We start from the raw sequence: 57671 nt of genomic DNA, 5'->3' as shown, positions 1-57671 counted from the left end.
ATTCCTACTTGCGATTATCGCTACTGGTGATCTCACTTCTTCAATAAGTGGTGTTTTTAACAGCTTTATTTACGCGATTACCGAGCTGTTATCTACCATACTAATTATTTCCATTATTGTTGCGATGAGTCGTGTATTAATGACTTCTGGTATTAATGAGGTCATGGTTGCACCTTTTACAAAATTCATTAAAACACCAACTCTTGCCTATTGGACAATTGGGATTTTAATGATGATTATTTCTTGGTTTTTCTGGCCCTCTCCTGCAGTTGCACTATTAGGTGCTGTGCTTTTACCGGTTGCCATTCGTGCAGGTTTACCAGCATTAGGTGTCGCGATGGCGATGAATTTATTTGGTCACGGAATTGCACTGTCTAGTGATTTTGTCATTCAAGGGGCTCCGAAGTTGACTGCTGATGCTGCGGGTATCCCAGTTGGAGACGTTATATCAGCCAGCATTCCACTTGTCATTACGATGGGGCTTGTTACAACAATTGTGGCTTTTTACTTATTAAAACGTGATATGAAACGTGGGACACTTCATTTTAAGACAGCACACGAAACAACAGATGGTATCGAGCAAGTGAAAGATGAACATTTATTAACATCCGGACAAAAACGATTTTTTGCCATACTTATTCCCATCACCTTTTTACTCGATGTTATCGCTATGTCCGTATTGAAACTACAAGGCGGTGATGCCACTGCCCTTATCGGTGGAACAGCTGTCTTTATTTTATTAGTGCTCTGTCTTGTGGCACACAAAAAACAAGGATTTGAGAAATCGACAAGTTATTTAATTCAAGGATTCCAATTTGGATTTAGAGTATTTGGACCTGTTATCCCAATAGCAGCCTTCTTTTATCTTGGTGACTCAGGATTTACCAAAATTATCGGTGACTATCTCCCTGCCGCTTCACATGGCATTGTGAATGATTTAGGCGTCGGCTTAGCCGCTGTTGTACCGTTAACGAAGGAAATTGCGGTCATTACCCTTGCCGTCGTAGGTGCCATTACAGGTTTAGATGGCTCTGGCTTCTCTGGCATTTCGTTAGCTGGTTCTGTAGGTAGTTTATTCGGCAATGCTATCGGGGGAGGCACAGCAACCCTAACCGCACTCGGACAAATTACTGGTATTTGGGTGGGTGGCGGTACACCGTCACCAATGGAAGACATCTGATAATGAGGCTTCTTATACAAGGCGTCAATTTAAGGCAAAACGCAAAGAGTTCGAATAAAATAAAAAAACGGCTTGAAATTATCAAGCCGAAAATAAAAAGAGAGAGGTTAAATTATTAGTTAATTTATTATGTTACTTTGTATATTTATTATACTAATTTATCTTTTAAAGCATCCGTTAAAGTTTGGGAAAAGTTTATACCTTGTTTCATACCTAAATCATTTAAATAGCAAGGAATAGTTAAAGTTTTTTTAACTGGTGTTAAATCTAAAGCTTTCTTATGTGCCTCTATATCAACATCTACAAGTGTTACAATATCTTTTTCTTTTGGTGTAAAAGAAACAGTATACGGTTTATTTATTGGTTCATCAGCGAAAGCTATGGCATTACCTATATAATCCCTTGCATATTCAATTGCTTCAGCGATAGTTTCCCCTTGTGTAATCCCTTCAATATCAGGAATTGTCACTAAGTGAAATCCGTCTGCTGATAGGGGGGAAATAATCACAGGATATACTACAACATTTTTCATTTTCTACCTTCTTTCGTATCTATATTTAATGGGCTTGAAAGCCACCCCTTTTACAGTTTGTTCTTTCTGATTAGCCCTTTTGCTAAATCTTCATTAACTTCTCCATGCCTTGGGATTTGTTCTTTCTTGCCTGTTGGTGATACCTAAATATCATGTTTACCACCATAGGTTAAAAATTTCCACCCTTTTGCCGTGAAGCGTTTCTCCAACTCTCTCTTTTTCATTTTTCACCCCTTTATATGCGTATATTATACGTGTCAAAAAGAAAGGAGCAAAGTGATTAATACGTATTATATACGTATAACTAAAATTTTATGCAGCAGCTGATTTATATATGAAATTGACAATTTCCCTTTATGTATCCTTTATTCGATGCACAATCTTTAGCAAACATTTGAAAACCAATATCCATAATAGGCTTTAATAAGATAAAATTGTATATTTTTATATATACTTTTACCAATTTTACCAATAAAATAGTCAATAAGGAGCGTGGATATATTCATGGATAATTTATTTTTAATTGTAGCAGTGTTAAGTTTTTTAGCTATTATAGTTTTTGCAATTATGGCTATTGTTCAATTTATTAAAAAGGATGTTTCAAAAGCTAAAAAGCAAATTAAGTTTACTGGAATATCAGTAGCGATAATGATTGTATCCTTTATTGGTTTTGGCATGACAGCAGATCCAGTAGAAATAACAAAAAAAGAAGATACACAAAAACAAGTAGAAACTGTAGCGAAAGTGGAAGAAACGCCAGAAGAAAAAGCTGCACGTGAGGCGAAGGAAGTAGAAGAAAAAGCGTTAGCAGAACAAAAAGCTAAAGAGAAAGCAGAAGCTCAAGCTAAAGCAGATGCAGAGGCCAAAGCTAAGGCAGAAGCGGAGGCTAAAGCTAAAGCAGAAGCTAAGGCAAAAGAGGAAAGTGTCCCACGAGAGCATAAGTCGGCGTTAAAAAAAGCAGAGCAATATGCTAAAACGATGCATATGTCAAAGGCGGGGATTTACGATCAATTAACATCGGAATATGGGGAGAATTTCCCTGCGGATGCTGCTCAATACGCTATAAATAATATTGTATTTGATTGGAAAGAAAATGCATTGAAAAAAGCAAAATCATACGCAGATATGATGAGTATGTCAAATTCGGCTATTTACGATCAATTAATATCTGAATACGGAGAAAAATTCACAAAAGAAGAAGCTCAATATGCTATTGATAATTTAGAATAAGTACAACCGCATGTAACTGTGTAAGACACAATACAAGTCACTCAGCTGAGTGGCTTTTTGTAATAAGGAGATGAATCATTGAGATATATTACTGGATTCATTGGACTTATTTTAGTCTTCTTCGGCAATTTATTAATGAGCATAACCGATAGTGACATAACCACAAATATAACATTAAAGACATTTGGGTTTATTTATTTTATAATCGTAATCTCAATATCTAGTTTGACATACTAATTTTTATAAGTTACTATTTCCTCATTAAATGTGAGAGGTTGAGGACGATGATCCGTCGTTTAAGAAAACTTAAAAACGTCGCTGTGCGATTAAGCTTCTAGGTAGATACATTAAAACTAATTACTTAGAAGCGAGGTAAGCATAATGAACAATCAACAATATAATCATTGGTCAGAAATTAAATATATTAAGGATTTAGTGACAAATCCGCTCATAGAAGTTGGAGACTATTCATACTACTCGGGTTATTATGGAAATCAAAATTTTGAGGACGGATGTGTCAGATACCTTTGGGGTGACCATAAATCTCGTGAACTATTTAATCCTATTAATGATTTTGGTTGGCATTTAGATAAACTGATTATCGGAAACTACGTTTGTATTGCCAGTGGTGTCATCATTTTAATGGGTGGTAATCATAATCACCATTCAGAATGGGTAACAGTGTATCCTTTTACGGAACAAATAAAACGTTCTTATGAGCCAAAAGGAGATACGGTTATTAAAAGTGATGCCTGGATTGGAATGAATGCAATGATAATGCCTGGGGTTACTATTGGTGAGGGTGCGATTATTGCTGCAGGATCTGTTGTATTAAAAGATGTTCCGCCTTATACGATTGTCGGAGGAAATCCAGCTAAAGAAATACGAAAACGTTTTTCTGATTTAGAAATAGATAAATTATTAGAAATGCGTTGGTTTGATTGGAAAAGAGAGAAAATTGAAAAGGCTATTCCTTTGTTATCAAACGGTTCCATCGATCAACTGTATGATTTTTATTTAAATGAAGTAAAAATATAATAATTACTGAAACTACATCTAATTTGGATGTAGTTTTTTTTATTAATATGTATTTTTACTATTTAGTATTGTAGAGCATCATTTTCCAGTGCTTTATATTCCATGCTTTCTCACATGTTAGCCGTATTATTTCACATACCTTATAACTTGTACCAAAAATCTTTAGACTGCGCTATTTCGCGCAATCATTTTTATAAACTGTAATGCCCCCCACTGTTAGGTCCTTTAGTGTTACCTTCCTTCCGTATTCACGAGACAGAATGCTTTCAATAATCGGAAATAATTTCCTTACTTTATCTTCTGTCATTTTGACTATCGTCATTCCCCACACTCCTTTTTTATCAGAATATGTCGAATAGGCTTGTCACTTTCGTTAAGACAAATTTCAAGTTGATTGGGCTTATACAATTCGCCTAACTATAGTTACTGCCAGTTGATATTGATACCAACTAAATCCAAATTACTATCTCCATTTCGTTTCACTTTCTGTTAAAATGATTTTAGAAAGGAAGTGATTGAAAATAACGACAGTGGAGAAGGAGAAATTGTCTGTCGGTTTGACACAATTTATTGATTTCACAGTTAGGCAAACAATGTTAGCAAAGATGAACAAAATTACTGAAATTAAAAATCAAGGGGATTATCATCCAGTAAAAGATCATTGGAAACAATTAAGAGAACGAATTAAATTATGCTATGAGAAAAATCAATCTCTAGAAAATTTAGAATCGTTACTGTCCGAAGTTCATGAAAGAAAAATTAATTCCTATACGCAAGCAATAAAAGCATTTAAAAAATTTACTCGTAACAAAGAAATCGAATGGTTTGATCCACCTAAATCAATGTGGACATCTACTAATGGTTTAGTTGTTCGTTCGTCTCCCGAATTAGGTTTAGTCATTAACGGCATACCTCACTTAATAAAATTGTTTTTTAAAGGGAACACTGAAAAAATTAATGAACGAAACATTCAACCAATCCTCACTTTAATGTTAGAAGCACAATGTAATGACCCTACCCCATCAAATATTGTATATGCTGTGTTAAACGTGAAAACAGCTAAATTACATGTAGCTACTCAAACAAACCCGAAAATTCTTCAAGCACTACAGCTAGAAGCACAAACATACGAAAATATTTGGAGAAATTAAGCCTCTAATCCATTTCATTTTTTAAAACTTATATAATTTGTGCACATTACTTACACTTCCCTCATTACTCCCACTACCAAATTTTAATAAATGCAAAAATCCAACCTTTTTTCGTGCTCATACAACTGTTAATGAATTGACTAAAGGGCTAGAGCCTGTATATACAACAGGCTCTTCCTGTCATCAAAATTCATATCCGCTACTTGAAATGATGAAATTTTTTAATCAAATCCGAACTTCCATCTACATATAAAAGTATTATTTTTAGAGTCAGTAAAATATATAAAAGAAAGGAAGTGTAGAAGGAGTGAAATACTGATGAAGTGCGTCATCTATGTTCGAGTCAGCACAGAAGAACAGGCTAAACATGGGTTTTCAATTGCTGCGCAAATTGAAAAATTGGAAGCTTATTGTGTGTCACAAGGTTGGGAAATTGTTGAGGCGCCCTACGTCGATGATGGGTATTCAGCTAAAGATTTAAATAGGCCACATTTTCAGGCTATGGTTGAGCGCATTCAGCAAGGTGGTATTGATGTCCTTCTTGTCTATAAGCTTGATCGCTTAACTCGCTCTGTCCCTGATCTTCATACAATTTTAGCTGAATTAGACCAATACGAATGTAAATTTAAATCCGCTACAGAAGTTTACGATACGACGAATGCAATGGGACGTTTATTTATTACACTTGTAGCTGCGATTGCGCAGTGGGAGCGTGAAAATACAGCAGAACGTGTGCGTTTTGGAATGGAGAAGAAAGTAAAATTAGGTCACTGGAAAGGTGGCACGCCCCCCCTCGGCTACCAAGTAGTAGATGGTGAATTAGCTATTCATGAAGAAGAGGCTCAAATTGTGAAGGATATCTTCAAACTAGCAAGATCGTTAGGTTTTTTCTCCCTTGCCCGCCAATTAACGAATAAAGGAATACCCACTCGAAAAGGTGGACAATGGCATGTCGATAGTGTGCGAGATATTGCCAATAATCCGACATACGCAGGTTACTTAATGTTTAGCTCTAATCCGAAAGACATTAAAAAGCCTCCTCGGGAACGGGTACTGTTTGAAGGCAATCATGAACGCATTATAGATCGCGATGAATTTTGGGACCTACAAGATTTGTTAGAAAAACGCAGAACTTTAGGAGGGAAACGAGAATCGAGCAATTACTATTTTTCCTCGCTATTAAAATGTGCGCGGTGTGGGCATGCGATGTCAGGGCACAAAGCCGGTAAGAAAAAAACGTATCGATGTTCTGGCAAGAAAGCTGGAAAAGCTTGTACCAGTCATATGATTTTAGAAAGCAATTTAGTGCAAACCATCTTAGCAAAATGGGATGACTTAGTAGGTGGACATTTTCAAAGTAATGAAGGAGATGCCACATTTCCTATGGCACAACTCACAGCGTTACAACAAGAATTATCCATTGTTCAAAAACTTTCTCACAAGAAGAAGACAATGTTTGAGCATGATGTTATCGGGCTTGATGAGTTAATTCATGAAAGCGAAAAGCTTCGTAACAAAGAAAAAGAGATTCAAGAAAAGCTAAAAAATTTGAAGCAGCAGGATCAGCGTCAACATGTTGAAATCCGTACTGTTATCCGCAATATTGATACACTATGGCTAAATGCCGATGATAACGAACGTAAACAATTAATGACCACCATCTTCGAACAAATAGTCGTTGATACTAAGGATGATTATACGAGCAGTAAACAAGCCAGAGAAATTATAATTGTTGCAGCTACATAATATGTCTTTTATTGGTGGCGGTACACTTATACCATGGGCGCTCATTCCCGCTGCTGCTATTTGTAACGTCAGTCCATTTGAGCTTGCACGGCGCAATTTATTGCCTGTAGCGATAGGTCTTATTATAACGACCCTAGTGGCGATGCTTTTAATTTAAAGATTGAAGAATATACATTTACACAAAGGCCATCTGTTGTTATCGATTGTCGATTGCAACAGATGGCTGAGTTGTTTTTCATTTTAAGTTCTGATGTTGAAACCCATTTTTAAAGCAATGAAATTATTTTTTCCTGTATACTACATAAAATCGCCAGGTACACTTCGCTAAAGTCAATTGGATCACTTACTAATACATAGTGCGATACCTCTCTACAATTTATAAATGAAGTACTCATCCAATTCTCTTAGCATCTAAATATACATTCCTTCTTTTGATAAGGCGTGTCTGCGATACTCCTTAAAAGACGCCAGTTTTATGCTAAATTCTTATTGTGGAAGGTAATCTTGATTGTTTATAGTTAATTTAGAAGCAAAGAATAGAATTTCTTTATTTATAGCAAAATAAGGTTCTAGAATTTTGTAAAATGCATCCCATTTTTCGTTAGCCAATTCATTATCAAGTTTTATGGCTTCTTCATATAGCTTTTTTAATTGCTCTTTATCAGCTTTACTTAGATCAAATTCAAAATCAGACATGTATTCTTCAAATGTCATCGGCTTGATGAATTGACCAATAAGTTCATGGAATTGATTCCATAGCATTTCAGACAACTCCATATTGTCATCACTTTCAGCTTTTTGAGCATCTTCATATAGAGTTTTTAACTTCGCCATAGTTTCAACAGGAATGTCTAATTCCATCCCTTCCATGTAATCTTCAAAAGTTAGTGGTGGATATAATTCATCAAGATATGGTTGAAGGATTGTATACAACTCATCATATTTTATATTAGCCTTTTCTTCATCACCACTTTTTTCAAGCTTTACCCACTCTTCATAAATAGCTTGAAGCTGTTTTTTATCATTTTCTTTGATAACTATATTTTTCTCACTAAACCCAAGACCTTCTAAATATTGTGCAAAAGTTTCAGGCTGCCAATTAGCTAAAAAATAAGGTTTTGTAATTTTATACATTTCTTCCTGATTTTTTTCAATTTCTTCATATTTCTTTTCAAACGCTTCTTCTGATGCTTGTTTTTCAGCCTCATGTATTGCTTCTTTTTCTAACTTCTTTATTTCACCAAACATTTTTTCTAATTTCTCTAAATCTTCCTTCGTTACCTCTTTAGGAAGATCTTTTTTATACACTTCAAACGTATAGAAGTCTGAATAATCGTCTACTACTCTACCTTCTATAGAAATTTCCTGCCCGACTACTAATTTCAATTTTTCAATTTGTTCTGTAGAAAATTTACTAAAACTTATAAAATATTTTTTACCGTCTATTCCTTTCAAGTTCATTCCATCGCCAAAGATTTCTTTAATAGTTCCAGATATTTTTTGTTCTAATTGAACATTAATATTACTATCCTTTGTTTCTACTGTTGTAGCTCCTACTTGAAGTGGCGTAAGGACAGCCATCCCTAGTGTAAATGCTGAAGCAATCATCCAAGTTTTTTTAAATGGTTTTTTCACACTTTATTTCCCCTTATTTTAACAGATTGGTGTTACAAATAATTATACGCTCTTCGTCCAGCAAATGTTTCAATGATTATCAAAAAAAGTTTTTTTAATTAGAAACTACAAAATTAACTATAATCAGGAAGATTACAGTTATAAAAGCCTCATTGTTCACCAATAATGTCAGTATAAGCAGCTAACTCTTTATCAATTTTTCAATGAACCTAGTATATAGAAGCTTTTTAATGACAGATGCAATATGTTTTGGGTAAACATGTCATAGAAACTCACTAACTAATGAATGGGTCTCAATATTAATTGCTTTTCCTTTCACTCGAGCTCTTATTTAAATTTTTTGCTGTGACATAAATATTCATGCTCTTATTTTCACACATTTGCCCACTCTAACATTATCGTTAAAAAATTTCGGCTACTTTTTACTGTACATCTGTTAAGAAATATATTATATTTTTTGATAATGTTCTCATGTTGATAACGTTTCAGTTAATCCATTGATAACATCTCTTTTCTTCAGATAGGGGGCTCGATTATGCTTAATAAAGCGGAGGTTTTAATGCATCCTGTAAGAATGAAAATTTTACAGGCACTGATGCATAATACAGAAGAAGGTTTAAGTACGTTAGAGATGATTTCTTTAATTAAAGATGTACCGCAAGCTACTTTATATCGCCATATTCAAATATTAATGGATGAAAACATTATTCAAATTGTAAAAGAACGCAAAGTACGTTCTGTTACGGAAAAATTTTATGCTTTAAATGAGGGAGCAGCAAAAATAGACGCGGAGGAGTGGTCCAAGCTAACGAAAAAGAAAAAACTCAACTATATTTCCTACTATCAGGTAGCATTACTGTCTCAATATCAAAATTATTTAAATTTATTTGAAGAAGATTGCATCGAGGATACAGCTACTTTTTCATTACTTGACTTATCTTTAACAAAAGAACAGTTTAACAACTTTCAAAATGATTTAAATGATTTATTAACGAAATACTATAATATGTCCGATTCAAGCAATAAGACTGAAACAAAAACAATTGCAGTAAATATTATTCCAAAATCTTAATTAACTACAACTATCTAGACAAAATAACTGGATTTAAACTGTAAAGAAATGGAGAAGATTAATGAAAAAAGGCAAGTCAGTTGAAAACATAAGAAAATTTATCATGATTATTATAGGCGCAATCGTCGCAGCATATGGACTTGAAGCGGTATTAATACCGAACAATGTTATTGATGGTGGCGTAACAGGTATTAGTATTATGGGTGCCCATTTATTCGGAATTCCGTTAGGGGTACTACTCTTTGTACTTAATATCCCATTTATTTATATTGGCTACAAACAAGTAGGAAAAACATTTGCATTAATGAGTAGTACTGGGATAGCTGCTTTATCGATTTCCACAGTCCTTTTACATGATGTTAAAACAATTTTAGGTCCAGAAGATCCTTTATTAATTGTCTTATCAGGTGGTATGTTACTCGGAATTGGAATAGGTATTGTCTTACGTAACGGTGGTGCATTAGATGGCTCAGAAGTGTTAGCCGTACTATTATCACGTAAAATTCCGTTTTCAGTCGGAGATATTATATTATTTATCAATGCCTTTATTTTCTTAGGGGCAAGCTTTATTTTCGGATTAGAAAGTGCATTATATTCAGCCTTAACGTATTATATTGCGAAAAATGTTATTGATATTATTCAAGTCGGTTTAGAAAAATCAAAAGACGTTCGTGTTGTCAGTGCAAAATCTGAGGAGATTGGTGATGCCATTCAAGCTCGTTTAGGTCGTGGTGTGACTTATACACAAGGGCGTGGCGGCTTTTCAAACGAACCAACTGAAATTTTAAACTGTGTCATTAACCGTATGGAAGAAAATAAGCTTGTGACAATTATTAAAGATATTGATAGCAGTGCTTTTGTCGTTATTTCTGATGTTTCAGAAGTTCGCGGTGGGAATTTCAAAAAACGAGATATTCACTAATACTAGAAGTAAGCAAGGTCATTACTTGCTTACTTCTTTTTATTTATTGCATTAAAGAGTTCGCAATTTTTTTTCATATTTTATACCTTTTATTAGGCATAATGCACCTACTAATACAACAGCTGATGCACCTATTAACGCATATTGATAACTGTCGGTATAGTTGGCCAATATTCCTGCTAGTGAAGGTCCAAGCAATTGCCCTAACGCATAGCCTGCTGTTAAAAGACCTAATATTTTATGACTATTTATAGGGACAATTTGCTTTGCTAAAGTAGTTGCTACTGTTGTAATCCCCATAAATGTAGCACCGAACACAAAAGCACTTGTATAAAGTGTAACAGTATTTGTTGTAAATGCTGGTAGGACAATGCCAAATGTCTGCAACAACATAGCTATGAATAATATTTTTACATAACCCCAACGTTGTGCGAGTTTTGACCAAATAAAGCAAGATGGAATAGCTGTAATCCCAACGACAAACCATACAAAGACTGCATCGCCCTGAAAGCTTGTTGATTCTTTTGCAATGGATACAATGAAAGTTCCAGTAATAATATAGCCGAGTCCTTCTAGACTATAGGCAAGTACTAGCCATTTTATCCACATTGTCGGTAGGGATGTTCGTATTACAGTAGCTTCGCTAGGTTCCTGTTGCACGTTAGGTATAATTGGCTTTATAAAAGCTACAATGAATATTAGCAAGATACTACTGAAAAAGGCTAAGGCAATCCAAGTACCATACCAGTTAAATAAAGCATGTATTGGTGATACAATTAAAGCACTTAATGCAATACCTATCCCAACACCACTATAAAAAATACCTGATAAGTGTGATTTCCTGCTATTTGCTAATTGATCAAGCACTAGGCTTGCAGCAACGACAAAAATAAAAGCACTCATTACACCAGAAATAAACCGAAGCACATACCAAACTAAAATCTCATCAGTGCACCCCATTAAACCAGTTGTTACAATACTTATAACTAATGCTAGTTGTAAGAAGGGAATCCGTTTATATTGTATTTGTAGACGCCCAACAATAATTGCACCTACAAAATAGCCTAAATAATTGCTCGTAGCTAAAAATCCTGCAGTTGCTCGACTAAATGCAAACGCTTCCTGCATGTACGGTAAAATGACCGTATACGAAAAACGACTAATGCCCATTGCAACGATGAATGCAAATACTCCTCCGATTAAATAATGTATTGTTTGCTTGTTCATATTTCCCCTCCCTCTCACATTCACTATAACTAATATTTCGGTATCACAAATAGAGCGGATTATTTATAATAGATATCAAATAAATTGATAGCTGGAGGAAATATCTTGAATTTTAATGATTTATTTATTTTTCGGACAGTCGTACAAGCGGGAAGTTTTTCTAAGGCAGCTGCAGAACTCAATTACTCACAATCTAATATTTCAATGAAAATACAAAATCTTGAAGAATTATATAATGTAACATTTTTTTATCGTGGGCATCGTGGGATTCGTTTGACACCTAAAGGAGAACAATTTTATGAAATCGTATTAAAAATGTTACATCTGTATGATAAATCTTTTGAAATGCTCCATGATACGGGAGAACAAAAAGGTTTTCTGCGTATTGGTTCAATGGAAACTACTGCTGCTCTCCATTTACCAACACTTTTAACTAAATTTCATAAGTCATTTGCACAGATAGAGTTAACAATTTTAACGAGTACATCGACGGAGAATATTAAACGATTAGAAAATTATGAGTTAGACGGTGCATTTGTTACAGGGCCTGTTTATAAAGAACATATTTTAGCAAAGGAATTTATTAATGAGGAGCTTGTAATCATTTCGTCAAATACGCATAAACGAATTGAGAAATTGCGCGATGTAGAAAATTGCACACTTATTACTTTCCGTCACGGCTGCTCTTATCGGGCTATTTTAGAACATTGGTTACATGAAGACGGTGTGCAACCACAGAAAAGAATGGAGTTTGGAACACTTGATGGAATTATAGGCTGTGTAGCTGCCGGACTTGGGGTAACTCTCCTGCCACGTGCAATCGCAGAAAAATATCTGGCTACGCAACCACTCGCCATCCATGTACTGGCAACAAAGCAAACACAAATCCCTACTTGGTTCATTTATCGTCAAGATGATTTTCAACCACCTGCGCTAACACATTTCATTGAATCGATTGGAGCGTACCAACAGCTTAGACAGCTGTAAAAATTGCCGATAATGACAGCCTTCAAAGACTGAGAAATAAGAGATGAAGATACTATTTTTAACAGCCTAACTATACCAAACATCATGCGATCGCTAGCTATACGAGATCAATGTCCAAGGCTACTTCACGACAATCTAAGCGGAAAAAGCTATACTAAATATAGTTATGAAACATTTTGAATTTATGTTATGAAGGAGAACTAAATGGACTTATTTATAGCTAGTGATCGCCAATTGCCAATCCGTTATTATGTAAATGAAGCTATTTGGATTCGCCGTGGTTGTTTTTCACCACCGCAATTAACATTGCCCTTTTTTGTGGAGGTCGAGATCAAAAACACTGTAAATTTACCAATCATCACGCAATATATCCTTGAATTCCAACGTCAATATAAGTACACAGAAATGCAAATTTTAATTAAGGACCAAACTATTTTTGCTGAAATGCATAATATGCTCACTGACCAGTTACTGAGCAATCACATAATTTCCATCTATCCACTTTTACCAAAGTAGTTGTTTGTAGAAAATGGCTTGGTTTTATCATATATTACTATTCAACACGAACTTATAACTAATGCATCATCTAAGATTAATTTTGTAAGTGCATGGTCATTAATTACAAATGGTACTTCAGATGGTTCAACCCAAATTCTAGTACACGATTCATGTTCTCGGAGAAAAGGTAAGCATTCAAGAACATCCATTCTAAAAAATGCCTGATAACCTATTACGGGATATTTACCTTTTGAATTAAACGATGGATTTTCTTTATGGCTCACTTCGATTGCACCTATGTATTGGACTGTTCCCTTTACATATCCCTCTTCATAGGACTCACGAAGTATAGCTTCTTCTATATTCTCCCCTGTTTCTAAGTGACCACCTGGATAATTAAAACCACGATGTTTTATATGTGATAATAATACCTTCCCATCTTTCATACACACGGCATGAACACTTGTCACAATTAATGTATTAGTTAATTTCATTTGAGGCATCCAAGTTAGTTTTACTTTGCCTCCATCCCAGTCAACAATTATAGTCTGCATATATCTCCCCCACTTTGTATATTTATCTTTTATTAAATATCCTTATATTTCCTTTCTATAACCTTTCACAAATCCCTCTTAAACAACAATCTTTTTTTCGTTAGCATCGTTAGCTACATTTAATTTTGAAAAAGCGATGTGGATTTCATCAAATTACAATCATTTTGAGAAACATTAAAAACATAAAATTATCCTTCTCTAAATATGCATACAATTGGGTTAAAAAGAATAGAAACCTAATAGAGAGATAATGCAAAATTTAGCAAATGAAAAATAAAGTGGGGTGTAGAAGAAATGCTTGAAATAAGTGATGCAAAAGAATTAGTACTCGGATTTGTGCAGCATGATCCATTGTTTGTCGTTCTACAACATACACCATTAGAAGAAACACTTTATGGTGATGCTTATTTAACACACATCCATGAAAAAGAATATTATAGTATTTCAGAAGTTGCAGGTTGGTTTGAAATAACGGATGCTATGCTTCGTTACTATATTAAACCTTTTGACCAGTATATTTTTGATAGCGCCTCTAATCATCAAATCACGAATATTCGGTTGGACCTTCCTGCCATTTTACGACTTCGTATGATACTACTTTTAAAGGACGAATACCGTGTAAAAGGCTTAAAACTTATTCTAGGAATTGATGATAGCGGTCAGCAAATTAAACATCAAATTACGGCTACCACTCTTACTTCATCAGATGATTTAGCTCATAAAGTCGATGTTTTAGGAAGTGTCCTACAGCAAATGATACAAACCGGTTTATTTCATATGGAACCTAATGAAAAGCTTGGGACATTGCACATTACGATTAACGAAGATTTTTTAGCTCAAAATGTTCTTTCTTCCGAATCAAGCCGCAAAATCGAAGACATCCAAAATGAAACAAATGAACTGAAACATATAAATAAAAATCTCCAAAAGCAAATGCTAGAGTTACAAGAAGGTAGTGTAAAGGATATCGTAAAAAAAATCCGTGAACGTCATATTGAAAATGAAATCGTTTCAACACTACGCACCGAAGCACTGCAACAATTTTCACTAGAGAATAAGTCAGGATTTTTCACAAAAATTTTTAGATCCTCACAAATTGAAATGGAAAAAGAGCAGTTTGTTGTTAGCTATATTTCACAACATTTAGAAGAACGCTTGGAAGCAGCACTCAATACGTATTACGATACCTGACACACAAACATTTCTGAATTGTTTGTGTGTCAGGCACCTCTGTCGGAAAACGACGTTAATTAAACTCATAATGGGCATGTTGCAGCCTGATAATGGTTCTATTCATGTATTTGAGTACAGTGTTCCCCATAACAGTTGTTAATGGAGCTAACTTCAAAAATGACGATTACAACCGACTATGTATATGGTGACAAAGATACGGCTATTTTTGATATTTTCAGCCCAATGCTTATCGGCTTCTTTGTTTTTTTTTGTTTTTTTAATTACGGGTATAGCCTTATTAAAGGAACGTACTTTAGGAACACTAGAGCGATTACTAGCAATACCAATTAAACGTTTAGAAATTGTTGCAGCTTATCTGATTGGTTACGGGTTGTTTGCCTTTATGGAGACTATTATTATTGTCATATGGCTCGTGTTCCTTATGAATATTTTAATTGCACTTGTATCGTTATCATTAGGCGCACTTTTATCTAGCTTCGCTGCCTCAGAGTTTCAAATGATACAATTTATACCCGATTGTTATTGTGCCACAAGTATTTTTTTCTGGTATTTTCCCACTTGACAATATGGCGCAATGGTTACAAAACATTGGTCACATCATGCCATTGTATTATGCAGCTGATGCATTAAATGCCGCTATGTATAAAGGATATTAATTTAATGAAATTCTAGTAAATTTAGTGATTCTAGCCTACTTTGCAATTGCCTTTATTATTTAGCTTAATAAAATATCGTTCATTATGACATTCTCTGCCTGCGATTATTGGCAGAGTTTTTTTGCTTAAGCATACAACAAAAATAGGAAATAAAACCATTTTGAAGGAGCATTTTTTGGTAGATTAATTTATAATAGATTCAATAGAATTATTACTAACAAAAAGGTGTGACCTTATGAGTGCAATAATGGAAATACAAAACATTTCTAAACAATATAAAGCCAAGAAAGTTTTAGACAATATTTCTTTCTCCATTTATTCCGAGGAAATTGTAGCGCTTGTAGGGAAAAATGGCTCAGGTAAGAGTACGCTATTAAAAATTATTGGAGGCATAGTGGATTGTGATTTTGGGGAAGTGAACAAGCATGTACCATCTTTAAAAATTGGGTACGTACCAGAAGTTACTCCTTCTCAGCTATTCTTTACGCCAGAAGAGTATCTTTTTCATATGGGTAAAATTAGCGGCATACCTAAAAAAAAATTACAACAAAAAATAGAAGACTTACTCAAAATGTTTAAAATGCAAGAAGCTCGTACAACAAGAATGATTAATTTTTCAAAAGGCATGAAGCAAAAAATCATGATCATGCAGGCGATGCTTGAAGAAACACATCTTCTCATCTTGGACGAACCCCTATCTGGACTTGATCCTCGTGCTCAAAATGATTTAGAAAACATCCTTTTGTCCTTAAAAGAAAATGGCTACAGTATCGTTTTAACATGTCACGAAACAAAATTATTAGAAAATCTTGTGGATCGGGTCTTATTAATTCAAGATGGCCAAGTGATGCAAATGGAGGCATTCTCGGAAACCGCTATTCCAAGCAATCAATTAGTTTTTGAGTTTCCCAGTCAAAGTTCACTGGAGGAATGCCTTCCTCTTATTCAAATCAAACAGATGCGCACATTAACTAATGGCTATCAAGAGATAATGGTAACGGTTAGCCAGGAGAATACCGATAAGATCTTATTGGCATTACTCCAGCGAAAGGCTGCCATTAAACAGCTTATCCCTATAAATCATAAGAAGGACCAATTTTATAACCATTTCTAGGAGGTTTACAGGTAAATGATGAGTTTATTGCACTATCAAATGATAAATTATCTAAGAACTTATAAATATATCCCCCCTTTTTTTATTTTCATTTTATGTACGGTAGTCAATTATGCATTTGTGCCAAATCCAATATTAGATAGTTACTCGTTTACTTCGACTCTTCTCTTCTTGTTAATGGGATGGTTTACAGTAACAATATTTCATGCAGAGGATGAAGGACAAAAAGTAATAACTATACTACATTCTAAAGGGGAAAAAGCGTATTTTCGAGCGCTTTATTTGATTTGTATGGCGATTGGATTTTGTCTCAGCTGGGTGTCAGTAATGTACCCTATTATGATAGATGCATTTGGTGAGAAGCCAAGAACTTTACATATAGTATTGGGCTTCTTAGCTCACTTTAGCCTATCGATTCTTGCTACTGGACTCTCTGCTCTTTTCACAAGGGACCTGGTGAAAAATAAACAAAATTCTTGGTGGGGTGTTCTTAGTATTCTAATCATTTCAATAGCAATTGTCTCCTTGAAACATGAAGTAAAAGGTTTTATATGGCTATTCCCCCCTGTACATCTTTCTTTAGAAATGATGAGTTCAGATGATAGCCTTCAAGCAATACCAGCCATCTTTTATTGGCAATTTATTTGGATTTTTATTTATAGCTTGCTACTAATACGTTTATTCTTCTTTATGTTGCATCGTAAAAAGAAAATATAATAAGTGCCAGACACCCAAACAATTCTGAAAATTGCGAGTGCCTGGCACCTAAATTATTAGTCTAGTAATCCTTTTAACTGCTCAATTTCAGTAACTGTTAGCTCTGTTAATTCTACGATTGTTTCAACATCGGTGTTTCTTCTTAATAATTTCAATGCTATTTCCGTCTGCTTCTTTTTTTCTCCGTGTTTGATACCTTGTTCAATGCCCTGCGCAATGCCTTGCTCTATTCCTTGTTCTATTCCTTTTTCTATCCCTTTTTCTATCCCTTTTTCTATTCCTTGTTCTATTCCTTGTTCTATTCCTCGTTCAAATCCTTTTAATAGCCCTTCTTTCTCAGCTATATATTTAGTATCTTCTAGCTTCGCCGCTTCATCAAGGATATATTTCAAACGAGATTGGTAGGCATAATAATCTTCAGGTGACCGACTTAAATCTTGCCAAACATTAAAAGCATTGAATAACTCCTCATCTTTCATGGCGAGCTCCTCCAATTCCAAATAGATTTCTTCATAGACTTTCTCTTTGCGTCCATCGACCATTCCTATTAGCATTAACCATTTAGCAAGTACATTTTTACAAGAATTTAATTGCTTTGCATACCATTGCTTTATAAATTTATTCATGTCGATAAAATGAATTTCGAGCACATCATCCATTTTAAACTTCTCAAAATTGTCGTAAAGTTGGAAAATAGAATGATAATTATCTGTTTGTTCAAATAAACTAAAATTACAAATATTGATAGTAATTGTTGGTCGTAGTTTATGGTAACCCATTCCTTTACGAAGCTGAGAAGTATAAATTCTTGACCAATAATACAGTGTTCTTTTCATCATATCGTATTGATTTGTTAGTTGAATTTCAACATTAATAAATAAGTCATTTTGTGTTTTAACTAGAATATCCAAGCGTGATTGCTTATCATCTACATGCTCGCTACCAAATTCTTGCCTCATAAAAGAAATCTCATTAATAGCGTTGTGGCCAGTGCGATTTAAAATAGCATTTAGGAAAGCCACAGTAATGTTTTTATTCTGCTCAGTGCCAAAAAATTGTTTAAATGCATAATCTACCTTTAAATCTACAAATCTCTCAAGTGGGATTTTACGTAAAGTCTTTACACTCATTCGCATCACTCCAATTGATTTACCTCAATTATAACATTTTGTCGATTTAGGAAAAAATGAAATAGGCTTAAATCATTTGTTACTGCTAAGCCATAAAAAAACAATCTCCTTTTTAAAAAGGAAATTGTTCATGAATCATGATTGATTTTCAAGCAAAAAATCTAAAAATGTTTCTTCTGACATTACATGAATGTTATTTCTTCTTAGTAGTGCCGTTGTCACACCTACCCCCACTATTTTGGAATCATTAAAATGACCATTATAAATCACTGCACTACCACAAGAAGGGCTGTTTTCTTTTAATATGACCGTGGTAGCGCCTATTTCAAGCGCTTTCTGCAATGTCCCATATGCTCCTTTAATATAAAGCTCAGTTACATCCCGACCAGATTTTTCTAACACAACAACTTTTCCATTAAGGACATCCTCACCGTCTCCACCAACAATTTCTGCTGGTTCTCTTGGTGTAGTAAATCCACCCATTAATTCTGGACAAACTGTAATCGCTTTGTTTTCTTTTACAAGCTGTTGGATGCTTTCATTTAAACTATCTGTACCGTTATAACGTACCTTTAACCCTGCTAAACAGCTACTTATTAACATAATAATCTGGTGCCTGGCACACAAACAATTCTGAATATTTAGAGTGCCTGGTACCCTAAACTCTTAAAACATTTGTTGAACTAATAATGGAATTTCACTTAATTCGTCGATATTATAATCTGCTTTTTCTGTTGGACTTGCATCATTTCTTTTCCAAACCGCTATCATTCCCACATTTTTGGCGGCCTCTATATCGTTCATTGCATGATCGCCAACAAACATACTTGATGCGGCATTTACTTTTAATTTAGTTAAAGCACGTGCAAATATTTCAGGGTTTGGCTTTTTCATGTCCTCCCATTCAGAAATCAAAATGACCTCAAATTTTTGCTCGATGCCAAGAGCTTGTATATTATCTAGTTGGAATTGCCCGTAACCATTCGTAATTATGCCAAGCTTGATATTTTGTTGTTGTAATTCATTAAGCATACGATGCAGATGCTGAAAAGGAATACAATAATGCTTGAAGTTGGAAACATAATCATCAAGTAACTCTTTTACTGGATAATCTGTTAAATTAAATTCATTTATCAATTGTTTATAAACTTTATCCTTCCAAACGTATCCATTATTGTCCAGTTCGATAAATCGACTGATATAGTCCTCTTTTGGAATACTTGAGAGTTTAGGAGCTAGACGTTCATATTGATGTGAAACAAAAGCAATCAGTGACTTCTCTCTGTCTAACAATGTACCATCTAAATCAAACAGCACACTATTTCGGTGCCTGGCACACAAACAATTCAGAATATTTTGGGTGCCTGACACCGTAATTAAGGTGTAGACTGTGCGTTTAAATTTGCTACCTTCTCTTGCTGTTTCATGACGATCCATTTACCGCATAACATTACTATCAATGCTAAAAATACAATAACTCCTGCAAAGATGAGTGCTGCTTTATAGCTGTTGTATATTACTACAAGCTGTCCAGCAATTATTGGCCCTATTATTTGTCCGAATGCATAAAATGTTGTTAATACTGACACGACTGGGCCACTCTGGGTTGGAAAAAGCTGTCTAGCATATGCGGTTGTTAATGTTACAATGCCAACGAATGTTAAGCCAAATAAAAATGAAGACAATAAGACACTCCACACTGTTTGTGAAAATACAGGTAACAAAATCCCTAGCACTTGCAATATGTAAGCCACAAACAAAATTTTAATTGCAGAGAACTTTTCTAATAAAACTGTCCAAACGGGAGCAGATGGAATTGCCGCTACTCCAACAATGACCCAGCTATAAGAAGAATACGCTTGGAGCGATGGGATGTTATGAATAATATCTACTAAAAATGTCCCTGTAATAATATAGCCAAGCCCCTCAAGCCCATATGCAGCAATTAGCCAAGGCATAAAACCTCGCGACATTTTTGTATCAGACGATTTAGAAACTTTCACGCTATCGTGAACTTGTAAATTTCTCCATAAGATAAATGTGATAATTAATAAAATTGCTGATAAAATTCCTAAGCCAATCCAAGTACCTTGCCAAGCAAAACGTACTTCAATGAAAGGTACGAACAAGCCAGATATGGCAATGCCAAGCCCTATACCGCTAAATAAATAACCTGACCACTTTGTCAGTGACTGTTTAGCTAAATAATCCATAATAATACTAGATGTTAAAACAAATATAAGCCCTCCTGTAATCCCTGCAACTAAGCGCAGGATAAGCCAAACACTATAAATTTCAATTAGCCCCATAAGGACAACAGAAATGACGTTTAACACAACACTCAACAGTAAAAAATTTTTCTTTTGTCGATAGATAAAACCAGCCCACAATGCACCAATAAAATAACCAATATAATTACTGGATGCTAAAAAGCCGGCAACATTAAATGAAAAACCGACATCCTCCCGCATAAATGGCAAAATAGGTGTAAAAGCAAAACGGCTAATGCCCATTGCTACTACGAGCAACAATACTCCTCCAAATAATACCCCTATATGTTGACGATTCATCGCATCCCCTCCCCTTTTATTGTTAATAAAAGGATACTTAATGAACATTAATAAAGCAAACATATAATTTATAAAATTTTTCCAGTATTCAATTTATAAAACAATATTTTATCTATGTTGCACCGATTTTTTTTACAAAAAAGACTCAAGTATTTACACTTGAGTCTTTTGGTAAATCTATTTAATTAATAATTGGCTCTTAAACTAATGATGATAAATAAAATGATCAAAAAAACGAGAAAACATAATCCCAATATAATAATAACTTTTTTACCATACATACTTAATCACATTCCCTCTAAAAATTAATTGAATGTTAAAAGTGATTGGTATTTTACAACTTTACTAGTTGATTTAATTACCATTTTCCAGGAAACTCCTACTTTATTTAATACAGCAACATTAATTTCCAAGCGTCTTCGATAGTCTCCACCACCTTTAATTGATAATAATTCTCACTTATATTTTATTTAAAAATCCCTAGGATGCCAACCCCTCAGTTCTCTCCCACATCACTATATATTTCCATTCCATAAAATTGTTGTAAGACTCTTTTCATTTTAAGTTAATTCCCCTTATATCTCTATTAAATCAAAAAGCTTTTATTCGTTTTTTTATAGACTTTACAGTTTAATTGTCCTATAATATTCCCTGCTGATACTAAAAAACGAACGTTGAGGTGTAAACCATGAGAGAATATACGCAAATTTTTAAAGGGACGGCTTTTTCAAGTAAGTCTCCAAAAGAAGTACAAATTTTAAAAGATTATCTATTTTGCATTAATGCTGACGGTATGATAGAGAAGGCTGTTGCTCCCGAACATCCGGATTATCAACCATTACTTAATACATACGAAGGGAAAGAAAACTTCCACCAACTAACTGACGGACAGTACTTCTTCCCAGGCTTTGTCGACTTACATGTACATGCACCGCAATGGGCACAGGCTGGAACTGCTTTAGACATCCCTCTAAATGACTGGCTGAACACATATACCTTTCCAATCGAATCTAAATTCTGTGATTTAGCATTTGCCAAAGAGGTCTATGAAGATTTAGTTAGTACCCTACTTGCCAATGGCACAACTACATCGTTATACTTTGCAACTGTCCATAAAGAGGCGAGCTTATTGTTAGCTGAAATATGTGCAACAAAAGGACAACGTGGTCTTGTCGGGAAAGTTGTCATGGATGACCCTGAACAAAATCCTGAATTTTATCGTGATGCAAACACAGATACAGCATTAGCAGACACAGAAGAATTTATTTTAGCTGTTAAAGAATTAGCAAAAACTACAAAACAAGGTGTATATCCCGTTGTAACGCCTCGCTTTATTCCAAGTTGTACAGATAGTGCATTAAAAGGTTTAGGTGAATTGGCTGCTAAATATGATACTCATATCCAATCTCACTGTAGTGAGAGCGATTGGGAGCATGGTTATGTACAGGACCGCTTCAACAAAAATGACGCCTATGCGTTACATGACTTCGGTCTATTAGGTGATAAGTCTGTTATGGCACATTGCAATTTTTTAAACGATGAAGATGCAGAATTATTTGCTGAAACAGGTACAGCGATCGGTCATTGTCCAATCTCAAATGCTTATTTTGCTAACAGTGTCATTCCAATTGCCCGTTTCCATTCAAAAGGGGTGGATATTGGTTTAGGATCAGATATTTCGGGTGGCTTCTCTCCGAGTCTTTTCGATAATGCAAAACAAGCTGTTATGTCATCTAGAATGTTGGAAGATGGTGTTGATACAGCGCTACCTGCAGACAAACGTGGCGTGCCACATTCACGCATTACAATTAATGAAGCATTTTATTTAGCAACAGCTGGCGGTGGAGAGAGTTTAAGCCTACCAGTTGGTCGCTTACAAGAAAACTTTACGTGGGATGTTCAAGTAATCGATACAAAAATAGCATCTGCCAAACTTCCAATCTATGATAACAATGAAGAATTGATCGATATCTTCCAAAAAATCATGTATCTTGTTCGTCCTGAAAATATTCGTGAAGTGTGGGTGCAAGGTACTAAAGTTCATGAAAGAAGCAAATAATTTAACGCGAACAATGCTCTCCCCTTCGCTGTAGCAACAGTTGGAGATTACGAACCAAGAAAGATTCAAATACTAATCATCATATAAAAACTTAAACTTTGAGGTGTACATCTTAGTGGAAACGCAAAAAAACAATCTAGCAAACGATAAAAGTAATACCACGCATTTAACCGTTTTACCCGATGAAAAAGTGCCATTTAGCCAATCAGTTCTTCTAGGTTTACAGCATGTTATGGCAATGGACGTCTATGTAGTTCCCTTCCTTATTGCGATGTTAATAGGTTTGCAATCAGGTCAATCAAGTGCATTGATACAATCGACTTTTATTGCAGCAGGGATTGCGACGATTGTTCAAACTCATTTCTGCATGAAGCTACCGATCGCACAAGGGCCATCTTATGTACCACTAGGCGCAATTGTCGGTATATATGCAGCTAGTGGCAGTGGCGAACTTGGTTGGAGCTCTGTATTAGGAGCAAGCTTAATTGGTGCCATTTTTGTCATTATTTTAGGCTATACAGGTATTTTCAATAAAATTGTTAAAATTTTTATTCCTCCAATTGTAGGAGGTACAATTATTTTCGTAGTTGGATTATCGCTAATGCCAGTTGGTTTAAGTAGTAATATTTTTGAAGGTGCTGGTGCTACGATAAACCAAAATATTTATTTAGCTCTTATTTCAGCTATCGTATTAATTGTTTGTGTAATGCTAGGCTCTGTGTTCCGTCAAAAAGGTCGTGCATTTCGTATCGCATCTGTCATTATCGCGTTACTTATAGGTTGTATCGCTGCAAATATAATGGGTGTATTAGATTTATCAGCAGTTGGAAAAGCAAAGTGGTTTAGCTTACCACAAATTCCTTTTGCAGATTTTGGCTTTACATTTAACTTTTCATCTATTTTGACAATGATCATTATTTACATTGTATTAATGGCTGAAACAACAGGTACATGGTTTGCGGTTAGTAATGTCATTGAAAAACCATTGACAGATAAGCAAATCAATCGTGGGGTAATCGGAGAAGGTATTGGCTGTTTCATCGCCTCATTATTAGGTTCGACACCAGTAACAGGCTATTCAACGAATGCAGGTGTTATTTCCATTACAGGTATTGCAAGCCGTCGTGTCTTTATTGCTGCAGGTGCTTGGTTTATTTTGTTCGGTTTTTCTGGTAAATTAGCTGCATTAATTTCTGCTATTCCATCGGCAGTTATCGGTGGTGTCTTCGTTATCGTTTGTGGCATCATTGCGATTAGTGGGTTACAAGTAATGAAAAATGAACGCATCGGCGAAAAAGAAATGTACGTCATCGCTGTACCAGTCATTTTAACATTAGCGCTAACATTACTACCGAAAGATTTCTTATATTCTTTACCAACAACGGTTCAATATTTATTCGGCTCTCCCGTAGCAACCGCTGCTCTAGCTGCCATTCTTTTAAATAAAATATTACCGAACGTTAAATAGATTAATATAGTATGAGACTGTAGATAAACTTACAATGTGAGTTTGCCTACAGTCTCTTTTGTTTCGTTCAATTAACGAAATAAATAATGCTATGATGGATTTACTGCAATAATATGAATGGAAAGAGAACGATATTGAAGTAAGACTAAAAGGTTCCCACGATATTAGCGAAATAGGATCGCCATTACTGCAACTATAATGAATGAAGACGGCACAATTGAAAATGTTGATTGAAGAGGAAAAAATAACGATGCCTTCTAAAGACGGATATTATATTATGAAATCCATGCTTTAAATTTGTATTTGATGGGAATGTAGAATATTTAGGATCATCCACAAAGCAACTGCCTATGGACTTCAATTGCTTTGAGTAAGATGTATACGAAAACTAAATAATTGCAATAAAAAAGACAAAATACCTTAAGAGTGCCACCCTCTTAAGGTATTTTGTCTTTTTTATGTTGACTCTTTCGTAGTTTGTTCAAAATCACATAAATCAATCCATTTTTGAATAGACAGGATGACTTCTTGAAACGCTAAGCCGTTCGGTGTTAACGCATATTCTACTTTTTTTATCGATGAATCAATATATTTTTTCTCAATTAGTCCTGCTTGAACAAGCTCATTTAATCGTTCTGTTAGCAAACGATCAGAAATGCCAGGGATAGTGGCATGTATTTCATGATACCTTTTTGGACCAGGCAATAACGTATAGATGATCATGCCCATCCAACGTTTTCCTATAAATTCAATTGCCTGATGGTAGCTACTACATATATGTGAACAATTAGATTTAGTCATATAATAACCTCCCATTTTTAAATTCCGTATTTCTATTGTAACACATAAAATTTTTTATTTGACGTATAAACTTACTAATGGTAAGATTCTAATTATCAACTTACCATTAGTAAGTTTTAAGGAGGACATTATGTCAATAACAAATAACAAAGCGAATCTATATACAATCATGGAGGATCGAAAATCAGTGCGTGTTTATGATCCTACTTTTAAAATACCTCAAGCAGAGCTTGAAGAAATCATTCAAGAAGCAACAAGTGCACCGTCATCTAGCAATCTACAAGCATGGAGATTTCTTGTTATTCAAGATGAAGCAGTGAAAACAGAGCTTCGTGCTATTGCCAATAACCAAGAACAAGTTGAAACATCATCAGCAGTTATTGCGGTGTTAGGAAATGCCGAAATGTATCAACAAGTTGAACAAATTTATACACAAAATGTCGCAGAAGGTCATATGGGTGATGCACAGAAGGATTTAATGATTGCGAATACCCTACGCACTTACCCATCTGCCCCATTAGAAGTACGAAAAAATATTGCTACATTTGATGCAGGTCTTATTTCAATGCAACTTATGCTTATCGCCAAAGAAAAAGGCTATGATACTGTGACAATGGGCGGTTTTGATAAAGATAAATTTGCTGAACGATTTGAATTACCAGAGCATATTTTCCCTGTAGTCCTTATTGCTATCGGTAAAGGTGCTGCACCTGCTTATGGCTCGTCTCGTTTACCGTTAAAAGATATTGCTCGTTTTATTTAAAACAAACGAAGAGGCTGAGACATAACTAGCTTATATTAAGAGAAAGAGAAATCGATGACATCCGATTTCTCTTTTTTTCTTTGGTATACTATATCCTTGTAAACGTCCAAGTATCTCCAAAAATTTTCTGGCAGTAATGCAAAACCCATTTCGTTTCAACCTTTGATTCTCCATAAACAGGAAAATAGAAACGCAAATTAGGCCATAAAAACTAAAAACTGGTTCCTTATTTTATTGAGGCTTATTTCCAGCCTCCCTATAATTGAGAACGAAGAAGTTCGAATTTATGCATTGCAGCGCTTTGTCTGACATCCACTTGCTCATTTAATTTCGCGAGATTATTATTAAATGTATGAAATTTGCTTGTAGAATTGGCATTAAACATACCGTCTGCTGAGTAGTTATATGGATTCGCTGGCTCATTTACACCGTAAAATGGATTATAAGGATTAGCCGTAAGTGAAGAAAGCGAGGCAGCTTTTGTATAAGTTTCTGATTTTTGCGGGTCGTGCTTTTTTACGATTGCCTCCACATCTGACTTTTGTTGTTCAGATAATTGGATTTTTGGATTGGATAATACGGATTGTGCATATTTAGCAACAGTTGCGCTATGGTTTGATGTAATATACATAGAAAACATTCCTTTCGTAAATAATGAATTTAAAATTTGTTACTAATTTCATTTAATTTACTATAAATATTATAGAAGTTAGCATTGTTACTTGACTTATTTTTTGGGTAATAAAAGTTACTTAGATAATTTGATGAATTAAATGTACTTAGATTAAACCCATTTGTTAAATTATCTAAAGGGTTAGAGGAAGTTCCTAAAAAACTATTATTGATACCTGACATTAATAAATCACTAAAGCCTGCACTATTCATACTAGCAGCACCAATTAATTTCCACATTTGACTGTTTTGCATAGTCAGAGCATCTGTTTTAGCCACTTCTTTAGTAAAATGTTGCGTTGTCTCATTTAAAACTTCTTGGAAAGTCTTTTTTTGTTGCGCAGACAAATTTAATTTTGGATTACTTACGATTTTCGCTAAATAACTTTGGATAGGCAAATAACTATTAGTATAGATGGACATACAATCACCTCGAATTAAAATCTTACTTTTTATTTCGACGCAACTAGTCTGAAATATTTAAATGTGTCATGAAAAACGTTTTACATGTCATGAATGAAAATACTCTCTATGCTTAGCATAGAGAGTAAAAGGATTATAATTGTGCATGAAAATGTAGCAAAACATGTAATTCAAACACTTGATGGTCTGTATTGATTTGAATGTCCCCATTATATTTTTTGGCGATATCTTGTATAATTTGAAGACCAAGCCCACCCCGATAGTTGTTTTCATTCACAAAAGAGGGTATTGGGTTTTTAATTGTTAAAATATACGTACATTTATGCTGTATCGAATGAATACAAATCGAAGCACTAGGGCGATTTTTTGTAGCAGTCAGTGCGTTGTCTAGTGCGTTATGAAGAATAATACACAAATCATATACATCGCAATGTTCATAGCTTGGATACGTGAACGTAGACTCAATCACAACAGATTGTGCCTGCGCTTTTTTTATTTTTTCTTGAATTAATAAGTCAACAACCGCATGACCAGTAACAGAAGGAGTCACTTTTGAATCCATCTGCTGTTGCATACTGTTTAAATAAATACTAGCTTCTGTTAATTGTTTCGTTTCAATAAGCCTCTCTACTGTTGCCGAATGGTTTTTTACATCATGTTTTAACAGTTGCATGTCTTTGTATAGGGCATCGATACTTTGAAGATGGGCTTGTAGTTGCTGGGATTGATTTACAAGTACTAGCTGCTTTTGCTGCTGTACACGTTGTAAGTCCAGTTTTTGCACTAAAATAAGCACACCAAACATTGCTACTATTGTGATGCAATTATGGACTCCCCAATATTTTAAAAACTGATTAATAACGTCTGGGTCGATTGGGTCGCCTATGACCTGATGATATTTGTTCATCATAAAATAGCTCGACATTCCAATAAGTGGCGGAAGAATAAGTAGTAAAATTTCCCGATTTGCAAACATACGTGGATGCATATGTATACATTTTTCGTAAAAATGAATGACACACCATAGACCAATGATGTATAAAGCAAGTAGCACAAGCATCATCCAAATTGTATAGCTAAAGTACCCTATTGTTACATCGAACAGGTGGGGAATAATCCATTTTTCTACTAAGAAAAGCGATAGGTCACTAATTGGGCGGTACAAAATAATGACAATCGTTGGTGCCATCCACCGTATTGAAAAATAAGTAATGACAATGAAGAACTTTAAATAGACAGAGTTATTTTTTAGTGGTAGTAATAATAAAAAAGCAGTTAATGATGCAAATAAATAGACGCCAAAATTTGAAATATCACCTATAAACCATTCTAGTACCATAACCGTGATAAAATAGCCGATTGAAATAATTAGTAAATACGAATGCTGAATAAAAATTCGACAAAAACGGTAGAAAAAATAGGCTGTACAAATTTGCATAGACCAATTAAATATATTATTTACCATTTCAAAGTAACTATAACTAATCATGTATGTATATATCCTTTTTGCTGTATGTAATCCATATAAGTTTGAATGAACTGTGTATATTTCTTTTGCGAAAGTGTTAATATAGTTCCATTATCTAGTATAATTTGTTGCTTAGTATAGCTTGTAATATAGTTGAGGTTGACTAAATAAGAACGATTGATTCGGAAAAAGCTGTTGCCGAGATTTTCTTCATACTGTTTGAGTCGCCCTATAAATGTGTATGAGCTATTTTCTATATGCACTGTTAGTTTACGACCGAATACTTCAATGTAGTAGATTTCGTGGTAAAAAACTTTTTTTAAGTCAAAGCCAAATTTAATAACAAGATATGGGGAATCTATAGATTGACTAGAACGGTTTTCAAGTGCTGTATGTAATACCTCGTATAATTTTTTCGTGTCAAATGGTTTCAATAAATAATGAAATGCTTGAACATCAAATGCTCGGAAAACATATTGTTCAAAGGCAGTTACAAAAATAATTGGGTTTAGCTGCTGGCGAGCTCTTAATTTTTCAGCTACGGTTATACCTTTGATATCAGGCATTTCGATATCTAAAAATAATACATCAAAAGAACCGACTTGATTTAATAATTCAAGCCCATTTTGGAATTGTTTAATTTGGGCGTTAGGGTAACGTAGTTTAATTTTAGATGCAATCGCGTTCGTTATTGCTTTTTCATCATCGCATATCCAAATATTCAAAGAAATCACCTCTCTTGTTCGAAAGTCTATCATTAAAATGTGGAAAGTCAAACGGTCCCAGGCTACATCCAAAGAAAGCACCCGCTGAGACGAACATTAACGTGAACCGCAAAAAAGTGTTAGATTGATCGTAGTCAATCTAACACTTTTCTTGGTTTGTCCAAGCACATTTTAATCATTAATTATGCTTAAAAACTCATGCCAATGATTTAATCGCGGCAATGCTACAAGCTGATTATACGATTGATTTTTTAATATTACTTTCGTCTTAATACCTTGTAGCGTTTCTAACACTGCCGGTTTATCATCAACGTAAACATCTAAATCAAGTTCTTTAATAATAGCTACTTTCTCCACATCCTGCATACCACAATAGAAATGACCCTCTTCTACAGGGAAACCTTGCGCTTTCATCCATTGTTGTGTTTGTTGACAATATTGCTTTGGACGTGACGTAATATAATAAATTTCATGTCCTTGCTGATGTAATGCTTGCAATGTTTCAAGGGCCGCTTCGAAAATTTGACAATCCGTAAAATAGATTTCATCCAAAGAGCTGTTCCACATTGCAGAGCCTTCTGCATCCGTTAAGCCAAAGGGCTCATGAATTTCTACCCTTTGCAAAGCTTGAAAGGTTTCGTCTGTTATATTTTTGCCTAGCTTTTTATTATAAAGCGAAAAGGCATGTGCACGTAAATCGATCAGCGTATCATCTATATCAAAGCCAAATTTCATCTATATTTTCTTCCTTTCAAGATGCCTGGTCTATAAAGTGAAAGGCAAAAGTTTGTTCTTTTTCAATTTGTTGCGCTAATACTTCTTCAATCGCCTGTTCTCGCAGTTGCTGAAAATCTCTCACATTAAACTGTTTAATCGAATCTTCATTTATTAAAGACGCAAGACAATCAGCATCCTTTAGCGCGCTATTTAAGCCGAATGCGCCAGTAGGTGTCATCGTATGAACGGCATCGCCTAAAAGGACAAGTCCTTGTGTCCCCCAACAGTCACAATGACTACTAAACACATCAAGTAAGACAAAATCTTGCCATGAACGAATATGGTGAGTAACGGTTTCCTCTAATTCAGGAAAAGCCTTTATAAGCTGGCTAATAAACGGAGTAATTGCCTGTTTTCTGAGCTCTGGAAAATCACCCTGTTTAATATTCCAACCAATTTGAATATAGCCCCCTGTCTGTGAGAAAAGCGACAATTGCATATCATTGATGAGCGCCATTTTAATAGCTGGCTCCCAATCTTGAGGTGCAGGAATTTTTGCCCATAGTAAATCAAAACCATGCTTGTGCTTTTGAATGGCAATATGTGCACGCTTGCGAATTGTAGAATATCGGCCATCAGCACCTATTATAAGCTGGCTCTTAATTTCAATCGTTTCTTCGTCCTTTGTCGCGATAACACCGACATATCGTCCTAAAGAATCTGTCTTTAGTGTTGTCACCTTTGTATTTAGGAAACACTTAAAATTTTGGAAGTGAGCTGTATGTTGAAGTATTCCTTTAAGCAAATGTGCTTGGGGAACGTGAATACCTAAATGTCCTACAGAAGCATCTGGAAAAATTGTTTTAAACGCTTCGCCCTTCGCATAATATTCTAGTTTTTCCATTCGTAATAAGCCAAGAGCTTCTATTGCTTCAAAAAGATGATGATTTTTAAGAACAGTCTCTCCCTCTTCATTTAAATGTTCACCGCGAAAAGCCTGCCCAAGTGCGGAGCTTTGCTCTAGCAGTATCACGGACAGACCCTTTTTCGCTAGCAAATACGCAAGAAGTGCACCACTTGGTCCAGCACCTACTATACATACATCCGCTTGAAAATTCACTTACCTTCACCTTTTTTCGGATAAGCAATAATGCGTAAATCTTGCCCTACCTTATCGAAAGAAGCAAATTCTACATCCCACGCTTCATCCATTGTTGCCGCATTATAGCCCGCAAATGGCGTTAAAGATAAACTTCCACCTAGAACTTTAGGTGCTACGTAAATAACGTATTTATCGATGGCTGCACTTTGTAAAAATGAAGCATTAATCGCACTACCACCCTCGACCAAAATATCAGTTACCCCATGCAAATAAAGTTTTTCTAACATATCATCAATATGAAGACCTTCATTACCATTTCGAACAGGTAGAACAGTGACACCTTTAGACTCTAAAGTGTCGATTTGCTCTTGCATAACATCCTCACTGCATACAATAATCGTTTTCGCTTCTTCTACATTTAGAACATTGGCATGTGCAGGTGTACGAAGAGAGCTATCCATAATGATGCGTATTGGATTTTTACCGTGGCGATCGTTTAGTCTCGTCGTTAAAGATGGATTATCAGCAATCACTGTTCCAACGCCGACTAATATTGCATCTACTTCGTGACGAATATGGTGGACATCCTCTCGAGCTTCTGCACCAGTTACCCATTTAGAATGCCCCGTATGCGCTGCGATTTTCCCATCTAATGTCATAGCGTATTTTGAGATAATAAAAGGTCGTTTTGTTATCATATTGTGTATGAAGCGTTCGTTTAAACGTCGTGATTTTTCTTCTAACACACCTACCTCAACCTCAATACCTGCATCACGCAATAATTGAATACCATTACCTGCTACTGCTGGATTAGGATCTTGCATCGCTACTACAACACGGCTCACTTCTGATTCCTTGACTAAATTAGCACAAGGGGGCGTTTTACCGTAATGTGAACATGGCTCAAGCGTTACATAAAGAGTAGCACCTTTTGCATGCTCGCCTGCCATACGAAAGGCATGCACTTCCGCATGTGGTTCCCCCGCTTTTCGATGTAAACCAGTGCCTACGATAACACCATCTTTTACAATAACAGCTCCTACAAGAGGATTGGGGTTCGTATTCCCTCTTGCACTCGCTGCCAAATCTAATGCTAACTGCATGTATTTTTCATCTGTCGTCATCTTTGTACCCTCCACTTACTTCACTTCCGGATATGACCAGATTTTTCTACCTTAGTATCTAAATAAAAGCGATTTGTCTCAGTCAAACCTCCCCATAATGGGATATGTCCATCTGCTGCTAAACCGTGCATCTGTAAAGCAGATAGCTTCTTCGGATTGTTTGTAATCAATGTAGCAGGCTTCGAACGAAGAGCCGTTAATACCGTAACCGCTTCTTCATACGAACGCGTATCATCTTGGAAGCCAAGTGCAAGGTTTGCTTCTACAGTATCTAAACCTTCTTCCTGTAATAAATAAGCAAGAGATTTAGAAAATAGACCGATGCCACGTCCTTCATGATCGGCTAAATAGAAAATCGCTCCGCACCCATGATCGACAATCATTTTCATAGATTCATGTAATTGATAACCACAGTCACAGCGTTGGCTACCAAATATATCGCCAGTATGGCAAATGCTATGCATGCGGATTAAAGCATTTTCTTCACTGGCGAAATCACCGTAAACTAGTACGGATGATTGCTGAGAAAATGCTAAATTTGCCGTTGCTAGCCCATCCATTATTTCTTCTTTTGACAAATTGCCATCAACCTTTAACCAGTTATACCATTGAAAAATCGCTGAAAATCCACCTTGCTTAATAGGTAACTTTACTGGACCTACTAGACAAATATTTTCTGTTTCAGAATGCTTTACAATTGTCATTTTGTCTTTCACTATATCCACTACTTTAGTAGTAATTGTCATATTTATCGCCAACTTTCTATTCTAAACATTTAGTTGAATTTGCTAATTAAACGTTTCTACTTGCCTAACTTACTTAACGTAACTTAGTTTATAATAATAACTGAAAACTGTCAAACAACAGCCCTTTTTTATTAAAATATCATATCTTAATAAAAAGCTGTTAAATGATGCTTAAATCATATACTAATAGCTTATGGAGGTGCTATTTTTTCTGTGCAGGCTAGTCTATAATAAGCGGAGGTAGGTTTGTTATAACGAAAGGAAGTTTAAGCATGAACTTAGAAAAAAATGTTCAAGTAAGGCAGCCAAAATACCAGCAAATTGCGGTGGACCTTGCCTCAAAAATTGTAGAAAAAAAATATCAAATTGGTGATAAAATTTACGCAAGATCTTCATTAGCTAGCCAATACAATGTATCGGCTGAAACAGCAAGAAGAGCGATAGCAGTTTTGCAAGATTTAGAAATTGTGGAAGCTTCCAAAGGTAGTGGTGTCATCATTAAATCGTATGAAATGGCGGCACGCTTTGTCCGACAATTCCAAGATGTCCAATCCGTTCATGAGCTACAAAATGAGCTTTTAATAAGTATTCAAAAGCAACAACATGAATTATTGCATTTACAGGAAAAAACGAAACAACTTATTAGTCGAACGGAACATTTCCGCTCGGTCAATCCCTTTATTCCATATCAAATTGAAATGACTGCTGAAAGCCCTTGTATTCATCAAACTTTGCAAGAATTAAATTTTTGGCAAAATACGTCTAGCACAATAGTCGGTATTCGCCGTGGAAATGAATTATTACTTTCACCTGGACCGTATGCTTCATTTGAAGAAGGAGATATTATTTATTTTATTGGCAATGACGAAAGTTTAGGCCGCGTACAGAGTTTTTTATATCCAAATTAAAAACCGCATAAGCGCTGATATAACAGCGTTTATGCGGTTTTTTTCTTATTTAGCGATTTGACAAAAGTAACAACCTTTTGTTAGTGTTAAGTTGTTACTTGTTTATTTTTGGTTATCATTATCCTCAAATAGTGTAATGAAAACGAAACAATTGTCATATGGATTTTCTTTATCTGCTTGATAGTTCGTTTTATAAAAGTAACATCTTCCCTACTATTTGAGATTGATATCTCACTGCTTATACAAGTGGGATTAGCGCACGAAAGGAGTGGTTCTATGGAAAAAATAAAAGTAGAACATGTTTCTAAAGTATTTGGTAAACATATTCCCCAAGCTTTAGAACTCGTCAAACAACAAAAAAGCAAGACAGATATTTTAAAAGAAACAGGTGCAACAGTTGGTGTATATGATGCCAGCTTTACTGTAAATGAAGGGGAAATTTTCGTTATCATGGGCTTATCAGGTAGTGGTAAATCAACGCTGATTAGACTGTTAAATCGACTTATCGAACCTACAAGCGGCAATATTTATATCGATGGAGAAAATATTTCTAAAATGGGGAAAGAAAGCTTACGAACCGCACGACGAAGCAAAATGAGTATGGTTTTTCAAAACTTCGGTTTATTCCCTCACCGTACACTTCTACAAAATACCGAATACGGCCTTGAAGTTAGAGGCATTTCAAAAGAAGAGCGCAAAGCAAAAGCGGAACAAGCTCTTGCAAATGCAGGCTTACTTGCCTATAAAGATCAATATCCAAACCAACTATCAGGCGGGATGCAGCAACGTGTAGGCTTAGCACGTGCACTCGCAAACGACCCAGAGATTTTATTAATGGATGAAGCATTTTCCGCTCTCGATCCTTTGATTCGTAAAGAAATGCAAGATGAATTACTAGATTTACAACGAACATTGAAAAAAACAATTTTATTTATCACGCATGATTTAAATGAAGCGCTTCGCATAGGTGATCGTATTGCCATAATGAAAGACGGTTCCATTATTCAAATCGGGACTGGTGAAGAAATTTTAACGAATCCAGCAAATGATTACGTAAAAACGTTCGTTGAAGATGTCGATCGCTCTAAAGTATTAACAGCTGAAAACGTGATGGTTCGACCTGTCTATGTCAATGTCGATCTTGATGGACCTACAGTAGCGCTGAAAAGAATGCGCCAAGAAACTGTTAGTTTACTGATAGCAGTTGATAAAAATCGACACTTGAAAGGCTTTATTACCGCAGATGACGCACTAGCGGCTGCTAAAAAACAGGAACAAACGGTACATTCGATTGTTCAATCCGAGATGATAACCGTTCCACCAGATATGCTTTTACAGGATATTTTAGGTTTGATTCATAATTCCCCTACTCCTATTGCAGTTGTTAAAGATGAACGCTTACTTGGTGTTCTTATCCGAGGTGTTGTTATCGAAGCACTTTCAACATTCACTGAGGAGGAAGTAACACATGAATAATTTTTTAGACAAAATTCCAACCTTACCACTTGCCCCATGGGTAGAGTCAGCTATGGACTGGTTGACGAGTAATTTTTCAGCATTCTTTGATGTGATTCAAAAATACGGAAAACTACTCATGAACCAGGTCACTGATTTATTAATTGGCATTCCCGCTATTATTCTCATTTTACTTGTCGTTATTTTAGCGTTTTTCGCTGTAGGCAAAAAATTTGGGCTCGCAAGCTTTACACTAATAGGCCTTTTATTTATTTATAACCAAGGCTTATGGGAACATCTCATGGAAACCACAACGCTTGTTTTATTTTCTAGTATAATTTCTATCATCATTGGTATACCACTTGGTATTTTAATGTCCAAGTCAAGCGTTGCCGAAAATATTATTAAACCGATTCTCGATTTCATGCAAACGATGCCTGGCTTCGTTTACTTAATTCCGGCAGTTGCCTTTTTCGGAATTGGCATTGTGCCAGGTGTATTTGCTTCCGTTATTTTTGCATTACCTCCTACTGTACGTATGACAAATCTAGGAATTCGACAAGTACCAAAAGAATTAGTGGAAGCTGCGGATTCATACGGCAGTACTGCAGGGCAAAAGTTGTTTAAGGTGGAAATTCCGCTTGCTAAATCAACAATTATGGCCGGCATTAACCAAACCGTTATGCTATCACTTTCAATGGTAGTTATTGCTTCTATGATTGGAGCACCAGGACTTGGTCGTGAAGTATTAACAGCATTGCAACGTACACAAGTAGGGAATGGTTTCGTTGCAGGTTTAGGACTCGTGATTTTCGCGATTATTATCGATCGCTTAACTCAAAGCTTTAATAGAAAGAAAGAGCTGTAAAAGAGAGCATATAGGCAAATACACATAGCGCACTACAGACGTTTTGTGTTTTGCTAAAATGCTAAATATTGAGGGAAGAAAGGAAGATTCGATGAAACTGAAATCATTATCAAAATTAGGGATGGCTTTAGGGCTTGGCTTTATGCTAGCTGCATGTAGTGAGAGCGATTCGACTAAGAATGAGGATTCGAAAGATGTAAATTTAGCCTACGTTGAGTGGGATACAGAAATCGCTTCGACTAACGTTGTCGGTCAAGTATTAGAAGACTTAGGGTATGACGTTACGTTAACACCACTTGATAACGCAATTATGTGGGAAGCTGTTTCAAAAGGTGAAGCTGATGGCATGGTCGCTGCTTGGCTTCCACATACACATGGAACACAATACGAAAAATATAAAAAAGATCTAGACGAGCTAGGTGAAAACCTTGCTGGTGCAAAAATTGGCTTAGTTGTCCCAAGCTATATGGATGTTAATTCAATTGAAGATTTAACAAATGAAGCAGATCATACAATTACAGGAATTGAGCCTGGTGCCGGCATTACGGCGGCAACTGAAAAAGCACAAGAGGAATATGATAATCTTGCAGATTGGAATCTAGTAACTTCATCATCAGGTGCTATGACAACTGCGCTATCAAAAGCCATTAAAAATAAAGAAGAAATTATCGTTACTGGCTGGTCTCCACACTGGAAATTCGCAAAATATGATTTGAAATATTTAGATGATCCAAAAGGTGTTTATGGCGGAGAAGAAACGATTAATACATTTGTTCGTAAAGGATTAAAAGAAGATCAACCAGATGTATATTCAGTATTAGATAATTTCCACTGGACATCAGAAGATTTAGAAGCTGTTATGCTAGACATTTTAAATGGTGATGATCCTAAAGATGCAGCAAAAGAATGGATTAAAAATAATCCAGATAAAGTTGCTGAATGGACGAAAGATGTAAAAGAACAATAAACAAAATTGTTTATGTGCCTGGCACTTAATATGGGCACCTAACTAAATATAAGTTTTCTATTTAGTAAAAATCCACTTCGCTTTCCGCGGACACGATGTAAGCTGCAACCCTCGCTAACGCGCAGTTTGTTGCGACTTACATTACGTGCATTCTCGCAGGAGGCTTCGTGGATTTTTACTTAGTTATCCATAAAATAATTTTCAGAATTGTTTGAGTGACTGGCACTAAGATAATAATTTTAAGGAAATGGCGGCTCCTAAAACTAGGGCAATACAAACGATTCGTCGCCAATCTTTAGATTCGTTGAAAAAGAACATACCTAACAACGCTCCCCCGGCTGCCCCAATACCTGTCCAAATGGCATAAGCTGTCCCCATCGGTAATGTTTCCATCGCAAAGGCAAGCCCTAAAAAACTAACCGTAAAAGCCACAATCATTAATACTAAATTTTTTACCGATTTTACATCATTGTATTTACTAATCATAAAAACACCCATCATTTCACAGATTCCAGCGATAACTAATGCTACCCATGCCATTATGCTTTCACCTCTTTATCCTTTGGTTCACCTGTTACAAGCTTCAAACCTACAACACCAGCGAGCAACACGACAATACATAATATTTTAGCTAGCTTCCATGGTTCTCCAAACAGCAAGCTGTCTGCGCATACTGTACCGGCAGTTCCTAGTCCTACGAATACTGCATAGACCGTCCCTACAGGTAAATGCTCACCAGCCTTAATTAATAAATAAAAGCTAATAAAAATGGCGATAGCTGTTCCAAGCCATTCTAGTATGCTTGTTGCATGCTTTAAACCAATTACCCAGCCTACCTCAAAAAAAGCTGCAACAAGGACACTAATCCATTGTTTGTTCATTTGTATTCCTCCATTTCATTATAGATATGAGACACAAAACAGCTTCAAAGTTCTTTCCTAGTTTGTAGCAAAATCTAGGGCAGTAGTATTGAAGGCAAATAAAAAAAGCCTAAAGAAACACTGTTTTTCAACAGTATCTCCCAGGCTTTTATCCTTCCGTGTCACAAAATACATTTTGTGGTTTTCTCTCGGACCAGACTAGCTATCGCTACGGAACCCTAGAAAACTATCATATCTAATTGTCATTTTAGTATAGCAAATAATTTAAAAACTTTCCACTGGTACATAGCCAACCTTCTCAACTAATGCCTGCCCCTCTGGTGACACAATCCATTCAATAAACTGCTTAACATTTTGTTTTTTTGTCCCAGTAGTCACTGCATAAAATTCCGACGTTAGCGGATATGTACCATTTCGAATATTTTCCTTCGTCGGCGCTATACCATCAATGGACAATAATTGAATTTCTTTATTGCCGACCATTTCTGTCGAGTAATACCTAAATGTAAAACCAATTGCATTTTTATAATTTCGATATTGAGATACTTCATGGATAATGCCGCCCATTCCAGATGCTACATCTTCTGCTGGCGCCTCCATTAGTGCAGTATCACCCATCATTTTTTCTAGTGTCGTTTGACTACCGCTATCAGCAGGTCGTTGGAATGCACGAATCGAGTCATTGGCACCTCCAACTTCACGCCAGTTTGTTATTTCTCCAGCGTAAATTTGTTTGATTTGTTCAAGCGATAAATTTTCAACAATATTTTTATGATGGACAAAAAAGACAAATGCTTCTCGCCCTATCGGTGTCATGTCAAATGTCAGCCCATTGATCTCCGCTATCTTAATTTGTGACTCAGAAGGCGCCGCAGCAAAAATGACATCCACATCACCTGAAATTAAATTTTGATAAGCCTCAGGCGTTCGACTTACTTTAACCTCACTATCATAATACGGGTAGTCCTTTTTTGGATATGTCGCTTCTACAAAAGCTGCATATAATGGATACATGGCCGTTGCACCATCTAAGCGTGGAAGTGGCTCCGCCAATTGTAATGATGCTTTTTTATCGTTCTTCACGACCTTATTCTGCTCTACGAATGGTTCATAGTAATACTCATTGATTTCTGCATCGACAGTAGCCATACTCATTTTATAATGATACTGAATCGGTGCAATAGAAGCGATTAAAACAGCAACACCAATAATTGTCGAAACCACTACTTTCCGCTTCTTTGTCTTAAACCAATCTAAAATTAGAAACGTATAGAGTAAAAAGAAGCTTATCGATAGCACGAAGAGAAGATATAAATAATGAATAGCACCATTTAATAATAAAGTAAAAGCAATTATTCCAGTAAAAAATAACACACCGATGAACACGAATATTAATTGCAAAACTATCATTGCCTTGTCCTCCTTCTTCCCATAATACAAAAGTGTAAAATTACACTTTTTATATTTACCTTATAAGATTTTAGTGAAAAAGGCAACAAAAATTGGTAATTAAGGTTGGAAATCTACAAGGATGCAATGCATTCAACATAATTTACAGCAAAAAAAGGAGCTTTGCAAAAGCCCCTCATCCCGAAATCGCTACCTATCCAGTATAAACCCCTTCACATGTATCCGGTGCAGGTTCATAGAAACAATGATTTTTAAATTGACCAGTGAATGGTTGCCCATACCACGTCGGAGGGCACGGAGCATATGGATTAAAGTACCAGAGGGCAAATTTCGCTGGGTGTTGCCTCCAATAGTCCAAATTCTGTTTCGCTAATCTTTTCTCAGTTTCCCTTGCTCGTTGATAAAACATATTCCCTTTTTGAACCGCTTCAAAAGAATAATTTCCGCCCTGTACCTGATAAATAACATCGTCAATTGATCTTAAATCTTTAAAATCTAAACAATTTGATACTAGGCGATTAACAATGACATTTCCAACATACAACATTCCTTGTTTTCCTTCACCTTCAGCTTCTGCTCTCATCATCCTCGCCATTAAAGCGACATCTGCATCACGGTATTTTGCTCTTGGCAATTATATCACCCCACGATTATTGTATGACAAGAAGGCAAAAATTGTGTCACTGTTCATTAAGAAGAATGCTTTTTAGCTTACCGTTGGACATTTTGGCTATTTTTAAAATAGACGCTATATTTTCTCGCATTTGTAAAACCTAATTTACTACCTAAATTAATGGAAGCACTATTATCAACATCACAATCCCAGCGTGGTTGAATTTGTTCTGCAAGACAATAATCTATAAACTGTTCAGCCACAATACCCGCTAACCCTTTTCCTCTATAATTCAAGTCGGTCACGATATCTATCTCTGCATATTTTGTTGATTTAAAAATCGAAACGCATTCGCTAATAATCTTCCCCCTATCCTTCACACAAAATCCAATTCCATTTTGAATAAAATTATCCGCAGAATCCCAATATTCATCATAGTATGCTTTATCAAACTCTAAACATTGTTGAATGTCGAATTGGTCTATTTTTGCAATATCATACTCGCAATTATCGCTTCTTCTTCTACTTTTATATTTCATTGTATCAAAAGAATAAGCATACCTTTGAATTTTCCCTACATGCTTATTAAGGCATTTTTCAATTGCCTGATCCCAAGCAGGATTAGCAGAAAATAAAGTAAATCGTTTCGCTCGATTTACAGATTCCTCAAAAAATTTAACAAGCTTCTGTATTAATAGCTCATCTATTGTTTGCCCTGTAATATAGTACAATCCTGAATCTGTTTGAATAAGCAATGATTCGTAATCGGCACAATTTGCATAAACAATTCCTTCTATAGTAGAATCCAACACACTAAATACAAACGTTGGTGCTTCTTCAAGTTTGTTCTTTATTAAACTATAATGCTCTTTTGGTACTAGAATCATTTTGCTAAAACCCCTTTATGTATATTTCAAAATACGTAAATACATTTTTTTCATAAGATATTTTATTGAATTAATAAATACGGTTAAATTCGAAGGTAAATTGTCCATTAATATAGCGTTAAAACGAATAAAAGAATCGATAATGTAAAACAAATACTCCATAACGAACCAAGTATTTTTTGATTTTTAATATTTCTATTTTGTTTTAGTTAAGATCCATTGCCTTTCCTCCATCAAACTATTAAAAGTTTCTTTTATTAATAGTTTTCTTTTTTCTTCTTTTCCATACAAAAAATAATATAATCACAACAACGAAAGTTCCGATAATACCACACATAAATGGATCAATAACGAAAAAATAGCTATCATGTAACTGATATTGCTCACTCGCTAAATGCATTAAACCATTCCTTTGCGCTCCGTTATAGCAAATCCTCAATCAAACGTTATTAATTAAAATGCCTTGAATGGCAACGAATAAGATAAATAATGCCGTACATAAAAAGAAGCCACCCCATAATAAATTTTTCGTTCTTTTATATTCTCGTAACCCTATTATTAGGAACATGACACCCATCAATACGAACATAAATGGGAATAAATAGTAATTTTCCGTAACCTTGACGTAAATACTAATTACCATAACAAGGATTGCAAAAAATAGTTGCATTAACATCAAAATATTAAACTTTTTTTCTTTCATTTTTTACCTCCCACTTAACTTCCTTCCTCAATATCATTTCATTTTTTACTTTAGTTGGTATAATATCTAGCGAACTTAAAAATTTCGTCCACAAAGGTGAAAAACTCAATTTATCCATTAGCAATATTGCTGACGTCTCAGAGGAATCCGCTGCTAGTATAGAAGAGACGACTGCTTCAACAGAAGAAACAGCTAGTCAATTGACGTTGAGATGTGTACTGAAATCCATTTCCAGTACACATCTTTTTTTGTTCATTAGGAGGTATCGGCGATTCTGGCTGTCTTATCGGCGATTTCTCGTTATTTATCGGCGATTCACACGGTTTTACCGGCGATTTCTGGTGACTTACCGGCGATTCACACGGTTTTATCGGCGATTTCTGGTGACTTACCGGCGATTCACACGGTTTTATCGGCGATTCCCTGTTCCTCCGTTATTGACCCCAAGGCTGTTCGCCATATCTTTTAAGTGCTACAACTTCACCATCATTATTTTTCAATCAATTATAAACATACTTAATTTTGTATTAGTTGTATTTTTCTAATTCGAGTTTATCGTAATACTTCTTCGATAAAGACAACTCGCGATTATCAATTAACAAATAATGTTCGCCATTTCTTTCTATAATGCTTTGCTCATCAAGTTGATAGGTGCTTTCGATTTGAACATCATTCATAGTGTAAAAACCCACTACAATTAGTCCTACAAAGATGACTAAGAAAAAGATTGTGAATATTTTACTTCTACTCATGTGCATCCACCCCCCATTAACTTTTGTAGTTAATACTTTTACGATTCAACACAAGACAAAGTTTCGAAAAATAACCAAATGTTTACAATCTCTAATAAAACTTCAGAAATGACATGCACCTCTAGCAAGCTCTCAATAGTAGAACACCCAATCATTACCCAATCAAAATTGACCTATAGAGTACGTTTTGTCTCTCCGTCAATTAAATTTACATGAACATTAAATGATGTTCCACTTTCAATATGTTTAAGAACGCCTGATAAATCGAGTAGTTCCTTTATATGAATTGATTTTTCTTGATTTGCTTCGATTGTTATACTATATGGACCAGCTACATTCATAAGTGACTCCATTCGTACTTCATCTTCCATGAAATAGGGGTCTAAAAATTCTAATTCAAATGTCACTGCTTCATTGCTTCGATTATGTAATACAAGGTTACATTCACCAGTTATTAAGTCTTCACTCACATTTTCAAAATTACATTGACCCTCCCCATCGTATGAAATGGCCATAATGCCACTCGCTAATGTTTCTTGGTAAGTCATAATGAGGAACTTTGGTAAAAATGTATATACTATGACGACTATTACTATAGTCCAGAAATGATATTTCTTCATGCCTATCACCAGTAATATAATAGCAATTAGAAACATTGCAGAACCTATTATTCCAAGTACTATGTATCCATCTTGATTGCGAATAGGAAACGACATGAATGTAGAATAAGCATCTAACATTTCATTGTTAGGAAACGGAAAATATAAGTACATGCATATACCTAAAATAACAATTGAACAAATAAGTGCGGCTTTATTTCTTATCATTTTAACACCTCCTTTTAAGACGTCTTTTGAAAACTAACACCTTTATCACGAGAAACAATTGCTCTCTTTTTGCTATTATTTATTTCTAATTCTCCTCTGCACTATCAGCAATTTCCTTTAGACTGAAACATTATCCTTGTATTTCTATTTAAAACCAATTTAATAAAAGAAGATAAGGGCTCTTCTCTAGATCAGAGTAAAGCCCTCATCGAATTATTCATGATTTTTATTACTTTTAAAGGAAACTTGATCCGCACAAATAATAAAGTCCATTAACCCCATTTCGCTTTTTTGAAGCAGGACGTGGAACTCGTAATTGTCATTTACTTTATATACTTCGTTATACAACCACCATGAATCTTCCAATAAACCATCTTGTTTTATAATTTGATAATTTTCAAAAGTGACTTCCTCTATATCTGTAAAACCACCTGTATTATCAAGGTGTAATGTTAATGACCTGTCATGCTGCACAGATTTTATAATCGTACAATCATGAAATCCAAAGTTTTCAACTATGTCTTTTTCAAATGAACTAGAAGCTTCTTTAAAATATTTTCTATATTCGGCACTTGTGGCTGTAACTGACCTTTCATTTTCCTCAGAAAATTTAGTTACCGCGCTTATAACTGTACGAGTTGCTTTATATAAAGCAAAAACTCGTATATCAGCTATCTGATTTAAAATCGTTTCTGGCAATTCGTTTTTTAAACGATGTTTATTATAGATGAAACCATCATGAAATTGTTTAATGGCCAAATTTTTATTAAAAGGTTCATATTCGTTTTGATCATCATCGTTTGATTCCAATATAGAAGAAATTTCTTCTTGTAATTCAAGCCAGCTGTTTAACTCGTTATTGTAGAGTTGTTGAAAATATTCTTCAGAAAACGTTTCAGCTTGCTTTTCTTCCTCTAAATTCAAATAAAAACTTGTTTTTTGACACAGTTCATACCATTCTTTAGTAAAATATTTCACTGAATCTCGCCTCTCTATCTAATGAAATACGGTAGCGATTTACAATTTTCTAATGTACTTATAATTCTTTCTCACATTTTATCATTATAAAATTTATAGGAGGTTTATTTTCCGCATGTTTGCTTGGCTCATCAATTTCTGTAAACTCGACTAGCCCATATTGTTCAAATTCTTGTTTTATGGAGTCAGCATCATAAAAAAACATGTTGACGCCTTCCATTACCTCAAAATAGTTTTTATCTAATTGTTTACCCTTGCCAAACATAGGGGCATTTTGTGAAACTGTTGTAAAAATCATATAGCCATTTGGCTTTAGCTGATTATAGCAATCTTGAATAAACTTCTCACGCTCATGTTTATTCAATAAGTGAATAAGGGCATAGCAAAATATACCGTCATACAGTTTATGTTCAAAAGGCATAGCAGTTACGGAACCATGAAAAATATTAATATCAAGCCCATTTTGTCTTGCCAAGTCAATCGCTGTTTGTGAAATCTCGATACCTGTTACATCGATTGCATTGTCAGTAAAAACCTTTGCATTTCTACCGTATCCAATACCTGGTATCAATATATCTTTCACATTTCTCTCAAGGAAAAAATCCTTTACAACGATTGCTGAGTCTGTCGGTTCAAATCCCCACATTGTTTGTTTTTCTATAAAGCTTGATTCCCAAAATTCCATCATATCGTATCTCCTAGCTAGTTTAATTTAGTAAAATTAAGTTTCTCTCAGCTATCACGTTAATTCAACTAATTAGCTTTGCTTTATCGTAATCGCTAATGTTCCCCATTCTTTTTCTTGTTCAGGAGAGTAAATTTCATATGTATTCAATAAGATACATCCTTCATTTTATTTTTGATTAGATAAACAGCCCGCCAAACAAATAAATAAAAGAATCCTACAATTACATAAATAGGCCAGTTGAAGCCTTGTTGTAACTGCGTAATAAAATGTTCGAACTCATCCACCCCTTTTTCTCTCCCAATGCTATTGATAATACTAATTATCGGTATAGTCATAGCAAAAATTATCGTACTATACTCAATATTGCAGCACCCAATGTTGCTAGTATAAATGTGTAATAAATAATCCAAACCCAAGTAGGAAGAGTCTCCCAATACATTTTCCCACCTCATCAATCAGTTAAGATTAAATCTGAATTTAAAACGTTTTGTCTTGTAAATATACTTAAGTTGAAATACAATCCAAAGTACAAATAATGCCGCACTTACAGTGAAACATACAATTGGGAATACATAAAACCAATCTGGAAAATAGCGATTTACAATATAATATTCCCCTGCTTTAAATCCTTCAGTTACATAAAAGAATGTAGTGAGCAAATTCTCTTTATTATCCGCATTTAACGGAAACACATGTTTAGCCTCTTTAAAATCTAAATTTAAATATTGTACATCCTGAATGCCGTCTTTTTTGACATAAATGGCAATGCTTTCTGACGTATGAAATTGTTCATTAATGGCTTCCAGCGTATGTTCGATGTTTTTAATATCATTGTCGCTAATGTTCTTTCCATTAAACTCACTAATAAAGTTATTACGAGCATCTCTGTAGTTCAATTTAGCAGAATCGGCCAAATTCAAACTTATTAATCCCAAAACTAAAAACAATGTGAATCCATAAAATAAACGCTTCGTTTTCTTGTTTAAGCCAATAAATTTCATATTCATCCCTCCACTTTTATTATTCAAACAACGAAATCTCAAAATCTTTTCCATAACAATGCACAAGCATAGCGTGTAATTGTCCTCGGTGATGGTAAATGTGCGCAACGATCTCTAACAACCATTCATAGCGTGAGTATGTTACACCCCAATAAGAGGTCATTTCCTCCTGAAGTTCATCTTCTGTATAATGCATATATTTATCTTCTAAAAAAAGATAATTTTTTATTAATCCCTCTTTCATGTCAGCTAAGTTGTTATAGGAGACACTAGCATAATATTCATCCATCTTTTCTTTGGAAGACCCGTCTGCAATAAGGGCATCCGCTTCACAAATCATTGCAATATGCTCTAATAACTCGCCAATGGAATGCTTAGTCGGTGTAGGCCTTTTATGCAAGTCGTGTTCTGCTAACTTTTCTATCATTTGAACAATTGTCGTCACAGCGACTTTGATTTGATGTAGTGCGCTCTTACAATAAATATTCATCTAATCTCCCTTTACTCTAAACACCATTGTCATAGATGTTCCGGATACTTCATATTCCTCAAAACCTAATTTTTTATAAATGTGAATTGCATGGCTATTTTCAAGATCTACACTTAAAGAAATAGATTGATATCTTTCATTAATTGCTTGATCAATTATTGCCTTCATCAACAACGTTCCTATTCCTTTTTCCCTAACTTCTTCAGCTACAGCTATTCCTAATTCAGGCGTATGCCTATCTACAAAGCCATATCCTTTATTACTTTCGTTAAACAAGCGATACCAAACAGCACCCACAGGCTTGTTATCCGTATTGAATGCAATTAATGCTATGTCTCCCTCTCTACCCCAGTTTTCATGATATTTTTTAATATGACTTGAGTTGATTAAATCCTCTTTTTTAGGTTTGTTCTCAAGAATATGGATCGATTCATAAAGCATATCGGTCAAAAAATCCAATTCATTTTTTTCAACATTTCTAATCGTAACCATGTTTATCCTCCCTAATTCTTTTGATTTTACTTCTATATAAGAAACGCTTTTTCCTTCTGTAACAAAAACGCACAATGCAGAAAAATGGCTATTTTTGCTCAGTGCGTAAAAATCTAATAATTAAAAATATTTATCAGCATATATTTAGTATAATAAATAATGAATAAAATTTTTATTGAAACGGGAGGAAATTTTTATGTCATTATCCAATTCAAAAGTCTGCATTTGGAAGCCATTTTCAACATCACCACCACCGTTTACTCCAGCTGCTCAGGCAGCATTGAACAAGCTTATATACAAAACAGATTAAGAATCTGCGAGATATAAGCTGTTTCGCAGATTCGAAGGAGTAAACGATGAAATCTAAAATTCAGTTTATTTTATCAATGATCATTTTCGGTACAATCGGTTTAGTTGTTCGAAAAATTGATCTTTCTTCGAGCGAAAGAGCTTTACTAAGCAGTTTTATAGGGTGCTTATTTTTAACGGTAATTTTTTTTATAATGAAGAAAAAAATATCATGGCATTTAGTGAAGTCGAATGCATCTATTTTAATTTTTTCCAGTATTGCATTAGGGGGGAATTGGGTTTTTCTTTACCAATCCTATGACCATACGACAATTGCCAACGCAACACTTGGCTACTACTTTGCACCGGTGTTTGTGATGATTCTTTCTCCAATTATACTGAAAGAACAATTGTCACTTAAAAAAGTAGTTTGTATTATGGTCGCGATTATCGGGTTAGTTTTGATTGTAGGGGAAGGTCTGAGTGCATCTAAAACGGATGATCTCCTCGGACTCTTTTATGGATTAGTTGCAGCTGCTTTTTACGCTGCTTTATTACTATTAAATAAATTTATTAAAGATATGGAAAAACTGGAGCTGACAATTATTCAGCTTGGCACAACTGCTATACTTCTTATGCCTTATGTGTTCTTTACTTCTGGCTTTGGCATGTTGAATGTAGCGAGTTCTTCGATCCCTTTTATTTTTATATTAGGAATCTTTAATACGGGGATTGGGTTTTGGTTATTCTTTTCTGGTATGGAAAAACTTAAAGGGCAAAGTATTGCGATGTTAAGCTATGTTGATCCATTTGTAGCTATATTAGTTTCGGCTTTACTACTGCATGAGCAAATGACAGTGCTTCAAATGCTCGGTGGTGCATTACTATTAGTCTCAACTTTTGTTAGCGAAATAAAATCACTTAAATTTTTGAAACAATAAATATCGTCATACACAGTGGGAAGTATTTCATTCCCACTGTTTTTTTATTACACGCTTTTATGAATTAAAAATTACCAAAGTAAATCATTTAAAAATGTCAGAATATCTTTGTTCACGTTATTTTTGTCTATGCCCAATGTCATTAAATGTTTAGAGTTCGGATACCCTTTCATCGATTTATGCTGCGTCGCTACGTTTTGAAAAATTATATCTGCACTGTCTTTATACAATGAATCATCTAATGCACCATATAAAATACTGATTGGTGACGTTACAAGTGCTAATTGTTCCATCGTTTTTTGAATGAGGTGTTGAAACTCAACTAATGAATCGATTGACATATTTTGCAATCGTGTTATTTCTGCGTTTATTTGGTTTTCATTTTTTTCTTCAAGTTGTTTATAGCCTTTTGCATAATGAAAAACACGCTTTTGTAGAAAAGCAGCTTCCCTACGTATTGGCACTGACATTGTCACAACACCAGTTACCTCCAGTTCTTGCGCAACTTTTAATGCAAGTACACCACCAAGAGAAAGGCCAACAACGGCTATTTTTTCATAGCCTTCATCCTTCAATAACTGGTAACCGCCTAGTACATCTTGCCACCAATTTGTCGGTCTATATGTGAGTAGCTCTTCTGCTGTTAAACCATGTCCTCTGTATAATGGTGCATAGCAAGTATAATTGTTTTGTTGCAAAAACTTCCCTAACTTTTTCATATCAATCGTATTACTTGTAAAAGAGTGTAATAGTAAAACTGCCTTATCACCACCTTTATAGAAAAATGGCTTAGGGGGTACTATTTTCATCATTATTGAATACCTCACTAACGTATGCTTAGACTTTCATTAATTAAATTAGAGTATAACATCTATTGTTGATTTAACGACAAGTGAAAAAGGAGAATTCCCCTCTTTAGTAGGAAATTCCCCTTTCGTATTAGTGTTACTTCTTCGGCTGTAAATCCTCAATGGAGTCTATATCCATATATTCAGGAACGACAAATCCATTTTTTGTTCCTTTTAAGTTTTCACCTAAATCATCGAAGTCATCTTTATATTTTTCATAAAAAGAGCTATGTGTTGTTGGTAACCAAGCGGCTACCGTTGCATCAGCTACGCCTGTAGCGATTGCTTGAAACATAATGGCAGGATCTACTGGTGTAATTGTGACAGTGTATCCGAGGTCTTCTAATACTGCCTGTAGTACACTACTTGAAGCTCTTTCTGAATCCCACGGAGTAGAAGCTAATTCAATTTCTTTTCCGCTTACTTTTTTCGCATCTTTCGTCCATTCATTTACCTTTTCTTGGTTTTCTTCTATCCATTTGTCTGCTGCTTCTTCAAATGAACTTGTTTGTGCTTCAAACATTACAGCTTCCATATCTTCTGGTTCCCAGTAGAATCTATCCAGTATTGTATATGCATCAGGTAGGTCTTTTTCCAAACCTTTACGTGCAAGTGTATTAATATTTTCCGATCCACCTAATGTCCCTTGAGGATCTTCCAAAAATTTTAAATCATAAGATGAAAACATCCAATGTGGTGTCCATCCAGTAATAATAATTGGCTCTTCATTTCGAATAGCCTGCTCTAAAGAGCCTAACATCCCAGGCGTTGAACTTTGTTCAAGTTCCCAGCCTTTTAAGTTTTCATATTCCTCTATAGTTTTTTCCGCAAGCTCAGTCAACCCGGCTCCTGGTTCAATTCCAATAATCTTATAATCTACTTGTTCCCCTATACTTGGCGCATTGCCTGTTGAATTGCCATCTTCTTTTTTACTATCCCCATCACCACACCCCGTTAAAAGTAGCATAGTGGCTAATCCTAAAGTGAGTCCTACCGATTTCAATTTCATCTTTTTTCTTCCCCCTAGTTTGAAAACTTAGCGTTTCATTGTCTTCCTAAGAAACCCTTTATTTAATTTTTTTTACTCAGCTACCAAAAGTAACAACTTGATTTTATCAACAGGTTGTTACTTTTGTCAAACGACTCCCTTACTAGAGATACCCATTTTTGCACATTCACTAACATAATCATTGACAAAAAGAGCCTTTAAATTGGCTCTCATTTCTTTATTCCAAAAAAATAATAATAGTACATTTATAAGAATCGTTTTTCATAGTATATTTCCATAATTTATTTAATAAATGAAATGAATGAATTAAAATAAAGGTAAAAGTTGGCGGAAAGATTATTGGTTAGGAGAAGTGAGATGTGGAAAGATTTGAATAGAAATTTAATAGCAAATATATTTTTATTTGTGGGAAGCATTTTATTATTATTAAAATTAATATTTGTAATGGGGTATTTTCACGAGGTTCGAGTAAACTATGGTACTTATATTAATGTATATATAATTTTCTTTTTCATTGGTGTCATCTTGAAGTCAATAGGAAAGAAGAAAGTGAAATAACGGTAGAATTAATCATTAAATTTTTTTCATTAAGAATTTTTCTATAATTTTTTACAATGTCCTCTCTCTAATAGCAATTCTAAAGGGAAGATGCCTCGATGATCTATACACCAAGGCGTTTATTGAAGAACAAACATTATTATAACGTGGTGGCTTATTCCATTTAATTATCTCTACACCTCTTACATCCACTTCTCCAAGGCTTAATATATGCGGAAACCAAACTCTTTTGATAAATAATGCCGCTCCTATTTAAAAACGTTCAACAATCTCTTCTCGTGTATACTCATCGAGCCAATCGCCGTATTTTTCATATAAAGGGAAGATGGTTTCCTTATTCGTTGCGATGACCTCACATCCTCTATCATCATAAATAAAAAAGACCACATTTTTAGTGATATTTATAAAAAATACATCTGGATAGTTTGCAACTGAACGGAATTTTGGTTTTAAAGGGAAATCTTCATTACACGCTGCTTTAGTAAGTAATGGATATTTAATATCTTGTTTGCGGCACTTTAAAGAAAAGCGCGATGTATAATAATCATCTGTCTCCTCATCAAATACATTTGGCAACGTTTCTTGACTTAAACGAAGTTTTACATCTTTATTTTTTAAATAGTGATTATAAACATTTATTCTATTCATTTCGCAAGACTTGTACTGATAAACATTCGTAACAAGAAAAATTTCATCTGAATCAGAGAAAAGTTCGTTGAAAATAGACAATACCTGACTATACACGCAATCAAACATCTCGTAATTGAGACTACCATCGTCTTTAAATTGATACATTCCAGCTCCTAATTCAAAGTGAATACCTATGTCCCATTGTTGATAAAGACTAGGCACTAACGTAAGCCCTGGAAATGTACTAGTTAAATATTGACCTAAATCTATCGTTGTTCACTCCATTCTTTTTATTGTTTTTTAACGCACCATTAGCACAAAAAGAAAGGACCAAAAAAATGGTCCTTACTCATTTCAATATTCTATCATCCTATCACTCGGTAAGATATTTTATTACTGCCATTTCCTTACCGAACTGATGACCTTCATCCATAAACCCTAGACTCGCATATAAATTATGTGCACCCAAATTTTCAGGATGATAACCTACAACAACTTTTTTTGAATTCGGTAATTTTGCCATCTCTGTAAGCATTAATTTAGTTGCTGCTTTACCGATACCCTTGCCTTGGAATTCCTTATCCACCATTATTCTATATACCCAATAACCATCAAGTTCTTCTTGAACAGAATTGTACATTAAAAAGCCGACCACTTTTTCATTTAAATAAATTGCATATGGCTTTAAAGTAGGCTCAAACTTTGACTGAGCTATTGATATAGCATTGGATTCGATGTATTTTTTTTGTTCTGTTGCTATCTCTAATTCACAACAGTCATACCAGTTTTCTGCATTTAATTCTACGATTTTCACATTTTCTTTAATCATAATTTTCCCCTTTCAAAATGCGGGGAAACGTCAAAGTTAATAAGTCGTTATCCCCTTATAGCCATTAATTTTATAAAATTTCGTATTTGTCATAATGAACGCCTCCTCTAACTACGACTACCTAAAATTATAACTATACATTTTTAGGCTTTTTTATTATACCATTTTTTTCATAATAATCCTTTTGCACTAAACTTTAGTAAGAACCCCGTTAATTCAAAATGGATATGTTGGAGATAATATTTTGAGGACTTTAGTTATTCCATTCTTTCCTAACAAAGGCCATTGCGCTTTCAACAGTTGAGACATCCTTATCGAGCCAACTTTCACCCATTTCTCTTACTAACGAGTGAAAAAATCCTATTTTACTAACAATTTTTACATAATCCAGTAATACATTTATAACACCATCATTTAACCCCAACTCTTGTAGATCCTTAACTAGTTCTACATCATCCTGAGAACCAACACCATTGAGATTTTTAAGATAATCAATTGGTGTCGAAGAACGAACCTTTTTAATATACCATTCATCGTAACTCATCCCTGTTTTAGCTTTAAACCTTTCTTCTCCTTTTGCTTTCCATTCCTCAAGTGTTATTCCGTGTACTTCTTTAAATCGTTCTTCAGTAGTCGTGCCGTATATTACTTCGCCAATTATTTTCTTATATCGTTTTTTATCATTACTCATCTATTTCACCCCTTTTCGACCTTACTTTCTTCTTGAACTAACCTATTCGTTAGTTCAAGAAAGAAAAAAGAGCTGCCGGAGCAACCCATAATCTATCATTAACGCCCCTTTATTGAAAAGCTTACTTTCCTTTTAATTGTTTGGCATTGATAAAAAAGGTAGATCCAATTAAAAATAGGCCTAAACAAACGAACATCGATATCCCCGAATATTTATCATTAAATATTGTAGTGTTTATCAAATTAACTACCATCATTAGTACAAGTGTTACATATAAGCCTTTAATGTATTTCACAAGTAAAACCTCCTCATAGTTAAAGAGAGCTCGCATATTGTTAAAGATTTTATCTAGATTGAGTAAAGATAATAAAACCTACAATTAAAATCGCAAAAATCCCTAAACCTTTATAGACATATTGGATGTAATTTTTACGGTAAGTATACTCGCCTTCTCTAATTGCTTTTAAATATTGACCATTCCCTATGTGGATTGCAATTGCAGTATCTGGATCTATTCCATCAATTGAATAATATTTCGTTCCTTTTGGATATGCATTTGAAAAGTTGCCTTCATATTGTTCCATATCTGAATACTTTGTGACTTCACCAATTTCTTTATTAATCTTTTCTACATATTCATCACTAATTACATAAATATAAGCATCCCAAACAACGAAAGGATATGCCCAGCTTGTTGCCTTTGCTTTACACGGAAAAAATGAAAAGACCACAATCGCAGTAAATAATATAAGTTTTGAATACCTCAAGTATTACACTCCCTCAATATATTTACTGATTAGACGATTAAAATTTAATTTAGTTATAAATAATTCCATAAATACAAATGATCATCACTTAACCTTCTATTAGAAAAAAAGAGCTGCCGTAGCAACTCATTGGTCGTTAAATAACACAATTATTATAGGTATTTTCTCCACTCTTGCCATGCTTCCAAGTAAGCATCTAGGTCGTGTGGATGTACTTGAATACATACGCCAATACGTGTGTATAATTGAAAAAGCACCTCGTCCACAAGCCGGTCCTTTGAAAATGAAGAATCGCTATTCCACAACGCAAACGATGACAAGAGTGTATTCATAGTTAAGCTATCCAGTGAAGAGCAAAAAGCATAAGTAAAATCATAAATTTTTGGCCCAATTAGCGGTGACGGATCTATAACACCGTTGATTTTATTATCCAAAAATACAAAATTGTGAACACTCGTATCACCATGTAATTAATACTTCTCTTCTTGGGTATGATGAGCACTTAATTTTTTTACCAACATCCCTACTCTCATATGGTCATCTTTTGGTAGTTTTTCTTCTATGCTCTTTTGAGCAAATACTAAACTACTCTCATTAAATTCTGACCAATATTTTCTATGTAGTCCATTGACCCTTCCCCATGGAATGTCTTTGTTTACTCGTTGGTATGAATTAAATAACTCTTTTATTAAAACTTCCATCCAATCCAATTTAGATCCTCGATTAACATGTGTTTCTCCAGAAAACTAAGAGTAGACAATAAATTCTTTGTTTACGTCTGTATAAAGAACATCAGGCAATAGCTTTACATCACGATATGCGGATAGAAAATCATTAGTTGCAGTAATAATGGCTGGGTTATCTATTTTTATTACAAAGGTCGGCGTATTGTTAATGCAGAGCGTAAATAATACGCCATTCGTCGTTCCGCTTTTTAACGTTTTTAATGTTAGACGATCATTACTTATCAAACCTTTATTTATTAGTATTTTAATGACTTCATTTATTTTCTCCATCTTCCATCCCTCATTGATAATGTTCGAGGTACTTACCCTTTTCAAATATTTCTTTTGCGTTTAGGGCAGTCCATTCCTCTGGCGTTACATTTGGGTGTAATTTAAGATAGGATTTAACCATTTTATAGCCCTCACTGTAGCCATATGAATATAGTAGGTCATCCCCTCCAAAATTAATTTCTTGTGACCGCTTTAAGTTAGTACTATTTAAATCTCCTACAACTTTTGACCAGTTAGCTTTGTCGTATGCAGAGTACAATATATTATCATAATCATTAGGATAATCAGGATAAACTAAATTACTAAACATAACTGCTTTCCCTTCCAAAACCATGTTATCCAAAACCGTGAATTGCATACCTTTTTTTACATACTTCTCAGCCCAAATACTATGATGATATTCGTGAGATATGCCAATTCCTATATCCTCTTCCGTATAATCTTTATTGTATAGCACTGTGATTTTCCCCGCCCCCACCGTTATCATATAAGCGTTTACATTAGTGGCAGGAAAAACGCATACAGTCGTTTCTTTTTCGGACGGAATAAGGTCTGAAGATTTAAAAAGAGCTTCTTTTATAAGCTTTTCTGTTTCTTCCCTATCAATTTTTCCACTCAATAATTGATTTTCTGTTAATTGGTCGGGCGCTACGTTTAGTGCATAATGTGCCATATGAAGATATTCGCCATTGTCAAAACAATCACTATAGATTGGTTCAATAACCTCTTCTTTATAAATTTCTTGTTTTGATTGTTTAGGGTTACTTTCAACCTTATCTTGATAGTTGTCATAAAGTTTATAGGCATTGATTATTTTATACTTTTGCTTTGATTGAGGGTGTTCAAAAGATGTAACGATACTTTCTACATCTTCTTTTTTATGAGATTCCTCTGTTTGTGTACAGGAAGCAAGCGTTAGAATTGTGCATATTAGTATAAATACTGTAACTATTCTCGGTAATTTTATCAATAAAATACAACCTTCCAAAAAAAATATATTTTAAATAAATTTTACCATATTTTCATATAAATTTATTATTTCTTGTGTGGGAATTAACATATGTTCCGAATATCTTCCCACCCGTAAGCAAGTTCATCTAGTTTTTTGCCTGCAATCTGAATTTCAACAGTATCTATCTTTTTTCCGCCAAGTGCTTCATAAAATCGATGAAAACTATTATCTTTCAAGACAAGCACAAGTATAGAACGCAATCCCATTGCTTTAATTTCTTCTACGATCGCTGTAACAAGTGCTCTCCCAATCCCCTGTCCTTGACATTCTTTCAAAAGATAAATGGCATATAGCTCCCCTTCAAACTCAAGATATTTACCGCTTCTTTCTTTACCGCCCGAAGAAAAACCAATAATTTGTCCTTCATTATTTTCCGCTACAAATACAACGTCATTTGAAATATTCTTTATCCATAGCTGTTCTCGATTTTCATACGATAAATTTGTTAAGTATTCATCAGGAACGATGTTAGCATATGTTGTTCTCCAACTGTCGACATGTACTTTTGCTATTGCTTTCGCATCTGGTTCTGTTGCTTTTCTAATCTTAAAATTTTTATTCATACGATACGTCACTCCAATGGAGGTTGATATGTTCTTATAGTAGTGATTTACGCAGGTTTTGTGGCGATTTGACCACGGTTATTGGCGATTCTCATGAGTTTGCTGGCGATTTACTCCCGGCTATCGGCGATTTACTCCCGGCTATCGGCGATTTGCTCCCGGCTATCGGCGATTTGCTCCCGGCTATCGGCGATTCCCAGGGTTTTATCGGCGATTTGCTCCCGGCTATCGGCGATTCCCAGGGTTTTATCGGCGATTTGCTCCCGGCTATCGGCGATTTCCAGGGTTTTATCGGCGATTTACTTCCCGCTATCGGCGATTCCCAGGGTTTTATCGGCGATTTGCTCCCCGCTATCGGCGATTAAGCCCTGTCAATCAGCGATGTTTCGATCACTTTAAATCCACACATCGTTTTCTGCGGTCATTTCGCTATTTGTTTCACCTGTATTGACAACGCCTCTAGGTTCCACTAGCATTATTTGGCATTCCTGTTCAGCATAAGGCTTATGCTCTACGCCCTTTGGAATTACATACATTTCTCCTTTAGATAGTTTGACCTCTCCATCACGAAATGCGATTACCATCTCCCCATCCAGTACGATAAATACCTCATCTGTCTCACTATGTTGATGCCATACAAAATCACCTTGAATCTTAACTAATTTAAACTGGTAGTCATTCATTTCAGCAATAACTTTAGGGGACCATTGCTCAGTAAACTTTGATAATTTTCCACTTAAATTAATAGGTTGATAGTCCATGTAATTACCTCCTTTTTTTCCTTATATTATATTTTAGCAGATATTCTCCAATTTTAATTTAGAATTTTCTATCTTTTATCACATTAGCAATTAACGTCCTTAAATTCTGAAAATTATGTTAAAATAAATATAAACTGCAAGGAGGTTTTTACATATGGCAATTGAAAAAGTACGCGAGCATTTCGCACAATGGAATTTACAGCATAAAATACAGGAACTGAATGAAAGCTCCGCAACTGTTGAAATGGCAGCACAGGCACTTGGCTGTGAACCAGAACGAATTGCTAAAACACTATCGTTTCTAGTGAATGATGGGGCCATTTTGATTGTAGCTGCGGGTGATGCTAAAATTGACAATGCGAAATATAAAGCTATGTTTGAAACGAAAGCGAAAATGCTTGCAAAGGAAGAAGTCAACGAACGAATTGGGCATGATATCGGAGGGGTTTGCCCGTTCGGTATTAATGAAGGGGTTGCTGTTTATTTAGATGAATCACTCAAACGTTTTGCAACTGTATTCCCAGCCTGCGGCAGCAGCAATTCTGCAATTGAACTTACCATTCAGGAACTAGAAGCGTATACACCTTATCAGCAATGGATTGATGTCTGTAAAGGTT

Annotated in this window: 67 protein-coding genes, 1 pseudogene and 1 riboswitch (2 of these 69 running past the window's edge); of the genes and pseudogenes, 24 read left to right on the top strand and 44 right to left on the bottom strand. The window is 34.9% G+C overall.

Annotated features, from left to right (window positions below; translation table 11 throughout):
• Positions 1–1180, top strand: partial view of a hypothetical protein gene (locus ACQKNX_RS00910; protein WP_427427150.1) — the 3' portion only. The gene continues 110 nt to the left of window position 1, outside the view; the window shows 1180 of its 1290 coding nt (coding positions 111–1290); its start codon lies off the left edge, out of view; the stop codon is at positions 1178–1180.
• Positions 1181–1328: 148 nt separating this feature from the next.
• On the opposite strand, the gene ACQKNX_RS00905 is transcribed toward ACQKNX_RS00910, so the two are convergent.
• On the bottom strand, positions 1329–1712 hold the full coding sequence (locus ACQKNX_RS00905) for a type II toxin-antitoxin system HicB family antitoxin (protein ID WP_427427149.1): 384 nt from the start codon (positions 1710–1712) through the stop codon (positions 1329–1331).
• Between the two features lie 744 nt (positions 1713–2456).
• On the opposite strand from ACQKNX_RS00905, the gene ACQKNX_RS00900 reads away from it, so the two are divergent.
• Both ACQKNX_RS00900 and ACQKNX_RS00895 read left to right on the top strand, forming a co-directional pair.
• The gene (locus tag ACQKNX_RS00900) at positions 2457–2942 is read left to right on the top strand and encodes an Ltp family lipoprotein (protein ID WP_427428245.1); all 486 of its coding nucleotides are present in this window, start codon (positions 2457–2459) and stop codon (positions 2940–2942) included.
• Positions 2943–3323: 381 nt separating this feature from the next.
• Positions 3324–3980 carry a CatB-related O-acetyltransferase gene (locus ACQKNX_RS00895; protein WP_427427148.1) on the top strand — a complete coding sequence of 219 codons (657 nt, stop codon included), beginning with the start codon at positions 3324–3326 and terminating at the stop codon, positions 3978–3980.
• A 172-nt stretch (positions 3981–4152) separates the two neighbouring features.
• Here the strand turns inward: ACQKNX_RS00895 and ACQKNX_RS00890 are convergent, their stop codons facing one another.
• Positions 4153–4302, bottom strand: a complete 150-nt coding sequence (locus ACQKNX_RS00890) for a hypothetical protein (protein ID WP_402889305.1) — start codon at positions 4300–4302, stop codon at positions 4153–4155.
• A gap of 193 nt (positions 4303–4495) precedes the next feature.
• Here ACQKNX_RS00890 and ACQKNX_RS00885 point away from each other — a divergent pair, with 193 nt between their 5' ends.
• From ACQKNX_RS00885 to ACQKNX_RS00875, 3 genes are all read left to right on the top strand, one after another.
• Positions 4496–5131 (top strand): hypothetical protein, encoded by a 636-nt coding sequence (locus tag ACQKNX_RS00885; RefSeq protein ID WP_427427147.1) that lies wholly within the window; start codon positions 4496–4498, stop codon positions 5129–5131.
• Positions 5132–5449: 318 nt separating this feature from the next.
• Positions 5450–6877 (top strand): recombinase family protein, encoded by a 1428-nt coding sequence (locus tag ACQKNX_RS00880; RefSeq protein ID WP_427427146.1) that lies wholly within the window; start codon positions 5450–5452, stop codon positions 6875–6877.
• Positions 6861–7034 (top strand): hypothetical protein, encoded by a 174-nt coding sequence (locus tag ACQKNX_RS00875; protein ID WP_427428273.1) that lies wholly within the window; start codon positions 6861–6863, stop codon positions 7032–7034. The genes ACQKNX_RS00880 and ACQKNX_RS00875 overlap by 17 nt, the downstream gene beginning before the upstream one ends.
• 329 nt (positions 7035–7363) lie before the next feature.
• Here the strand turns inward: ACQKNX_RS00875 and ACQKNX_RS00870 are convergent, their stop codons facing one another.
• Positions 7364–8512 carry a hypothetical protein gene (locus ACQKNX_RS00870; protein ID WP_427427145.1) on the bottom strand — a complete coding sequence of 383 codons (1149 nt, stop codon included), beginning with the start codon at positions 8510–8512 and terminating at the stop codon, positions 7364–7366.
• Positions 8513–9047: 535 nt separating this feature from the next.
• Between ACQKNX_RS00870 and ACQKNX_RS00865 the strand changes: the two genes are divergently transcribed.
• Together ACQKNX_RS00865 and ACQKNX_RS00860 are read left to right on the top strand one after the other, a co-directional pair.
• The gene (locus ACQKNX_RS00865; RefSeq protein WP_427427144.1) at positions 9048–9584 is read left to right on the top strand and encodes a helix-turn-helix domain-containing protein; all 537 of its coding nucleotides are present in this window, start codon (positions 9048–9050) and stop codon (positions 9582–9584) included.
• 61 nt (positions 9585–9645) lie between these two features.
• Positions 9646–10506, top strand: a complete 861-nt coding sequence (locus ACQKNX_RS00860) for a YitT family protein (protein WP_427427143.1) — start codon at positions 9646–9648, stop codon at positions 10504–10506.
• A gap of 51 nt (positions 10507–10557) precedes the next feature.
• Here ACQKNX_RS00860 and ACQKNX_RS00855 read toward each other — a convergent pair whose 3' ends face one another.
• The gene (locus tag ACQKNX_RS00855) at positions 10558–11733 is read right to left on the bottom strand and encodes a YbfB/YjiJ family MFS transporter (RefSeq protein WP_427427142.1); all 1176 of its coding nucleotides are present in this window, start codon (positions 11731–11733) and stop codon (positions 10558–10560) included.
• A gap of 105 nt (positions 11734–11838) precedes the next feature.
• On the opposite strand from ACQKNX_RS00855, the gene ACQKNX_RS00850 reads away from it, so the two are divergent.
• Entirely contained in the window at positions 11839–12720 is an 882-nt protein-coding gene (locus tag ACQKNX_RS00850; RefSeq protein ID WP_427427141.1) for a LysR family transcriptional regulator, read from the top strand.
• A gap of 204 nt (positions 12721–12924) precedes the next feature.
• Positions 12925–13236: a hypothetical protein gene (locus ACQKNX_RS00845; RefSeq protein WP_427427140.1), complete on the top strand. Its 312-nt coding sequence runs from the start codon at positions 12925–12927 to the stop codon at positions 13234–13236.
• Positions 13237–13277: 41 nt separating this feature from the next.
• Here ACQKNX_RS00845 and ACQKNX_RS00840 read toward each other — a convergent pair whose 3' ends face one another.
• Positions 13278–13772, bottom strand: coding sequence for an NUDIX domain-containing protein (locus tag ACQKNX_RS00840; RefSeq protein WP_427427139.1), 495 nt, complete (start codon positions 13770–13772; stop codon positions 13278–13280).
• Positions 13773–14066: 294 nt separating this feature from the next.
• Here ACQKNX_RS00840 and ACQKNX_RS00835 point away from each other — a divergent pair, with 294 nt between their 5' ends.
• The 4 genes and pseudogenes from ACQKNX_RS00835 (at position 14067) to ACQKNX_RS00820 (ending at position 17453) form a co-directional block, all read left to right on the top strand.
• Positions 14067–14963: a hypothetical protein gene (locus tag ACQKNX_RS00835; RefSeq protein WP_427427138.1), complete on the top strand. Its 897-nt coding sequence runs from the start codon at positions 14067–14069 to the stop codon at positions 14961–14963.
• Positions 14964–15119: 156 nt separating this feature from the next.
• Positions 15120–15616, top strand: a pseudogene (locus ACQKNX_RS00830) (ABC transporter permease); the annotation flags it as partial.
• A 241-nt stretch (positions 15617–15857) separates the two neighbouring features.
• Positions 15858–16736, top strand: a complete 879-nt coding sequence (locus tag ACQKNX_RS00825; protein WP_427427137.1) for an ABC transporter ATP-binding protein — start codon at positions 15858–15860, stop codon at positions 16734–16736.
• Between the two features lie 15 nt (positions 16737–16751).
• A complete protein-coding gene (locus ACQKNX_RS00820) occupies positions 16752–17453 on the top strand; it encodes an ABC transporter permease (RefSeq protein ID WP_427427136.1) in 702 nt (233 codons plus the stop codon).
• 56 nt (positions 17454–17509) lie between these two features.
• On the opposite strand, the gene ACQKNX_RS00815 is transcribed toward ACQKNX_RS00820, so the two are convergent.
• The 4 genes from ACQKNX_RS00815 to ACQKNX_RS00800 all read right to left on the bottom strand — a co-directional run bounded on the left by ACQKNX_RS00815 (position 17510) and on the right by ACQKNX_RS00800 (position 21153).
• Entirely contained in the window at positions 17510–18583 is a 1074-nt protein-coding gene (locus ACQKNX_RS00815; RefSeq protein WP_427427135.1) for an Rpn family recombination-promoting nuclease/putative transposase, read from the bottom strand.
• A gap of 135 nt (positions 18584–18718) precedes the next feature.
• The gene (locus ACQKNX_RS00810; protein WP_427428244.1) at positions 18719–19189 is read right to left on the bottom strand and encodes a DUF523 domain-containing protein; all 471 of its coding nucleotides are present in this window, start codon (positions 19187–19189) and stop codon (positions 18719–18721) included.
• 60 nt (positions 19190–19249) lie between these two features.
• Complete coding sequence (locus tag ACQKNX_RS00805) at positions 19250–19900, bottom strand: HAD family hydrolase (RefSeq protein WP_427427134.1); 651 nt, start codon at positions 19898–19900, stop codon at positions 19250–19252.
• Positions 19901–19959: 59 nt separating this feature from the next.
• Entirely contained in the window at positions 19960–21153 is a 1194-nt protein-coding gene (locus ACQKNX_RS00800; RefSeq protein WP_427427133.1) for a YbfB/YjiJ family MFS transporter, read from the bottom strand.
• A gap of 688 nt (positions 21154–21841) precedes the next feature.
• Here ACQKNX_RS00800 and guaD point away from each other — a divergent pair.
• Together guaD and ACQKNX_RS00790 are read left to right on the top strand one after the other, a co-directional pair.
• The gene (gene guaD / locus ACQKNX_RS00795) at positions 21842–23212 is read left to right on the top strand and encodes a guanine deaminase (RefSeq protein ID WP_427427132.1); all 1371 of its coding nucleotides are present in this window, start codon (positions 21842–21844) and stop codon (positions 23210–23212) included.
• A 115-nt stretch (positions 23213–23327) separates the two neighbouring features.
• Positions 23328–24680 (top strand): uracil-xanthine permease family protein, encoded by a 1353-nt coding sequence (locus ACQKNX_RS00790; RefSeq protein ID WP_427427131.1) that lies wholly within the window; start codon positions 23328–23330, stop codon positions 24678–24680.
• A gap of 456 nt (positions 24681–25136) precedes the next feature.
• Here the strand turns inward: ACQKNX_RS00790 and ACQKNX_RS00785 are convergent, their stop codons facing one another.
• Positions 25137–25481, bottom strand: a complete 345-nt coding sequence (locus ACQKNX_RS00785; protein ID WP_340825448.1) for a winged helix-turn-helix transcriptional regulator — start codon at positions 25479–25481, stop codon at positions 25137–25139.
• 136 nt (positions 25482–25617) lie between these two features.
• On the opposite strand from ACQKNX_RS00785, the gene ACQKNX_RS00780 reads away from it, so the two are divergent.
• Positions 25618–26244, top strand: coding sequence for a nitroreductase family protein (locus tag ACQKNX_RS00780; protein ID WP_427428243.1), 627 nt, complete (start codon positions 25618–25620; stop codon positions 26242–26244).
• 256 nt (positions 26245–26500) lie between these two features.
• Here the strand turns inward: ACQKNX_RS00780 and ACQKNX_RS00775 are convergent, their stop codons facing one another.
• From ACQKNX_RS00775 to ACQKNX_RS00740, 8 genes are all read right to left on the bottom strand, one after another.
• Positions 26501–26875 (bottom strand): hypothetical protein, encoded by a 375-nt coding sequence (locus tag ACQKNX_RS00775; protein WP_427427130.1) that lies wholly within the window; start codon positions 26873–26875, stop codon positions 26501–26503.
• Positions 26876–26904: 29 nt separating this feature from the next.
• Positions 26905–27339 carry a hypothetical protein gene (locus ACQKNX_RS00770; protein WP_427427129.1) on the bottom strand — a complete coding sequence of 145 codons (435 nt, stop codon included), beginning with the start codon at positions 27337–27339 and terminating at the stop codon, positions 26905–26907.
• 133 nt (positions 27340–27472) lie between these two features.
• A complete protein-coding gene (locus ACQKNX_RS00765) occupies positions 27473–28828 on the bottom strand; it encodes a sensor histidine kinase (RefSeq protein ID WP_427427128.1) in 1356 nt (451 codons plus the stop codon).
• Positions 28825–29532 (bottom strand): LytR/AlgR family response regulator transcription factor, encoded by a 708-nt coding sequence (locus ACQKNX_RS00760; RefSeq protein ID WP_427427127.1) that lies wholly within the window; start codon positions 29530–29532, stop codon positions 28825–28827. The genes ACQKNX_RS00765 and ACQKNX_RS00760 overlap by 4 nt, the downstream gene beginning before the upstream one ends.
• Before the next feature lie 171 nt (positions 29533–29703).
• Positions 29704–30267 carry a 5' nucleotidase, NT5C type gene (locus tag ACQKNX_RS00755; RefSeq protein ID WP_427427126.1) on the bottom strand — a complete coding sequence of 188 codons (564 nt, stop codon included), beginning with the start codon at positions 30265–30267 and terminating at the stop codon, positions 29704–29706.
• A 16-nt stretch (positions 30268–30283) separates the two neighbouring features.
• Positions 30284–31369, bottom strand: a complete 1086-nt coding sequence (locus tag ACQKNX_RS00750; protein WP_427427125.1) for an FAD-dependent oxidoreductase — start codon at positions 31367–31369, stop codon at positions 30284–30286.
• Entirely contained in the window at positions 31366–32475 is a 1110-nt protein-coding gene (gene ribD / locus ACQKNX_RS00745) for a bifunctional diaminohydroxyphosphoribosylaminopyrimidine deaminase/5-amino-6-(5-phosphoribosylamino)uracil reductase RibD (protein ID WP_427427124.1), read from the bottom strand. The genes ACQKNX_RS00750 and ribD overlap by 4 nt, the downstream gene beginning before the upstream one ends.
• A 20-nt stretch (positions 32476–32495) precedes the next feature.
• Complete coding sequence (locus ACQKNX_RS00740) at positions 32496–33221, bottom strand: GTP cyclohydrolase II (RefSeq protein WP_427427123.1); 726 nt, start codon at positions 33219–33221, stop codon at positions 32496–32498.
• 272 nt (positions 33222–33493) lie between these two features.
• On the opposite strand from ACQKNX_RS00740, the gene ACQKNX_RS00735 reads away from it, so the two are divergent.
• The 4 genes from ACQKNX_RS00735 to ACQKNX_RS00720 all read left to right on the top strand — a co-directional run bounded on the left by ACQKNX_RS00735 (position 33494) and on the right by ACQKNX_RS00720 (position 37419).
• Positions 33494–34129, top strand: coding sequence for a TrkA C-terminal domain-containing protein (locus ACQKNX_RS00735; protein ID WP_427427122.1), 636 nt, complete (start codon positions 33494–33496; stop codon positions 34127–34129).
• Positions 34130–34405: 276 nt separating this feature from the next.
• Positions 34406–35605: a quaternary amine ABC transporter ATP-binding protein gene (locus ACQKNX_RS00730; protein WP_427427121.1), complete on the top strand. Its 1200-nt coding sequence runs from the start codon at positions 34406–34408 to the stop codon at positions 35603–35605.
• A complete protein-coding gene (locus ACQKNX_RS00725) occupies positions 35598–36452 on the top strand; it encodes an ABC transporter permease (protein ID WP_340825464.1) in 855 nt (284 codons plus the stop codon). Before ACQKNX_RS00730 ends, ACQKNX_RS00725 begins: the two co-directional genes overlap by 8 nt.
• 91 nt (positions 36453–36543) lie before the next feature.
• On the top strand, positions 36544–37419 hold the full coding sequence (locus tag ACQKNX_RS00720) for a glycine betaine ABC transporter substrate-binding protein (protein WP_427427120.1): 876 nt from the start codon (positions 36544–36546) through the stop codon (positions 37417–37419).
• 225 nt (positions 37420–37644) lie between these two features.
• Here the strand turns inward: ACQKNX_RS00720 and ACQKNX_RS00715 are convergent, their stop codons facing one another.
• The 14 genes from ACQKNX_RS00715 to ACQKNX_RS00650 all read right to left on the bottom strand — a co-directional run bounded on the left by ACQKNX_RS00715 (position 37645) and on the right by ACQKNX_RS00650 (position 47141).
• Positions 37645–37959 carry a DMT family transporter gene (locus ACQKNX_RS00715; protein WP_427427119.1) on the bottom strand — a complete coding sequence of 105 codons (315 nt, stop codon included), beginning with the start codon at positions 37957–37959 and terminating at the stop codon, positions 37645–37647.
• Positions 37959–38300, bottom strand: a complete 342-nt coding sequence (locus ACQKNX_RS00710) for a DMT family transporter (protein ID WP_173478319.1) — start codon at positions 38298–38300, stop codon at positions 37959–37961. Before ACQKNX_RS00710 ends, ACQKNX_RS00715 begins: the two co-directional genes overlap by 1 nt.
• Before the next feature lie 135 nt (positions 38301–38435).
• Positions 38436–38533: riboswitch (guanidine-I (ykkC/yxkD leader) on the bottom strand.
• A 31-nt stretch (positions 38534–38564) separates the two neighbouring features.
• Positions 38565–39710 carry a PstS family phosphate ABC transporter substrate-binding protein gene (locus tag ACQKNX_RS00705; protein WP_427427118.1) on the bottom strand — a complete coding sequence of 382 codons (1146 nt, stop codon included), beginning with the start codon at positions 39708–39710 and terminating at the stop codon, positions 38565–38567.
• Between the two features lie 193 nt (positions 39711–39903).
• Complete coding sequence (locus ACQKNX_RS00700) at positions 39904–40344, bottom strand: cell wall hydrolase (RefSeq protein ID WP_340825471.1); 441 nt, start codon at positions 40342–40344, stop codon at positions 39904–39906.
• 77 nt (positions 40345–40421) lie between these two features.
• Positions 40422–41210 carry a GNAT family N-acetyltransferase gene (locus ACQKNX_RS00695; RefSeq protein WP_427427117.1) on the bottom strand — a complete coding sequence of 263 codons (789 nt, stop codon included), beginning with the start codon at positions 41208–41210 and terminating at the stop codon, positions 40422–40424.
• Positions 41211–41649: 439 nt separating this feature from the next.
• Positions 41650–41913, bottom strand: a complete 264-nt coding sequence (locus tag ACQKNX_RS00690) for a DUF3953 domain-containing protein (protein ID WP_427427116.1) — start codon at positions 41911–41913, stop codon at positions 41650–41652.
• 527 nt (positions 41914–42440) lie between these two features.
• A complete protein-coding gene (locus ACQKNX_RS00685) occupies positions 42441–42665 on the bottom strand; it encodes a hypothetical protein (RefSeq protein WP_427427115.1) in 225 nt (74 codons plus the stop codon).
• A 173-nt stretch (positions 42666–42838) separates the two neighbouring features.
• Entirely contained in the window at positions 42839–43492 is a 654-nt protein-coding gene (locus ACQKNX_RS00680; RefSeq protein ID WP_427427114.1) for a hypothetical protein, read from the bottom strand.
• 213 nt (positions 43493–43705) lie between these two features.
• Positions 43706–44470: a DUF4085 family protein gene (locus tag ACQKNX_RS00675; protein WP_427427113.1), complete on the bottom strand. Its 765-nt coding sequence runs from the start codon at positions 44468–44470 to the stop codon at positions 43706–43708.
• Positions 44471–44528: 58 nt separating this feature from the next.
• Positions 44529–45158 carry a class I SAM-dependent methyltransferase gene (locus ACQKNX_RS00670; protein WP_427427112.1) on the bottom strand — a complete coding sequence of 210 codons (630 nt, stop codon included), beginning with the start codon at positions 45156–45158 and terminating at the stop codon, positions 44529–44531.
• Positions 45159–45301: 143 nt separating this feature from the next.
• Positions 45302–45442 carry a hypothetical protein gene (locus ACQKNX_RS00665; protein ID WP_427427111.1) on the bottom strand — a complete coding sequence of 47 codons (141 nt, stop codon included), beginning with the start codon at positions 45440–45442 and terminating at the stop codon, positions 45302–45304.
• Between the two features lie 171 nt (positions 45443–45613).
• On the bottom strand, positions 45614–46159 hold the full coding sequence (locus ACQKNX_RS00660; protein WP_427427110.1) for a hypothetical protein: 546 nt from the start codon (positions 46157–46159) through the stop codon (positions 45614–45616).
• A 19-nt stretch (positions 46160–46178) separates the two neighbouring features.
• Positions 46179–46649, bottom strand: coding sequence for a DinB family protein (locus ACQKNX_RS00655; RefSeq protein ID WP_427427109.1), 471 nt, complete (start codon positions 46647–46649; stop codon positions 46179–46181).
• Positions 46650–47141: an N-acetyltransferase family protein gene (locus tag ACQKNX_RS00650; protein ID WP_427427108.1), complete on the bottom strand. Its 492-nt coding sequence runs from the start codon at positions 47139–47141 to the stop codon at positions 46650–46652.
• Positions 47142–47497: 356 nt separating this feature from the next.
• Between ACQKNX_RS00650 and ACQKNX_RS00645 the strand changes: the two genes are divergently transcribed.
• On the top strand, positions 47498–48370 hold the full coding sequence (locus ACQKNX_RS00645) for a DMT family transporter (RefSeq protein ID WP_427427107.1): 873 nt from the start codon (positions 47498–47500) through the stop codon (positions 48368–48370).
• 71 nt (positions 48371–48441) lie between these two features.
• On the opposite strand, the gene ACQKNX_RS00640 is transcribed toward ACQKNX_RS00645, so the two are convergent.
• The 11 genes from ACQKNX_RS00640 to ACQKNX_RS00590 form a co-directional block, all read right to left on the bottom strand.
• Entirely contained in the window at positions 48442–49182 is a 741-nt protein-coding gene (locus ACQKNX_RS00640) for an alpha/beta hydrolase (RefSeq protein ID WP_427427106.1), read from the bottom strand.
• Positions 49183–49315: 133 nt separating this feature from the next.
• On the bottom strand, positions 49316–50227 hold the full coding sequence (locus ACQKNX_RS00635) for a glycine betaine ABC transporter substrate-binding protein (protein ID WP_427427105.1): 912 nt from the start codon (positions 50225–50227) through the stop codon (positions 49316–49318).
• Between the two features lie 810 nt (positions 50228–51037).
• Entirely contained in the window at positions 51038–51685 is a 648-nt protein-coding gene (locus ACQKNX_RS00630; protein WP_427428242.1) for a DUF3885 domain-containing protein, read from the bottom strand.
• Between the two features lie 103 nt (positions 51686–51788).
• Positions 51789–52244, bottom strand: a complete 456-nt coding sequence (locus tag ACQKNX_RS00625) for a GNAT family N-acetyltransferase (RefSeq protein WP_427427104.1) — start codon at positions 52242–52244, stop codon at positions 51789–51791.
• A 253-nt stretch (positions 52245–52497) separates the two neighbouring features.
• Positions 52498–52935: a hypothetical protein gene (locus ACQKNX_RS00620; RefSeq protein WP_427427103.1), complete on the bottom strand. Its 438-nt coding sequence runs from the start codon at positions 52933–52935 to the stop codon at positions 52498–52500.
• 121 nt (positions 52936–53056) lie between these two features.
• Positions 53057–53230 (bottom strand): hypothetical protein, encoded by a 174-nt coding sequence (locus tag ACQKNX_RS00615; protein WP_427427102.1) that lies wholly within the window; start codon positions 53228–53230, stop codon positions 53057–53059.
• Positions 53231–53279: 49 nt separating this feature from the next.
• The gene (locus ACQKNX_RS00610) at positions 53280–53702 is read right to left on the bottom strand and encodes a hypothetical protein (protein WP_427427101.1); all 423 of its coding nucleotides are present in this window, start codon (positions 53700–53702) and stop codon (positions 53280–53282) included.
• Between the two features lie 470 nt (positions 53703–54172).
• Positions 54173–54412 (bottom strand): hypothetical protein, encoded by a 240-nt coding sequence (locus tag ACQKNX_RS00605; protein ID WP_427427100.1) that lies wholly within the window; start codon positions 54410–54412, stop codon positions 54173–54175.
• Positions 54413–54448: 36 nt separating this feature from the next.
• Complete coding sequence (locus tag ACQKNX_RS00600; protein ID WP_427427099.1) at positions 54449–54718, bottom strand: hypothetical protein; 270 nt, start codon at positions 54716–54718, stop codon at positions 54449–54451.
• Between the two features lie 10 nt (positions 54719–54728).
• Positions 54729–55688: a DUF2268 domain-containing putative Zn-dependent protease gene (locus ACQKNX_RS00595; protein WP_427427098.1), complete on the bottom strand. Its 960-nt coding sequence runs from the start codon at positions 55686–55688 to the stop codon at positions 54729–54731.
• Between the two features lie 83 nt (positions 55689–55771).
• Positions 55772–56293, bottom strand: coding sequence for an N-acetyltransferase family protein (locus ACQKNX_RS00590; protein WP_427427097.1), 522 nt, complete (start codon positions 56291–56293; stop codon positions 55772–55774).
• 68 nt (positions 56294–56361) lie between these two features.
• Between ACQKNX_RS00590 and ACQKNX_RS00585 the strand changes: the two genes are divergently transcribed.
• Complete coding sequence (locus ACQKNX_RS00585) at positions 56362–56658, top strand: hypothetical protein (protein ID WP_427427096.1); 297 nt, start codon at positions 56362–56364, stop codon at positions 56656–56658.
• A 30-nt stretch (positions 56659–56688) separates the two neighbouring features.
• Here the strand turns inward: ACQKNX_RS00585 and ACQKNX_RS00580 are convergent, their stop codons facing one another.
• A complete protein-coding gene (locus ACQKNX_RS00580) occupies positions 56689–57054 on the bottom strand; it encodes a cupin domain-containing protein (RefSeq protein ID WP_427427095.1) in 366 nt (121 codons plus the stop codon).
• Between the two features lie 154 nt (positions 57055–57208).
• Here ACQKNX_RS00580 and ACQKNX_RS00575 point away from each other — a divergent pair, with 154 nt between their 5' ends.
• Positions 57209–57671 carry the 5' portion of a YbaK/EbsC family protein gene (locus tag ACQKNX_RS00575; RefSeq protein ID WP_401018942.1) on the top strand. It continues 11 nt past the right edge of the window, so the window shows 463 of its 474 coding nt (coding positions 1–463); the start codon lies at positions 57209–57211; the stop codon falls past the right edge of the window.

This window comes from Lysinibacillus sp. NPDC093712 (genome assembly GCF_050280025.1).
Taxonomy (GTDB): domain Bacteria; phylum Bacillota; class Bacilli; order Bacillales_A; family Planococcaceae; genus Lysinibacillus.
This window is presented reverse-complemented; position numbering and strand designations above follow the sequence as displayed.

Coding starts and splice junctions, on each gene's coding strand:
- ACQKNX_RS00880 (WP_427427146.1), top strand. CDS start 5,450: ATGAAGTGCGTCATCTATGTTCGAGTCAGCACAGAAGAACAGGCTAAA.
- ACQKNX_RS00600 (WP_427427099.1), bottom strand. CDS start 54,718: ATGGAGAAAATAAATGAAGTCATTAAAATACTAATAAATAAAGGTTTG.
- ACQKNX_RS00685 (WP_427427115.1), bottom strand. CDS start 42,665: ATGAGTAGAAGTAAAATATTCACAATCTTTTTCTTAGTCATCTTTGTA.
- guaD (WP_427427132.1), top strand. CDS start 21,842: ATGAGAGAATATACGCAAATTTTTAAAGGGACGGCTTTTTCAAGTAAG.
- ACQKNX_RS00800 (WP_427427133.1), bottom strand. CDS start 21,153: ATGAATCGTCAACATATAGGGGTATTATTTGGAGGAGTATTGTTGCTC.
- ACQKNX_RS00785 (WP_340825448.1), bottom strand. CDS start 25,481: ATGACTAAATCTAATTGTTCACATATATGTAGTAGCTACCATCAGGCA.
- ACQKNX_RS00625 (WP_427427104.1), bottom strand. CDS start 52,244: ATGATTAAAGAAAATGTGAAAATCGTAGAATTAAATGCAGAAAACTGG.
- ACQKNX_RS00725 (WP_340825464.1), top strand. CDS start 35,598: ATGAATAATTTTTTAGACAAAATTCCAACCTTACCACTTGCCCCATGG.
- ACQKNX_RS00650 (WP_427427108.1), bottom strand. CDS start 47,141: ATGGTTACGATTAGAAATGTTGAAAAAAATGAATTGGATTTTTTGACC.
- ACQKNX_RS00845 (WP_427427140.1), top strand. CDS start 12,925: ATGGACTTATTTATAGCTAGTGATCGCCAATTGCCAATCCGTTATTAT.
- ACQKNX_RS00770 (WP_427427129.1), bottom strand. CDS start 27,339: ATGTCCATCTATACTAATAGTTATTTGCCTATCCAAAGTTATTTAGCG.
- ACQKNX_RS00730 (WP_427427121.1), top strand. CDS start 34,406: ATGGAAAAAATAAAAGTAGAACATGTTTCTAAAGTATTTGGTAAACAT.
- ACQKNX_RS00695 (WP_427427117.1), bottom strand. CDS start 41,210: ATGATTCTAGTACCAAAAGAGCATTATAGTTTAATAAAGAACAAACTT.
- ACQKNX_RS00720 (WP_427427120.1), top strand. CDS start 36,544: ATGAAACTGAAATCATTATCAAAATTAGGGATGGCTTTAGGGCTTGGC.
- ACQKNX_RS00645 (WP_427427107.1), top strand. CDS start 47,498: ATGAAATCTAAAATTCAGTTTATTTTATCAATGATCATTTTCGGTACA.
- ACQKNX_RS00835 (WP_427427138.1), top strand. CDS start 14,067: ATGCTTGAAATAAGTGATGCAAAAGAATTAGTACTCGGATTTGTGCAG.
- ACQKNX_RS00840 (WP_427427139.1), bottom strand. CDS start 13,772: ATGCAGACTATAATTGTTGACTGGGATGGAGGCAAAGTAAAACTAACT.
- ACQKNX_RS00765 (WP_427427128.1), bottom strand. CDS start 28,828: ATGATTAGTTATAGTTACTTTGAAATGGTAAATAATATATTTAATTGG.
- ACQKNX_RS00740 (WP_427427123.1), bottom strand. CDS start 33,221: ATGACAATTACTACTAAAGTAGTGGATATAGTGAAAGACAAAATGACA.
- ACQKNX_RS00715 (WP_427427119.1), bottom strand. CDS start 37,959: ATGGCATGGGTAGCATTAGTTATCGCTGGAATCTGTGAAATGATGGGT.
- ACQKNX_RS00710 (WP_173478319.1), bottom strand. CDS start 38,300: ATGAACAAACAATGGATTAGTGTCCTTGTTGCAGCTTTTTTTGAGGTA.
- ACQKNX_RS00690 (WP_427427116.1), bottom strand. CDS start 41,913: ATGAAAGAAAAAAAGTTTAATATTTTGATGTTAATGCAACTATTTTTT.
- ACQKNX_RS00825 (WP_427427137.1), top strand. CDS start 15,858: ATGAGTGCAATAATGGAAATACAAAACATTTCTAAACAATATAAAGCC.
- ACQKNX_RS00905 (WP_427427149.1), bottom strand. CDS start 1,712: ATGAAAAATGTTGTAGTATATCCTGTGATTATTTCCCCCCTATCAGCA.
- ACQKNX_RS00815 (WP_427427135.1), bottom strand. CDS start 18,583: ATGAGTGTAAAGACTTTACGTAAAATCCCACTTGAGAGATTTGTAGAT.
- ACQKNX_RS00820 (WP_427427136.1), top strand. CDS start 16,752: ATGATGAGTTTATTGCACTATCAAATGATAAATTATCTAAGAACTTAT.
- ACQKNX_RS00705 (WP_427427118.1), bottom strand. CDS start 39,710: ATGATAGTTTTGCAATTAATATTCGTGTTCATCGGTGTGTTATTTTTT.
- ACQKNX_RS00680 (WP_427427114.1), bottom strand. CDS start 43,492: ATGATAAGAAATAAAGCCGCACTTATTTGTTCAATTGTTATTTTAGGT.
- ACQKNX_RS00640 (WP_427427106.1), bottom strand. CDS start 49,182: ATGATGAAAATAGTACCCCCTAAGCCATTTTTCTATAAAGGTGGTGAT.
- ACQKNX_RS00590 (WP_427427097.1), bottom strand. CDS start 56,293: ATGAATAAAAATTTTAAGATTAGAAAAGCAACAGAACCAGATGCGAAA.
- ACQKNX_RS00895 (WP_427427148.1), top strand. CDS start 3,324: ATGAACAATCAACAATATAATCATTGGTCAGAAATTAAATATATTAAG.
- ACQKNX_RS00580 (WP_427427095.1), bottom strand. CDS start 57,054: ATGGACTATCAACCTATTAATTTAAGTGGAAAATTATCAAAGTTTACT.
- ACQKNX_RS00670 (WP_427427112.1), bottom strand. CDS start 45,158: ATGATGGAATTTTGGGAATCAAGCTTTATAGAAAAACAAACAATGTGG.
- ACQKNX_RS00860 (WP_427427143.1), top strand. CDS start 9,646: ATGAAAAAAGGCAAGTCAGTTGAAAACATAAGAAAATTTATCATGATT.
- ACQKNX_RS00735 (WP_427427122.1), top strand. CDS start 33,494: ATGAACTTAGAAAAAAATGTTCAAGTAAGGCAGCCAAAATACCAGCAA.
- ACQKNX_RS00655 (WP_427427109.1), bottom strand. CDS start 46,649: ATGAATATTTATTGTAAGAGCGCACTACATCAAATCAAAGTCGCTGTG.
- ACQKNX_RS00635 (WP_427427105.1), bottom strand. CDS start 50,227: ATGAAATTGAAATCGGTAGGACTCACTTTAGGATTAGCCACTATGCTA.
- ACQKNX_RS00620 (WP_427427103.1), bottom strand. CDS start 52,935: ATGAGTAATGATAAAAAACGATATAAGAAAATAATTGGCGAAGTAATA.
- ACQKNX_RS00660 (WP_427427110.1), bottom strand. CDS start 46,159: ATGAAATTTATTGGCTTAAACAAGAAAACGAAGCGTTTATTTTATGGA.
- ACQKNX_RS00855 (WP_427427142.1), bottom strand. CDS start 11,733: ATGAACAAGCAAACAATACATTATTTAATCGGAGGAGTATTTGCATTC.
- ribD (WP_427427124.1), bottom strand. CDS start 32,475: ATGACGACAGATGAAAAATACATGCAGTTAGCATTAGATTTGGCAGCG.
- ACQKNX_RS00865 (WP_427427144.1), top strand. CDS start 9,048: ATGCTTAATAAAGCGGAGGTTTTAATGCATCCTGTAAGAATGAAAATT.
- ACQKNX_RS00755 (WP_427427126.1), bottom strand. CDS start 30,267: ATGAAATTTGGCTTTGATATAGATGATACGCTGATCGATTTACGTGCA.
- ACQKNX_RS00775 (WP_427427130.1), bottom strand. CDS start 26,875: ATGTATATTACATCAAACCATAGCGCAACTGTTGCTAAATATGCACAA.
- ACQKNX_RS00890 (WP_402889305.1), bottom strand. CDS start 4,302: ATGACGATAGTCAAAATGACAGAAGATAAAGTAAGGAAATTATTTCCG.